This window comes from Paenarthrobacter sp. NPDC090522, from assembly GCF_044769225.1.
Classification (GTDB): Bacteria; Actinomycetota; Actinomycetes; order Actinomycetales; family Micrococcaceae; genus Arthrobacter.
Genome location: NZ_JBIVXL010000030.1, coordinates 1 through 42420 on the forward strand (window position 1 = coordinate 1; position 42420 = coordinate 42420).

44 protein-coding genes and 1 riboswitch are annotated in these 42420 nt (G+C 63.4%); of the genes, 24 read left to right on the forward strand and 20 right to left on the reverse strand.

Annotated features, from left to right (window positions below; genetic code table 11):
- Window positions 1-385: 385 nt before the first annotated feature.
- Together ACIQT2_RS22670 and ACIQT2_RS22675 are read left to right on the forward strand one after the other, a co-directional pair.
- A complete protein-coding gene (locus ACIQT2_RS22670) occupies window positions 386-1498 on the forward strand; it encodes an EAL domain-containing protein (protein ID WP_400332952.1) in 1113 nt (370 codons plus the stop codon).
- A gap of 120 nt (window positions 1499-1618) precedes the next feature.
- On the forward strand, window positions 1619-2518 hold the full coding sequence (locus ACIQT2_RS22675) for a PaaX family transcriptional regulator C-terminal domain-containing protein (protein ID WP_400332955.1): 900 nt from the start codon (window positions 1619-1621) through the stop codon (window positions 2516-2518).
- Between the two features lie 152 nt (window positions 2519-2670).
- Here the strand turns inward: ACIQT2_RS22675 and ACIQT2_RS22680 are convergent, their stop codons facing one another.
- From ACIQT2_RS22680 to ACIQT2_RS22690, 3 genes are all read right to left on the reverse strand, one after another.
- Window positions 2671-3444, reverse strand: a complete 774-nt coding sequence (locus ACIQT2_RS22680) for a VOC family protein (protein ID WP_402951211.1) — start codon at window positions 3442-3444, stop codon at window positions 2671-2673.
- A gap of 121 nt (window positions 3445-3565) precedes the next feature.
- Window positions 3566-5185 (reverse strand): phytoene desaturase family protein, encoded by a 1620-nt coding sequence (locus ACIQT2_RS22685; RefSeq protein ID WP_402951214.1) that lies wholly within the window; start codon window positions 5183-5185, stop codon window positions 3566-3568.
- Between the two features lie 127 nt (window positions 5186-5312).
- Window positions 5313-5954 carry an NADPH-dependent F420 reductase gene (locus ACIQT2_RS22690; protein ID WP_402951217.1) on the reverse strand — a complete coding sequence of 214 codons (642 nt, stop codon included), beginning with the start codon at window positions 5952-5954 and terminating at the stop codon, window positions 5313-5315.
- Between the two features lie 147 nt (window positions 5955-6101).
- Between ACIQT2_RS22690 and ACIQT2_RS22695 the strand changes: the two genes are divergently transcribed.
- The gene (locus ACIQT2_RS22695) at window positions 6102-6368 is read left to right on the forward strand and encodes a hypothetical protein (RefSeq protein WP_400332967.1); all 267 of its coding nucleotides are present in this window, start codon (window positions 6102-6104) and stop codon (window positions 6366-6368) included.
- Entirely contained in the window at window positions 6368-7051 is a 684-nt protein-coding gene (locus ACIQT2_RS22700; RefSeq protein WP_402951220.1) for an HAD family hydrolase, read from the forward strand. The genes ACIQT2_RS22695 and ACIQT2_RS22700 overlap by 1 nt, the downstream gene beginning before the upstream one ends.
- Here the strand turns inward: ACIQT2_RS22700 and ACIQT2_RS22705 are convergent.
- Window positions 7048-7659 carry an NADPH-dependent FMN reductase gene (locus tag ACIQT2_RS22705; protein ID WP_402951222.1) on the reverse strand — a complete coding sequence of 204 codons (612 nt, stop codon included), beginning with the start codon at window positions 7657-7659 and terminating at the stop codon, window positions 7048-7050. The two genes, ACIQT2_RS22700 and ACIQT2_RS22705, sit on opposite strands and share 4 nt — an antisense overlap.
- A 187-nt stretch (window positions 7660-7846) precedes the next feature.
- Between ACIQT2_RS22705 and ACIQT2_RS22710 the strand changes: the two genes are divergently transcribed.
- The 3 genes from ACIQT2_RS22710 to ACIQT2_RS22720 are packed head-to-tail and all read left to right on the forward strand — an operon-like array spanning window position 7847 to window position 10739.
- On the forward strand, window positions 7847-9040 hold the full coding sequence (locus tag ACIQT2_RS22710; RefSeq protein WP_402951225.1) for an NAD(P) transhydrogenase subunit alpha: 1194 nt from the start codon (window positions 7847-7849) through the stop codon (window positions 9038-9040).
- Window positions 9040-9369 (forward strand): NAD(P) transhydrogenase subunit alpha, encoded by a 330-nt coding sequence (locus ACIQT2_RS22715; protein ID WP_402951227.1) that lies wholly within the window; start codon window positions 9040-9042, stop codon window positions 9367-9369. The genes ACIQT2_RS22710 and ACIQT2_RS22715 overlap by 1 nt, the downstream gene beginning before the upstream one ends.
- On the forward strand, window positions 9366-10739 hold the full coding sequence (locus ACIQT2_RS22720) for an NAD(P)(+) transhydrogenase (Re/Si-specific) subunit beta (protein ID WP_402951230.1): 1374 nt from the start codon (window positions 9366-9368) through the stop codon (window positions 10737-10739). The genes ACIQT2_RS22715 and ACIQT2_RS22720 overlap by 4 nt, the downstream gene beginning before the upstream one ends.
- A 1-nt stretch (window position 10740) precedes the next feature.
- Here ACIQT2_RS22720 and ACIQT2_RS22725 read toward each other — a convergent pair whose 3' ends face one another.
- The gene (locus tag ACIQT2_RS22725; RefSeq protein ID WP_402951233.1) at window positions 10741-11178 is read right to left on the reverse strand and encodes a Rid family hydrolase; all 438 of its coding nucleotides are present in this window, start codon (window positions 11176-11178) and stop codon (window positions 10741-10743) included.
- A gap of 262 nt (window positions 11179-11440) precedes the next feature.
- On the opposite strand from ACIQT2_RS22725, the gene ACIQT2_RS22730 reads away from it, so the two are divergent.
- The 7 genes from ACIQT2_RS22730 (at window position 11441) to ACIQT2_RS22760 (ending at window position 16209) form a co-directional block, all read left to right on the forward strand.
- On the forward strand, window positions 11441-11779 hold the full coding sequence (locus ACIQT2_RS22730) for a hypothetical protein (protein ID WP_402951236.1): 339 nt from the start codon (window positions 11441-11443) through the stop codon (window positions 11777-11779).
- 6 nt (window positions 11780-11785) lie between these two features.
- Window positions 11786-12085, forward strand: a complete 300-nt coding sequence (locus ACIQT2_RS22735; protein WP_402951239.1) for a pore-forming ESAT-6 family protein — start codon at window positions 11786-11788, stop codon at window positions 12083-12085.
- 15 nt (window positions 12086-12100) lie between these two features.
- Window positions 12101-12619, forward strand: coding sequence for a DUF6507 family protein (locus ACIQT2_RS22740; RefSeq protein ID WP_402951242.1), 519 nt, complete (start codon window positions 12101-12103; stop codon window positions 12617-12619).
- A gap of 37 nt (window positions 12620-12656) precedes the next feature.
- Window positions 12657-14189: a hypothetical protein gene (locus ACIQT2_RS22745; protein WP_402951245.1), complete on the forward strand. Its 1533-nt coding sequence runs from the start codon at window positions 12657-12659 to the stop codon at window positions 14187-14189.
- Window positions 14190-14557: 368 nt separating this feature from the next.
- Complete coding sequence (locus ACIQT2_RS22750) at window positions 14558-14935, forward strand: hypothetical protein (RefSeq protein ID WP_402951248.1); 378 nt, start codon at window positions 14558-14560, stop codon at window positions 14933-14935.
- A 26-nt stretch (window positions 14936-14961) separates the two neighbouring features.
- Window positions 14962-15702: a hypothetical protein gene (locus ACIQT2_RS22755; protein WP_402951250.1), complete on the forward strand. Its 741-nt coding sequence runs from the start codon at window positions 14962-14964 to the stop codon at window positions 15700-15702.
- Between the two features lie 159 nt (window positions 15703-15861).
- Window positions 15862-16209 carry a hypothetical protein gene (locus ACIQT2_RS22760; RefSeq protein WP_402951252.1) on the forward strand — a complete coding sequence of 116 codons (348 nt, stop codon included), beginning with the start codon at window positions 15862-15864 and terminating at the stop codon, window positions 16207-16209.
- 20 nt (window positions 16210-16229) lie between these two features.
- On the opposite strand, the gene ACIQT2_RS22765 is transcribed toward ACIQT2_RS22760, so the two are convergent.
- The 6 genes from ACIQT2_RS22765 to ACIQT2_RS22790 form a co-directional block, all read right to left on the reverse strand.
- Window positions 16230-16841, reverse strand: a complete 612-nt coding sequence (locus ACIQT2_RS22765) for a hypothetical protein (protein WP_402951255.1) — start codon at window positions 16839-16841, stop codon at window positions 16230-16232.
- 101 nt (window positions 16842-16942) lie between these two features.
- The gene (locus ACIQT2_RS22770) at window positions 16943-17668 is read right to left on the reverse strand and encodes an aspartate/glutamate racemase family protein (protein WP_402951257.1); all 726 of its coding nucleotides are present in this window, start codon (window positions 17666-17668) and stop codon (window positions 16943-16945) included.
- A 9-nt stretch (window positions 17669-17677) separates the two neighbouring features.
- The gene (locus ACIQT2_RS22775; protein ID WP_402951259.1) at window positions 17678-19093 is read right to left on the reverse strand and encodes an amidohydrolase family protein; all 1416 of its coding nucleotides are present in this window, start codon (window positions 19091-19093) and stop codon (window positions 17678-17680) included.
- A 22-nt stretch (window positions 19094-19115) separates the two neighbouring features.
- A complete protein-coding gene (locus tag ACIQT2_RS22780) occupies window positions 19116-19946 on the reverse strand; it encodes an aspartate/glutamate racemase family protein (RefSeq protein WP_402951262.1) in 831 nt (276 codons plus the stop codon).
- Entirely contained in the window at window positions 19943-20632 is a 690-nt protein-coding gene (locus ACIQT2_RS22785; RefSeq protein WP_402951264.1) for a GntR family transcriptional regulator, read from the reverse strand. Before ACIQT2_RS22785 ends, ACIQT2_RS22780 begins: the two co-directional genes overlap by 4 nt.
- Before the next feature lie 97 nt (window positions 20633-20729).
- Window positions 20730-22070, reverse strand: coding sequence for an MFS transporter (locus tag ACIQT2_RS22790; protein WP_402951266.1), 1341 nt, complete (start codon window positions 22068-22070; stop codon window positions 20730-20732).
- A 903-nt stretch (window positions 22071-22973) separates the two neighbouring features.
- Here ACIQT2_RS22790 and ACIQT2_RS22795 point away from each other — a divergent pair.
- Window positions 22974-23699 (forward strand): hypothetical protein, encoded by a 726-nt coding sequence (locus tag ACIQT2_RS22795; RefSeq protein ID WP_402951268.1) that lies wholly within the window; start codon window positions 22974-22976, stop codon window positions 23697-23699.
- Between the two features lie 114 nt (window positions 23700-23813).
- Here the strand turns inward: ACIQT2_RS22795 and ACIQT2_RS22800 are convergent, their stop codons facing one another.
- From ACIQT2_RS22800 to ACIQT2_RS22810, 3 genes are all read right to left on the reverse strand, one after another.
- Window positions 23814-24236: a hypothetical protein gene (locus ACIQT2_RS22800; RefSeq protein WP_400333035.1), complete on the reverse strand. Its 423-nt coding sequence runs from the start codon at window positions 24234-24236 to the stop codon at window positions 23814-23816.
- Window positions 24237-24346: 110 nt separating this feature from the next.
- Window positions 24347-24739 carry a hypothetical protein gene (locus ACIQT2_RS22805; RefSeq protein ID WP_402951270.1) on the reverse strand — a complete coding sequence of 131 codons (393 nt, stop codon included), beginning with the start codon at window positions 24737-24739 and terminating at the stop codon, window positions 24347-24349.
- 1013 nt (window positions 24740-25752) lie between these two features.
- A complete protein-coding gene (locus ACIQT2_RS22810; protein ID WP_402951272.1) occupies window positions 25753-26190 on the reverse strand; it encodes a hypothetical protein in 438 nt (145 codons plus the stop codon).
- A gap of 238 nt (window positions 26191-26428) precedes the next feature.
- Between ACIQT2_RS22810 and ACIQT2_RS22815 the strand changes: the two genes are divergently transcribed.
- Both ACIQT2_RS22815 and ACIQT2_RS22820 read left to right on the forward strand, forming a co-directional pair.
- Window positions 26429-26776: a hypothetical protein gene (locus ACIQT2_RS22815; RefSeq protein WP_402951274.1), complete on the forward strand. Its 348-nt coding sequence runs from the start codon at window positions 26429-26431 to the stop codon at window positions 26774-26776.
- A gap of 62 nt (window positions 26777-26838) precedes the next feature.
- Window positions 26839-27375 (forward strand): RNA 2'-phosphotransferase, encoded by a 537-nt coding sequence (locus ACIQT2_RS22820; protein ID WP_402951277.1) that lies wholly within the window; start codon window positions 26839-26841, stop codon window positions 27373-27375.
- A gap of 146 nt (window positions 27376-27521) precedes the next feature.
- Here the strand turns inward: ACIQT2_RS22820 and ACIQT2_RS22825 are convergent, their stop codons facing one another.
- Entirely contained in the window at window positions 27522-28007 is a 486-nt protein-coding gene (locus ACIQT2_RS22825; RefSeq protein WP_402951279.1) for a DUF6578 domain-containing protein, read from the reverse strand.
- 194 nt (window positions 28008-28201) lie between these two features.
- Here ACIQT2_RS22825 and ACIQT2_RS22830 point away from each other — a divergent pair, with 194 nt between their 5' ends.
- Window positions 28202-28726, forward strand: a complete 525-nt coding sequence (locus ACIQT2_RS22830) for a hypothetical protein (RefSeq protein WP_402951281.1) — start codon at window positions 28202-28204, stop codon at window positions 28724-28726.
- A 111-nt stretch (window positions 28727-28837) separates the two neighbouring features.
- On the opposite strand, the gene ACIQT2_RS22835 is transcribed toward ACIQT2_RS22830, so the two are convergent.
- The 5 genes from ACIQT2_RS22835 to ACIQT2_RS22855 all read right to left on the reverse strand — a co-directional run bounded on the left by ACIQT2_RS22835 (window position 28838) and on the right by ACIQT2_RS22855 (window position 33355).
- The gene (locus ACIQT2_RS22835; protein WP_402951284.1) at window positions 28838-29071 is read right to left on the reverse strand and encodes a hypothetical protein; all 234 of its coding nucleotides are present in this window, start codon (window positions 29069-29071) and stop codon (window positions 28838-28840) included.
- A gap of 87 nt (window positions 29072-29158) precedes the next feature.
- Window positions 29159-29638, reverse strand: coding sequence for a GNAT family N-acetyltransferase (locus ACIQT2_RS22840; protein WP_402951287.1), 480 nt, complete (start codon window positions 29636-29638; stop codon window positions 29159-29161).
- A gap of 452 nt (window positions 29639-30090) precedes the next feature.
- Complete coding sequence (gene mscL / locus ACIQT2_RS22845) at window positions 30091-30540, reverse strand: large conductance mechanosensitive channel protein MscL (RefSeq protein WP_402951290.1); 450 nt, start codon at window positions 30538-30540, stop codon at window positions 30091-30093.
- A gap of 440 nt (window positions 30541-30980) precedes the next feature.
- Window positions 30981-31976: an agmatinase gene (gene speB, locus ACIQT2_RS22850; RefSeq protein WP_402951293.1), complete on the reverse strand. Its 996-nt coding sequence runs from the start codon at window positions 31974-31976 to the stop codon at window positions 30981-30983.
- Entirely contained in the window at window positions 31973-33355 is a 1383-nt protein-coding gene (locus ACIQT2_RS22855) for an MFS transporter (protein WP_402951296.1), read from the reverse strand. The genes speB and ACIQT2_RS22855 overlap by 4 nt, the downstream gene beginning before the upstream one ends.
- Before the next feature lie 164 nt (window positions 33356-33519).
- Between ACIQT2_RS22855 and ACIQT2_RS22860 the strand changes: the two genes are divergently transcribed.
- From ACIQT2_RS22860 to ACIQT2_RS22885, 6 genes are all read left to right on the forward strand, one after another.
- A complete protein-coding gene (locus ACIQT2_RS22860) occupies window positions 33520-35013 on the forward strand; it encodes a PucR family transcriptional regulator (RefSeq protein ID WP_402951299.1) in 1494 nt (497 codons plus the stop codon).
- Between the two features lie 84 nt (window positions 35014-35097).
- Window positions 35098-35197, forward strand: a riboswitch (glycine riboswitch).
- Between the two features lie 157 nt (window positions 35198-35354).
- Window positions 35355-38225: an aminomethyl-transferring glycine dehydrogenase gene (gcvP, locus tag ACIQT2_RS22865; RefSeq protein WP_402951302.1), complete on the forward strand. Its 2871-nt coding sequence runs from the start codon at window positions 35355-35357 to the stop codon at window positions 38223-38225.
- An 11-nt stretch (window positions 38226-38236) separates the two neighbouring features.
- Complete coding sequence (gcvT, locus tag ACIQT2_RS22870) at window positions 38237-39358, forward strand: glycine cleavage system aminomethyltransferase GcvT (protein ID WP_402951304.1); 1122 nt, start codon at window positions 38237-38239, stop codon at window positions 39356-39358.
- Window positions 39359-39530: 172 nt separating this feature from the next.
- The gene (gcvH, locus tag ACIQT2_RS22875; protein ID WP_402951307.1) at window positions 39531-39914 is read left to right on the forward strand and encodes a glycine cleavage system protein GcvH; all 384 of its coding nucleotides are present in this window, start codon (window positions 39531-39533) and stop codon (window positions 39912-39914) included.
- On the forward strand, window positions 39911-41230 hold the full coding sequence (glyA, locus tag ACIQT2_RS22880) for a serine hydroxymethyltransferase (protein ID WP_402951310.1): 1320 nt from the start codon (window positions 39911-39913) through the stop codon (window positions 41228-41230). Before gcvH ends, glyA begins: the two co-directional genes overlap by 4 nt.
- Before the next feature lie 1110 nt (window positions 41231-42340).
- On the forward strand, window positions 42341-42420 hold an 80-nt coding region (locus ACIQT2_RS22885), incomplete at its 3' end, for a serine dehydratase beta chain (RefSeq protein ID WP_400419765.1).

Consider the following 42420-nt stretch of genomic DNA (forward strand, 5'->3'; position numbering starts at 1 on the left):
TCAACGCGTTCGCCATCACGTTCGCCGGACGGTTCGAAAGAACCACCAACTAATGAAAACCGCCGGAACCCACACACCGTATATCGGACAGACCCGCGGAAGTGAGAGAGCGTTGGTGAAAAGGGGGTGTTTCGTGAGAGAGCGTCGGCGAAAAGGGGGGTGTTCCGTGAGAGAGCGTCGGTGGAAGGGGGTGTCTCGGCGGCCGTGGAGTGCCAGCTTGGTCCACGTGTGCGGGATTCTCTTGTAGGATTCGTCACAAGCCTGGTTGCGCGGATGCTCGACTGGGCTGCTCCGTTCCGGGACGTCCTTGGGGGCCAGCGGAGCGAAGCGTAGCTGGTTGTGTACTGGGCGCAGCCGGCACAAGTTCACATTGAAGGAATTGTCGATGTCTAGAAGTGGGCTCTCTTTTCCCTTCGGTGGTGCCATGGAACCGTCAGCAAACGACGCCGTCCAGGCTCCACCGCTCCCGCCCGTCAACGATGCCCGCGTGCGTCAGCAGGCGCTGGAAATCATCAAGGACATCCTCAGCGAGTCCGATCCGCGCAGCGAGTGGGCCCGCAGGAACCTCCAGGAACTGCTGGCCGAGCATCCCGGCGACCCCAAGGGCGTCCTGCTGGAGCACCTGATCCAGACCCGCACCGGCATCGTGGTGCCGGACGAGTCCGCGGGACACCAGGAATCCATGAGCCTGAACCGCGCGTCGGCCGAGGCTCCGCATACGGTGACCGTCCCGGTCAACAGTGAAGTACGCAAGCGCATCCAGTCCGTGTTGCGGGACAAGCTGCTGCTCACGGCCTTCCAGCCCATCCATGAACTCCCAGCCGGTGACGTCATCGGCGTTGAAGCCCTGATCCGCTTCGTGGAGCAGGACGGCGCGGCGGCGGACGTTTGGTTCCGCGAGGCGTCCCAAGCCGGACTTGGTACCGAGCTGGAGATCGCTGCCCTGCATTGTTCCCTGGCCGCTGCCGAGGAAATGCCCCAGGACATGTTCGTGGCCTTCAACCTGACACCGGAGTCCTCCCGGGACCCCCGTGTCAGGGCCTTGCTGGAAGAGGCGCGGCTTGATCCGTCGAGGATCGTCATCGAACTCACTGGAAGCCTGGAGTCAGCCGATGGCCTGGCGGGCGAGAACGGCTTTGGGCCACTGCGTCGACGCGGCATGCGGCTCGCGGTCAGCGCTTCGGGTGCGGGCTTCGTTTCCATGGACAGGATCGAGGAGTTGCGTCCGGACATCATCAAGCTGGACCGGCACCTGATCGCCGGCATCGACAGCTCCGAGGGGCAGCGCATCCGTGCCCGCGCCGTTGTTGAGCTGGCCAGGGAGCTTGGTGCATCCGTCGTAGCGCAGGGCATCGAGACGGAAGCCGAACTGCGCGAAGCCACGGAACTGCACGTCGCCGCAGCCCAGGGGTACTTGCTGGGCCGTCCGTCCGTGCACCCGCTTGACTGGTCTTCGTGGACCCTGCACTCCCAGCCCGAGGTGCAGTCGGTCGGTTAGGGTTCCTGCCCAGCGTCAGCTGCCTGCCGCCGTCGTGGTCTTCAGGGAACGGGACAGTCTCCGCCCTATGATGAACATGACTGGCGCCCGGACCGGGCGCGGAAATGAGGACCCTTTTCGATGTTCGCCGTCCCGGCACCCCCGGTGCGCCACCAGCAGTTGCTCGTCACGATTTTCGGTCTGTATGGCCGGAATGCCGGTGACGCCTTGCCGGTTTCTGCACTGATTTCCATGCTGGGAACCCTGGGCTACGACGCGCCGGGCGTCCGATCATCTGTCTCCAGGCTCAAGGCCAAGGGCGTGTTGAAAAGTGTTCGCGAGGACGGGATCGCCAAGTACAAGATTGCCGAGTCCGTCAGCGACGTGTTCCGGGAGGGTGACCGGCGGATCTTCGCTCCCGAACAGCCCGCGCCGGTGGATACGTGGGTCCTGGCCGTATTTTCCGTGCCCGAATCGATGCGGAACCGCCGGCACCAGTTGCGCTCGGCCTTGTCCGGGCTGGGCTTCGGCTCGGTGGCGTCGGGAGTGTGGATCGCGCCCGCCCACAAGCTGGACCAGGCCAAGGAACGGCTTACGGCAAGCGGGCTGATCGAGTTCGTGGACCTGTTTCGCAGCGACTACGTCTTCGATGGCCCCATGCGGCCCAAGATCTCCGAGTGGTGGGACCTGAAGGAGCTCGACGAAGAGTTCACGGAGTTCCTTGAGCTGTATGGAAATGCCGAGGAGGACTGGTCCGGGCGTCTTGAGGACCAACCCGCCGAGGTTACGGAGGAAGTGCGCCGGGACGCGTTCCGCTACTACATCCCGATGCTCACCATGTGGCGCAGGTTTCCCTACAAGGATCCTAATCTTCCCGCCGACTACCTGCCTGCGGACTGGCATGGCCCCGCCGTCCGAAGGATCTTCCAGTCCGTACACCGTCTGGCCGCCCCGCTTGCCGCTGAGTTCGCCCACGACGTCATCGTCGGGGCCATGGACCCGGCAGCCGGCCAGGATTCCGCGGCGCTGAAGCTGGGTTAAGGCCCGACGGCGGTACGCGCGCCACGGTCTGCGGGGGCTGGAAGGTGTACCCCGACGACCTGCTTTGAGCCTCGCGGAGGCCGGGGAGGTCATTCTTGCGGCGTGTCGCGGAGGGTGCGGTCCAAAGTGGGTCGCTGCGGCACGCAGGCAGCTCAGCTGTTGGCTGGTGCTACGGCGATGACCCCGAAGACGTCTCCTTGCAGGCCCTCGATGATGGCCATCCGGCCGAACGGTGTCGAGGAAACCGGCATCAGCAGGGACGCGCCGAGTTGCTCGGCCTGGCAGGCCGTGGCGGCAACATCGTCGCTGGCAAACCACGTCAGCCAGTAATCCGGCATGGTCTCCGGGAGTTCGGTGTCGTAGTGCATGCCGGCCACTTCACGTCCGTCGGTGGCGCGCAGGCACGTGGAGTAGACCATGTCCTCGCCGTCCACGTCGTGGTACGCAAAGCCGAACACCTCGGCATAGAAAGCCCTGGCCGAGGCGTAGTCGTGGGTGTGGAGTTCATTCCAGCAGAGCGATCCGTGCTCATTGAAGCGTTCGGCGCCAATGTGGTTGCCGGCTTGCCATACCCCAAAGGCGGCTCCCACGCTGTCCGCAGCGACGGCCATGCGTCCGGAGTCCATGACGTCGAATGGCGGGACCAGCAGTTGCCCTCCGGCCGCCTTGATGAGCTCGGCGGTGGCATCGACGTTGTCGGAGGCCAAGTACGTGGTCCATGCCGCGGGATGGGCGGGATCCACCTTGGGGCCGAGGCCAGCCACGGCGTGGCCGGCAATCTGGGCCAGGAGGTAATCACCCTCGCCCGTGAGATAGTCCCACCCAAACAGCTTGGAGTAGAACGACTTGGCCGCCTCCACGTCGTCAACAGACAGGTCAACCCACATGGGCGTGCCAGCAGGCCATTTGGAAATCTTGGTGGACATGGTGACTCCTCGGAGTTGGCGTTCTCATGTGGATGGCTGCCTCCCCGGGAAAGCCCACGCGCATGGTCTGGAGAGGCAGCCACCCATCATGTAGGCGCCGGACCCGATTCGTGTCACCGTTTCAGTGCTGGTTTTCCAACTCCGGGTTTTTCAATTCCTGGTTGTCCAGCTCCTCCAGGACTGCCATGGCCGCGTTGTGTCCGCCCAGGCCACTGACTCCGCCGCCACGCCTTGCGCCTGCCCCGCACAGGAAGACCCTTTCATGGCCTGTAGCGACGCCCCAGCGCTCGGCCGCGGAGTCCCGCGGCTCATCGTCGTCAAGGAACGGCCATTGCAGTTTGGCGTGGAAGATGTTGCCGCCGGTCATGTTCAAGGCACGCTCCAGGTCCAGCGTGGTCTTGGCCTCGATGCAGGGATTGCCGTCGGCGTCGGTCAGCAGCAAATCCTCGATCGGTTCGGCCAGGACGGAGTTGAGCGAGGCCAGAACTGCGGCCTGGAGTTCCGCCCGAACGCGATCGTTGTTCTCCTCGGTGACCAGCCGATCAGGAGCGTGCAGGCCAAACACGGTGAGCGTTTGCGCTCCGGCAGCCACCAGATCGTCGGACAGGATGCTGGGATCGGTGAGGGAGTGGCAGTAGATTTCACAGGGCAAAGGGGAGGGTATGCCGCCACCTTCGGCCGTCCTGTAGGCGGCCTCGAGCTGCCCATACCGTTCGTTGATGTGGAAGGTTCCGCCGAAAGCGGCCTCGGGGGCCACGGAGGTGTCGCGGAGCTTGGGAAGCCGGCTCAGGAGCAGGTTGACCTTGATCTGGGCGCCTTCGGGACGCTCCACTGTGCCGCCAACCGCGCCAACTCCCGTCGGCAGAAGTCCCTGAAGCACCCACGGCGAGACATTGGCCAGGATCCGTACGCCCGTGAAGACTTCCTCGGCGCCCCCGCGCTGGAACGTGACCTTGCCGTCGTCGGACAGGGCGGTGACTTCAGCTCCGGAAACCAGCAGGGCACCGGCCTCGCGGGCGGCCCGTTCCAGTTCGCGCGTCACCGAACCCATGCCACCCAGGGGGATGTCCCAGTCGCCGGTTCCGTTGCCGATCACGTGGTAAAGGAAACAACGGTTGGCGTCCAATGAGGGGTCGTCCAGGGACGTGAAGGTGCCGATGAGTCCATCCGTGGCGACGAGGCCACGCACCAGGTCGTCGGAGAGCCGGCTGGTGATGACGTCGCCCAGGGGTTTCTCGATGAAGTCGTGCCACAGTTGGTCGTCACCCACGAGTTCGCGGGCTTCGGACCTCGTGGGCAGCGGATCGCAGACGGTGGGGAACAGGGCCCTGGCCAGCTTTTCGGTGTCCGCGTAGAAGCCCTCCAAAGCATCGAAGTCGGCTTCGGCGCCAACGCGTGCAAAGGATTCGCGGCTGGCGCGGGGATCGCCACCGTCAATCAGCAAGCCTGTTTCGGTGTTGCCGGGGTTGGGTGTGTAGGAGGAGTAGCGGCGCCGGGCGAGGGCGATGTCCAGGCCAAGTTCGCTGATGATGCGCTGCGGGAACAGGCTGACGAGGTACGAATACCGTGAGAGCCGGGCGTCGACTCCTTTGAAGGCGGTGGCCGAGATGGCAGCGCCGCCAAAATGGTCATCGCGTTCCAGGACGGCGACGCTCTTGCCGGCTCGGGCCAAGTACGCGGCCGCGGTCAATCCGTTGTGGCCGCCGCCAACAATGACGGCGTCGAAGTGTGTGTTTTCCATGTGGCGAGAGTAGCCATGCAATGGTTTTACTTACTGAAATAACTCTCTAAAGTAAGCGATGCTTGGTCTTGCGAAGCAACGGCGGCGGGCAAGCGTAAGCCGCTCGCCCGCCGTCGTGCGCTGTTTCTCAGACTGTTCGGGTGGCCTTGGCCAGGTTGTCCCGGAGCTCGACGGCGTTCTGCCGGATGACATACGCGGGGCGGTCGCGCTCCACGCGCCAGCTTTCATCGAGGGTTCCGACGTTGACGGCGTCGAAACCGAACTCGTCGTACAGCTTGGTGACCAGTTCGGCGGCTTCCGGGAAATCACTGGCTGTGGCCAGTGCCCGGCGGTTCTCCGTGCCGGCGGGCGTTCCGTCGGTAGTGATGTCCTTGGCGAAGATGTGGTTGAAGCCCTTGGCCACCTTGGAGGTGGGGAGGTGCTTCTGGAGCAGCCCGGACGTGGTGGCCTCGCCCTTGTCGAGTTCGGGGATGCGGCCGTCGCGCTCCCAGTAGTAGTTGTTGGTGTCGATCACGACCTTGCCTTCGAGCGGCTCGACCGGGACGTCCTGGTAGGCCTTGAGGGGAACGGTCACGACGGCGAAATCGCCTGCCGCTGCTGCCTCGGCTGCCGTCGCAGCCCGGGCGCGCGGCCCCAGTTCGGCGACGAGATCCGCCAAGGTTTCCGGACCCCGTGAATTGCTGATCACGACGTCGTAGCCCAGCTCCACGGCCTTGCGCGCAACCTGGCTGCCAATATGTCCTGCACCGATGATTCCGATTGTTGTCATGCTGGGTGCAACAAGAAGTTGCAGGCGCGTATTTCCAGCGTTACGCAATATGTCCCCGTGAGGTCGGGGCGTCCGGTGCCCTGCATTCCGGCTATATACTAAGTAATCTTACTAAGCAGGTGGGCTGTCAGGAACGAGGGGGTTGGGATGACTGGACATTTGGAATTGGTTGACGCGCCCGATGGGGGCTACCGCGTGCTGATGGTGGATGGCGATGACTCGCTGATGGGCCTGTCCAGGCGTTACGCATCGGTGGACGAAGCGGTACAGGCCGTAGAGGGCCTCCGTGAAGTAGCCGGGACAGGGCTGCTGCGCCAGGGTTCGGCGGATCGGTACGCGCTGCTGGAATCCGAGGAATTCATGATGGACCGGGCACTCGCTGGGCCGGCTCCTGAGCAGGTGGAGATGCGGTGATGGCAAAGCGCAAAGGCGTACTCTTCGACGTTGACGGAACCCTCATCGATTCGAGCTATTTCCATGCGCTCGCATGGTGGCAGGCGTTCCGGCGCGAGGGCCTGGACATCCAGGTCTCCGATATCCACCGTTGCGTGGGCATGGGTGGGGACAAGCTGGTCAGGCACTTGGTTGCGGATTGCTCCGATGAATTGCTGGAATCCTTGAAATCGAGCCACGGGGCGGTGTTCTCGACGTTTTGGCCGGCACTCCGCGCCTTCGATGCCGCACGGGACCTCCTCGCCGCCTGCTCCGACGCTGGCCTTGCCGTTGGGCTGGCTTCTTCCGCCCAGCAACGTGACCTGGACGTGAGCCTTGGTGTCCTGGACGCCGAGGCCTCGATCGATGCATGGACCAGCTCCAACGATGCCCAGGAGAGCAAGCCCGCGCCGGACATCCTGTTGGCCTGCCTCGAGAAGCTGGAGTTGCGCCCGGAGGACGTGGTGTTCGTGGGTGATGCGGTGTGGGACGTCAAGGCGGCTTCCAGCATCGGTGTTCCCGCCATCGCCATGACGTGCGGAGGAATCAGTGAAGCGGAACTCCGGGAGGCCGGTGCCGCGGAAGTCTACCGAAATCCGCGGCACCTCCTGGAGAATCTCGAGCGCAGTGCGCTGGGCGGGTTGGCTACAGGGAGTGGTGGCTAGCGGTTCAGCTTGTTGGCGTCAGGTTCCTGGTCGCCAATGTGGCCGGGTGCGTTGGCGGCCAGCACGCGCTGGACGAAAGCGCTGTATTCCTCCATGTAGTGCCGCAGCAGCGCCGCCGTGCCTTCGTCCTTGACTGTCCCATCGGCGTCGTAAGCGTCTGCGACGAAGCGGATGTAAGCCTCCGGAGCGTTCAGCTGCGGCGCGTCGAGGAAGCTCAGGACGCTGCGCATGGACGACTGCATCACCGCGGTGCCGATGCCGCCCGGCGAAGCGCCGATGATGCCCGTGGGCTTCCGTGCGAAGGAGTTGGTGCCCCAAGGGCGTGAACCCCAGTCGATGGCGTTCTTCAGTGCCCCGGGGATGGAGCGGTTGTACTCGGGGGAGACGAACAGGATGCCGTCCGACGCGGCGATCGCGTCCTTCAGCGCCCTGCCTGCGGGCGGGAAATCAGCGTCGTAGTCGGAGCTGTACAGTGGCAGGTCCTTGATTTCGATCTCATGGAATTCGAGTTCGGGCGGCGCTACGCTGATCAGCGCCTTGGAGAGGGTCCGGTTGATGGAGGTGCTTGAGAGGCTTCCTACGAAATAGCCGATCTTGAATGTGTCCATGGCGGCGTTCCTTCCCGACGGCACGGCCGGAGCCGGCTCGACGACGGTGCGGAGGCTGGTTGCCCCGGCTCACGTTCGACCCTAATTCAGTTGCGCACATAGCGCAGCCCCCTACTACCGCAGCCCCTCCCACGTGCATAAACTCGTGGCAACTGAGTTCTGGGCCGGTTCCTGGAAGGGGTGGCGGGTGAAAGCAGGCATAGCACGCGAGACGCTCGACGGCGAGCGGCGGGTGGCGGCCACACCGGAAACGGTCAAGCAATTGGTGGCCTTGGGCCTGGCTGTGGAGGTCGAGTCAGGAGCCGGTGTCGCGTCCGGCCACAGCGACGATGATTACCGTGCCGCCGGCGCCACTTTGGTTCCCTCCCTGGATCTCGGCACACTCGATATTTACTGCCACGTTCGCCCCTTGGACCCGACGACGGCGGGAGCCCTCCGCCGGGGGGCCGTCACCGTGGGGTTGGGGTCGCCGTCGTCGGAGTTGCCTACTGTCCGGGCGCTCGCCACAGGTGGCATCACATCCTTCGCCCTGGAACTGGTTCCCCGGATCTCACGGGCACAGTCGATGGATGCACTCACGTCCCAGGCGCTCGTGGCTGGGTACCGTTGTGTGCTTGAGGCCGCAATGCGCCTGCCGCGTTTCTTCCCGCTCTATATGACGGCCGCCGGAACCATCCCGCCGGCCCGCGTGCTGGTTCTTGGGGCCGGTGTGGCCGGGTTGCAGGCCATCGGCACAGCCAAGCGCCTCGGCGCCCGCGTATCCGCGAACGACATCCGCCCTGCCTCGGCCGACGAGGTCGCGTCCATGGGCGGAACCTTCATCAAACTCGACCTCGAAACGGCCGAAGCTTCCGGCGGGTACGCCCGCGAACTCAGTGCGGACCGGGGTGCCCTGCAGCGCGCGTTGCTGACCCCGCACGTGGCCCAGGCGGATGTCCTCATCACCACCGCGGCTGTCCCCGGGCGGAGGGCGCCGATGCTCGTCAGCCGGGACATGGTGCAGGGCATGCGTGCCGGTTCCGTGGTGGTGGACCTTGCCGCGGAGTCCGGAGGCAACGTCGAGGGCGTCATTCCCGGGCAGGACCTGCACATTCCAACCGCCGACGGCCAAGGCACCATTACCTTGGTGGGCCTCAAGGATCCTGCGTCTGCCATGCCCGCCGACGCGTCCCGGCTCTACGCCAAGAACGTCGCCAACCTGATCGCCCTGATGACCAAGGACGGCGTGGTCGCCCCCGACTTTTCCGATGAGGTGGTGGCGGGCACCTGCCTAACGCACGACGGCGTCATCCGGCATGCGCCCACGGCGGAGGCGCTCGCTGCGCTCGCCGGGGAGACGGCCGCTGAAGCTTCAACCCACGGGACAGAAGGAGCGCACTGATGGATGGCATGAGTCTGCTGACGATCACCGTGCTGGCGGTGTTTGTGGGATTCGAGGTCGTCTCCAAGGTATCCAGCACCCTGCACACGCCGTTGATGTCCGGGGCGAACGCGATCCACGGGATCATCTTGGTGGGTGCGATCATCGTGGCCGGCCAGGCGTCCGAGCCGTGGGTATTGGTGGTGGCACTCCTCGCGGTGGTCCTCGCCACCGCCAACCTTGTGGGCGGCTTTGTGGTGACCGACCGCATGCTGGAGATGTTCCGCGGAAAGCAGCGGCCGCCGTCGGACGTCAAAGCCGACAAAGCAGGAGGGGAGAGTCGGCCTTGACTCTCCTGAACCCAACCTGGACGGCCCTTCTGTACCTCGCGGCGGCCGCCTGTTTCATCCTCGCATTGAAAGGGCTGAGCTCGCCCAAGTCTGCCCGAAGGGGCAACCTCATCGGCGCGTTCGGAGCGCTGCTGGCCGTGGTCACCGTGTTTGTCTCCGTGAAGCTGGACAACGTTCCGTGGATCCTTGGCACGATCGTGGTTGGTGCCGGAGTCGCTGCGCCCGTGGCCAGGCGTGTCCAGATGACGCAAATGCCGCAACTTGTGGCGCTGTTCAACGGTGTGGGCGGCGGAGCGGCAGCGTTGGTCGCCCTGCTGGAGCTGCCGCACACCGAGGATGCCTGGGTGCGGCTCGCCATTGTTTTCACCCTGCTGGTGGGTGCGGTGTCGTTCGCCGGTTCGGCTGTCACGTTTGCCAAGCTCCAAGGGCTCATGACCACGCGGCCCGTGCTCTTCCCGGGACTCCCCGTGCTCATGGCGCTGGTATTGCTCGCGGCACTCGCCGCTGGGGTAGTGGTGGTCCTGGCCGGTGCTCCGGGGTGGGCGATTGTCCTCTTGGCACTGGGACTAGTGGTTGGCGTCCTGCTGGTGCTGCCGGTTGGCGGTGCCGACGTGCCGATTGTCATCTCCCTCTTGAACGCGTTCACCGGCCTGGCGGTGGCGGCCTCCGGTCTGGTGTTGGGAAATGTGCTGCTGGTAGTCGCCGGAACGCTGGTGGGCGCCTCGGGTACCATCCTCACCCGGGCCATGGCAGCTGCGATGGGACGCAGCGTGGCAGGTATCCTGTTCGGCGCCTTCAAGGGAGGTTCGACGGCGGGATCCACCGCCGTGAGCGAACGGCCCGTGCGCTCGTCCAGCGCAGAGGACGTGGCGGTGCTCCTGGGCTACGCGCAGCGGGTGATCATCGTCCCTGGATACGGCTTGGCGGTGGCCCAAGGCCAGCACACGGCGGCCGAGCTTGCGTTGGCGTTGGAATCGCGCGGGACCGAAGTCGATTTCGCCATCCACCCCGTGGCCGGACGCATGCCCGGGCACATGAACGTGCTGCTGGCCGAAGCGAACGTGCCGTACGAATCATTGAAGGAAATGGGTGACATCAACTCCGAATTCAAGACGGCCGACGTCGCCCTGGTGGTGGGCGCCAACGACGTGGTGAACCCTGCCGCGAAAACCACGTCCGGTTCGCCCATCTACGGCATGCCGATCCTGGAGGTCGCCGACGCCCGCCAAGTGGTGTTCCTCAAACGCTCCATGCGCCCCGGATTCGCTGGCATCGAGAACGACCTGCTGTATGAGCCGCAGACCACGCTGCTGTTCGGAGATGCGAAGGATTCGTTGACCAAAGTCCTGGGTGCCGTGAAGGCGCTGTAGCTCAGCGCCCTTCCGGTCCTTCGTACCCTTTTTTGTCGTGCACGGCTGCGGTCGCTTCAATTTCCACGAGCTGGTCCGGATATCCCAACACGGTGACTCCCAAGAGGGTGCTGGGGACGTCATGGTCGCCGAATGCTTCGCGGACCACGTTCCAGGCGCAGACCAGGTCTTCGCGTTCGGTGGAAGCTACGAGGACCCTTGTGGCCACGACGTCCTCTATCCCGGCACCGGCTGCTTCCAGGGCAACCACCATGTTTTCGATCGCCTTATCTGCTTGCAAGCGGTAGTCCCCAACGCCGGCGGTGGTTCCGTCTTCGTTCAGCGGGCAGGAGCCAGCCAGGAAAATGAACCGCATGCCGCTGGGAACGGTCGACGCGTAGGCATACTCGGCGATCGAACTGAGATGTGCTGATCGAATGAGGTCGATGGCATTCGCCATGGTTGTCTCCTTGCTGGATGGTCGCGTGGGTTCTGGCGTCATATTAGTCTGCTGGTTTCCGGCGACCACCTAGATGATTTTTCTCAGCACCTAATTTTGGGTTTTGACTACCTAATTTTCCTCGTTTGGGTCTAGGGAGAGCCTTTTTCGCCACCTAGAGGCGTTTTTGTGTGTTCACAATGTCCCCGGTTGCGCGGTCATTTCCGGTCGCGGGCACCCACTGGTTGGTGGGTTTGTTTCGAGGGCTATTGGGGGCCTTTGTATGGCTGTTTTTGATATGGGTGCGCAGACGCTCGCCACCTTGGGTAAGCAAACGGATGCTTCGCACCAGGACTTGGGGGCGTTGGTGCGCCGGTTCGTGGACGCCGTGACCCCGTTGGAGGGGAAGTTCAGCGGCGCGGGCAAGGCAGCGTTCGACTCCTTCAAGAACCGCTCCGACCTGGTCGCCTCGGAGTTGAACACCGCGCTGGGTGCGATCGTGCAGGGCCAGTCCGGGATGGACACCGCCTTCACCCAAGGCGACATCGCCGCCTCCGACACGGCCCGCCGCTCAGAGGGGTCCGCGAACTTCGACGCCGCACGCTTCCAGGGAAGGGCCTAACCCATCATGAGCCGCATTGCCTACGACACGAACGTCTCCGCCCAGGTCCAATCCGACATCCAAGCTTTGGCTGCGCAGTTGGAGAACCTCATCACCGCCCGGCAGCAGGACGTCAACCACGCCATGGCCGACTTCCGCGCCGACGGCGTCGACGCCGAATACCAGGCAGTCGAGAACCGGTGGACCTCCGCCGCCTCCGAAGTCCGGGCCATCGTCGCACTGGTCCGCTCCACCCTCGCCCAAACCGACGACACGGCCACCACCGCGGTGTCGGCTGCACGGAACGCCGTGCAAGGCATCGGCTAACCCACCGGGTTTCTGATGTCTGTCTGGGAAATTGACGTGCCCGGCACCCACGGGGTGCTGGCCGCGGCCTCGAAGGCCGTCACGGGGTTGCAAACCCCGGTCAAGAGCCTCGGTACCGCGCTGGAAGGGGTCGCCGGTGCGGTCCCCTCCACGGTGGTGGTCCAGGCGTTGGGCGGGTTCGCCGATGACGGGCTGAGCCCTGACCTCACCGGGGCCGTGCTCTCCGCCGGCGCGGCGCTGTCCGGGACGACGGAGGCGGTGGGGCATTACATGGCCGGAGACCAGGCCATGGCCACCATCGCGGAAAAGAGCGCCCTGATCGCCGCCGGGACCGGCCCGGCCCTGGGCACCGGCCTGGCCGCCGCGCAAGGCATCGAACCAGGCACCGAACCCGCCAGTGCCGGTGTCGGGTGGCCCTTCCGCGACGCCGGCACCCAGCCTTCCGGTGCCGGCGGGGGCGGGTCGCCGTTCCCCAGTCCGGGCCGTGTCAGCGAACCCGGCACCGGAGGTGGTCCGCGGTGGAAGCTGCCATGAGCTGTGAAGTCTTCGTTGGCTTGACGGGAGTTTGTGAATGAGTGGGGATTTCACGCAGGTGTGTGTCCCGTCCGGTGGTGGTGGGTCCGGGATCAATGTGGACGCGTTGCCGCCGTTGCCGGATCCGGAGGTGTTGGACGCCCAGGTCCAGTCGATGATCGCAGCAGGGGTCGGGTTCCACAACGGGGTTCAGGACGCGGCCCGGAACTGGGCCGGTCTCCGGGCGTTCTACCGGACCCCGGAAGCCGAACAAGTACTCGGCGCGTTCACCCCGGCCCTGGCCAAAGCGGCCCGGGTGAAGGACCTGACCGGCGCGGCGGCGAGGGCCTTGTACGGATACGCGGACCGGGCCAGGGACTTCAAGCGCCGCATCACGGGTCTGCGGGCTGAGGTGCAGGCGCTGGACGCGGTGATCCTGGCCAACGATGACTGGCACACGAAGGCCCAGATCGTGGACACCCATCAACGGCTCATGTCCTCCGCGTCCGGGCTCGCCCAGCAGATCCTGGACTCGGACACCCAATGCGCCAACGAACTCTCCGCCCTGACGCACGGGCACCGGTACACCCCGGTGGAGGTGCCGCGGCGGAGCGTGTTCGCCTCCACGGACCAGGTCACGAACGGGTTCAGTTGGCTGCAGCACCAGTTGGGTACCGACGCCCCGGTCCCTGACCTGCCCTGGGGGCCGGCGGTGTCCATCCGGCATGAGGGCCGCCTGTCCGGTGTGCAGGGTTTCGGGACCGCCGCCGTCGGCGCCGTCCAGGGCCTGTACACGCTGTTCGGAACGAAAGACAAAACCCAGCAAGCACAGGCCTGGCAAGGTATCGGGGCGTTGGGTGCTGCGGTGTTCCGGTCCAAAGCCGTGATCGACCGGGGCTTCACGGACATGGACGAGGGCGACATCGAAGCGCTCCTGACCGCAGCCGCGGCGATCCGGGAAACCGTGCACGCCGACGAATGGGCCACCGATTACTGGAGCGCCGGCGGGCAAACCACCTTCGACCTCGCCACCGCAGCCACAGGAGGAACCGGCGCCGGACTCACCCTCGAAGCCCGCATCACAGCCCTCGCCGCCCGGCTCCGTGGCCTGCCCACCAAAACAACGACGATCACCGAAGCCGGTGTCGGTGCCGGTGCCGGTGCGGCGGGAACGGCCGTGCCGGAGGAAGCCGCTGCCGCGCTCGGGAACACGGCCACTAAATCCACGTCCATGCTCGGATCCGCAACGGCCGCCGAGTGGGCGAAGAACCTCGACGCCGGTATCGCACGCGTCCAGGAATTCCTGACCACCGTAGGTAGAACCATCAAGGACTACACCAACCCCGCCCCAGCAACGGCAGGCGTCCCCACAGGAACAAGAGCACCAGGGGCTGCCTCTGCCGGTACTGGTCGGCCTGGTCCGGCCACCCGCTGGCTCAACGAACACAACACCAACCCCACACCGGACCCAACCCCGGCGACCCGGACACCGTCCCAAGGCCGCTGGAGCGACGACATCGACAACCAGGCCAGGAACACCCCCGCCCCCGAAACCGGACCCAACCCCGACCCACCGACAGAGCCCGCCTGAACCAACGCTTCAACCCCACCACCACTGACCCCGTCGGCGTCCCGCACACCCACCCGGAACCACCCGGCGGCTCAAACCCCCACGCAGACACATCCGATGCCCCGGAAACCCCTGAATCGCCCGCACCAGCAGCAGAACACGCCCCACCGGCGGCCTCTCCAGCAAAGCCGTCCGGCCCACCCGGCACCTACGACCAACGCCTCGGCGACCACACCCTCCCCGGCCGCCACCCCGACCTCCAACCCACCATCGGCGACACCGACGGCGGCCCCGGCACCTGGCAGGAACCACCTGGACGAAGCCCTAACGGTGCGCCGGACCAGACGTTCGCAACCGGGGTCACAGCCACCGGCCCCAAAGGCAACGCTTTGGAATACGTCACGGACTACATCACCGCCGCCGGCGAAAAGAAATCGATCGCCTTCGACGGCCACCTGTGGCGAGGACGCCCACCCATCCAGATCTTCCAAGAAATCAAAGGCAACTACGATCTGATCCACAAAGGGATCTTCAATGGACAGTACCTCCGCAACCTAGCGCCCCAAGCGGCGTTGAAGTACTGGGTCGAGACGGCCCGCAAGCAGCTAGCAATGTTGGAAGCAAAAGCACCGGGCAGCCAACTCGAATGGGTCTTCACCCACAATCCTGAATTCGCTGAGATGCTGGACAAAGCACTGCGCAAATCGATGGCGAAGGAGAAGTCCACCGTCTCAATTGTTGTTAAGTACGTACCACTTGAAGCCTAGACCAAACCCAACTACCAGGAGCCGGTGTGCCTGAACAAGCCGCGAAGTCCTACTTCGACCCCAAACTCGATGACATTGACCTAGATTTCCTGCTGGGCGGACGGCCCGCGCGCCCTGCAGAAATTGCCGGGAGGATGCTGTCGACCTTGAGCGCCTTGGAGCACCTGGATGCCAGGCCAATCGAGTGGGTTGACGTTTTGTACCCCGGACGCAGTGCGGCGACGAAAGAAGCAATACCTCGCTCCGTTCACGAAATGGAATTAAGGGTCGGAGACGGCGCCCGCAAGGATGATGCGGGCAACTTCTACCCTAGTTGGGGTTACTACCTCTCGGTGCTCGGCTTCCTTGCAGGGTCGGACAGAAGCCTCTGCCCATTCAGCTTCTCTGTCTCAGACGGAGAGGACCAACCCGGATCGAGGAACTCGTTCGAATTGGAGTTGAATGAAGCCCTGGTTTCCGGACGAGAAGCAATAACCGAATGCGTCGCATCCCTTGTCGACATTTGGAGTCCCATCCGTGGAGGCGTTTTCGGATACGAAGTTACTAAGCAGAGCGAAAACCACCCCCTCTGGTATCCGCCGGTGGGAGTTTTGACGTACATGGCTAACGGCTCCGGATACACTCTTCCGCCCAGCCCCCTCGTGGACCTACGTCCACTTCAAAACGGAACACTCGCGGTCCTCAAGGATTGGACGCTCGACGCAGTCCTCGCGTACCAACGCGAATTCAGGGCAGTCAATGCAGGAGCCCGGAAGGCTCCAAACTGACTCCCAAGGGAGATCGCCACCAGGCTTCGCTCTGCACTGCATCTCGTGGACTCCATGGTTTCATGTACAAACTGCAGAAGACGCTGCTGATGGGGACGCCAAGACGCCCTGACCAGAAGTCCTGCGGGCGGTGTATGGCGCTGTAGAGAAAGGTGCAGAGTGACAGTGAAACTCAACAAGAAGGCCTTCGACCACGCCAAGAAGCTGATCCGCGATGGCAAGGTTGCCAAGGACGAGCGCGATGACTGGAGTGAACACGCTCCCTCAACCAGGGAAGAGAACGCGTTCCTGGAAAAACACGACTTCGCTGAGTACGGCAAGTGGTATCTCGGCGTCGATGACGAGCATCCGGACGACCAAAAAGGCCACTACAAGTTCCCCATCGGCGACTTCAGGAAAGTCCACCGCTGCGGGGTGATCTCGGCCGAAAGCCGCGCCGGGCAATACGACCACGACGACATCCGGGACGCCCTGGGCAAACTCCTGGACCTGATCGACAAGGAGTAAACCGAAGGCGTCCCGTCGCGCTACGGAGCCTTAGTGTCCGCGAACAACCGGCGCAACGTGAAGAAGCACCCGAGCGCTCCAAACAGCAGTGCGAGCAGGAAGTCCTTCATGTAATTGCTGACGAAGTCCGGGTTATAGGCGAAGTTGTCGGCCATGAGGGCCCACGGCTCGGAATCGAACACCATGGACATGGGTTCGCGGCCGAGGAACTGGACGGCGTCCAGCCAGACTCCGCCAAGGAATGACAGCAGGGCCGTGACCACGGTAATGCCTGCCACGATCCAGACGCCCTTCCGGCTCAAGGCCCCTGCGCCTGTGACGTAGAACTTGGCCGCCATGAACGCTGCCGCGAAGGTGACGAGGGAGGACATCCAGCCGAGGCTCCAGATGACCATCCAGAGGATGACGCCGATAGGCAGCGCGGCCAGGGCGAAGATGGTTCCGCGGCCTACGTCCTCGCGTGGCGTCGCGGGAACGTAGGAGGCGTGGCCTGCCTGGGCCTTGGCAGCTTCAGGATGCCAGTCGGGAACGCCCGGTCCGGCCCCTTCGGGAACCCGAACCCCGTATTGCGGCTCGGGTGCGTTGTTGTTGCCAGCGGTTTGGGGCGCGCTGGAGTGAGTGTTTTCGGACATGGGTCCCCCGTGGGAAGAATGCGAATGGTGGACAAATATTCGCACGACGGCGGGCTCGCGACGCAATGCGACACGAGCCCGTCCAGGGAACTGCCGCGAAGCTAAGCCAGCAGCCGCCCCCACTTGGGGTCCAGCAAGGGTGCGCCCGCCAGCTTCAGGGCATGCCAGAGGGTGACCGCCACGGAATCGAGAACGGGTACTCCGGTGCGGGCCTCCACCTCCGCCGTGATGTTGGCTCCGTACAGGTTGGTGCAGAGGTAAACCAGGGCATCGGGCTGGGCTGCAGCGAGTTCGAGCGAGCCCGGCAGCATCTCCGAGTCGGTCACCCGGGCAAAGGACTCGTTGTCGCTGAGGTCCAGGTGCCGGTGGTCGATGGTCTTGATTCCCTCACGGGCGTATGAAGCGATCACTGCGTCATTAACGTCCGAGGTGTAGGGCGTGAACAGCCCGATCCGTTCCGTCCCGAACTCTTCAAACGCGGACATGTAGGCAAGCGTTGAGGTGGTGGCGGGGATACCGGTGGCTTCGGTGATCTCCCGGACCATCGCATGGTCGTGGGCTGATCCCAGCCAGGATCCAGAGGTCCCGTTCCATGCGATGACGTCCACGTTGGCGGTGGCCAGGAGTTCGGCGGCGGCACGCATAACGGTTGAGTTGAACTGCTTGTCCGAGGAGTCATCCAGGGCGATCCGCGTGACCGGGATGCGCGTGGAGTGGATGGTGACGTCTCGCCGGTCCCCCAGGATCCGGTAGGTCTGCGGCTCAAGGCAAGTGTTGGAGGACGGCACGATCATGCCGATGCGAGTCGGCCGGTCGATAGTAGGCATCAAGAACTCCTATGCAATAGCAGGAACAGGGACTGACTGGTGCTCGGTGAAGCCGTTCCGGCGAACGAAGCGGCCCACGGGCCCCGGATCGTGGAAGCCATCGGCGTCGAGGACCACCCGCCCGGCGGAAACCACGACGGCGGGCCAGCCGTTCAGCGTCTTCCCCTCGAAAGGCGAGAAGTCAGTCCCCATGTGCAACGCACCGCCGTCGACTGTTTGTTGCGTGGCGGGATCGAAAACAACAAGATCCGCGTCGAAGCCCTCCGCGACCGCACCCTTGAAAGGGAGCGCGTTGATCCGGGCAGGGCCGGCGGAGAAGACCTCAACAAAGTGCTCCACCGAACCACCGGACTCTGTCACCAGGGCTGTAAAGGCGACGGGCATCCGGGTCTCGACGCCGGGCAGGCCGTGGGGCATGAAACGAACGTCGTCGGTGCGCTCGCGCTTCTGCGAGAGGTCGTAGCAGGAATGGTCCGAGGACACCGTGTGGATGGCACCGGCCGCGAGGCGTTCCTTCAGGGCCGCTACGGTTTCGGCGCTCCGCATAGGCGGGCAGCAGGCGTACCACTCCGGGAAGGTGGAGCCATAGACGGTGTCATCAAGGGTGAGGTAGTGCGGACACGTCTCTGAGTAGGCTTCCAGGCCGCGCTCGCGGGCTTCGGTGACCAGGTCAACGGCACCGGGGGTGGACTGGTGCACGAAATACACGGGTGCCCCGGTGTATTCGGCCATGGCGAGCGTCTCCTTCACGGAGATCTCCTCGGCGAGCTCGGGCCGGGTACGGTGCAGGTGGTCGATCCCGATCAGGCCGTCCGCCGCATGCTCTTCGGTACAGTCGGTGATGATGGCATCGTGCTCGGCGTGGATGTAGGTGAGCCCGTCCAGCCGGACCATTTCCCGCATGACCTTCAGGATGGTGTCGTTATCAGCCATGGTGGAGCCGCGGTTGGTGGTGTACATCTTCACGGAGCGCACACCCTCGGCAGCCAGTTGCTCCAGTTGCCAGGGCACCGTCTCGTCCCACGAGATCACGGAGCCGTGCAGGGCAACATCGCAGCGGGATTCTTCGGCGAGGCGCTTCTTGTTGAGGACGGCATCGAGTGGGGTTTCCTGCGCATCGCGGGGGATGCCGAAGTCGATGATCGTGGTGGTTCCGCCCCACAGCGCGGCGGTGGAGGTGATGGCGTAATCGTCCAGGGTGCGGAACCGCCCGGTCACCTGGGCAACGTGGCAGTGTCCGTCCACGCCGCCGGGGATGACCAGCTTGCCTGCTGCATCGACGGTCCGGACAGCTGCGGGTACGGGCTCGGTGGCGTCGAGCAGGCCGGTGACCTTGCCGCCGTCGACGATTACATGGGCGGCCTGCCGCCCGAAACTGTTCACCACCGTGCCATTGGCGATCACGAGGTCTGGGAGTTGGGACATCGTCGTCCTCCTTTGTGTTGGGCTAGTTCGCGACGGCGGAAAGCTGGGCCGACTGAGCAGCGGCCAGGGCGGCGTCGAGGTTTGGGGAGAGGCCGCGCCTGGCCTTGACGGGCGGGGCCGCGAACGAACCGCCGCGGTGGGCGCCGGACTGCAGGGAAACCACGGCCTCGGCCATGCGGATACCGGCGGAAATGCCGTCCACCACAGGGACCGGGATCTGGCCGTCGAGCTCGCGGGCCAGTCCGGCGAGCGGCGCACCGGCCAGGATCACGACGTCGGCACCGTCCTCCGCGACGGCCTGCCGGCTCAGTGCCAGGAGGGTTTCCTTGAAATCGGCCTGCACGGAGCCGATTGAGTTGAGGGATTGGTTGATGGAACGGATGGAAGCGAGCCGGCTACTGAAGCCGAAGAGTTCCACGCAGTCGCGGTACCAGGCCTGGATGCGATCCGAGATGGCGATGATGGAGAAACGCTGGCCCTGCAACGCAGCGGCGCAGAGTGCAGCCTCGGTGATGCCGATGACCGGCACGTCAACCAACTCCTTGAGGGCGGGCATGCCCGGGTCGCCGAACGCGGCCACGACGACGCCGTCCACAGCGGAAGCTGCAGCTGCGTCCGCGGCTGGAGTGCCGCCGTCGTGCGCTGTTTCCTGAACCGAAGCGTATTCCGCGATCAGCTCGGCCACCGCGCCCGCCGCAATAAGCGACTCGAAGCGGGTCTCGATGTATTCCATGCCGTGCCCGGCGGTCCGGACGATCAGTTCAGTGCTTGCGCTCGCGGAGCGAAGTGCCTCAGCCTCGATGAGGGCTGTGACGTCATCGCTGATGTTGGGGTTGATGACCAGGAGTTTCATGGCTTCTTCCGTGCGTTTCTGGGTTGGGGCTCGGTGGCGCTGTAGTCCTCCGGGAACTGCCCGCGGTACTTGCCAATGTGCGACGCCGATTGGGCGGCTGCGCGGTCGTCGTCGCCGCTGGCGATGGCCGCGTAGAGTTCGCGGTGTTCGCGGATCAGTTCCGGCAGGTCGCTGACGTGGCGGAACAGCCAGTGCATGCGGCCCTGGAGGGGTTCGAGCGCGGAGCGGAGAAAGTCGTTGTTGGCGATGCGGGTGATGGCATCGTGGAACTCGCTGTTGGCGCGGTGGGCCTCCAGGATGGATCCCTTGGCCAGGAAGTGTTCGGCCTGGTCCAGGAGTCCGGCGAGGTGCTGGAGGTCTTCAGTGGTGGCGCGCTTCGCGGCAAGGCGGCAGGCCAGGACTTCGAGGGATTGCCGGACGTCGAACAGGTCCTCCACGTCCTTGGGGCTGAGGCCGCTGACCTCCGAGCCGCGACCGGAGCGGTCCCGGATGAGTCCTTCCTGCCGGAGCATCCGGAGGGCTTCGCGGATGGGGAGCCGGGAGACGTTGAACTCGGCGGCGAGGTCCCGCTCCACCAGCCGGGTGCCGGGCGCATAGTGGCCTTCGAAAATCCGGGTACGGAGCGTGTCACGCACGGACTCCCGGAGGGGGCGGTCCGTGGTGTTCGTGTCTTCTGCGGTCAGCATGTCAGCTCCATTTCCGTGATGTGTAAGGCGTGCGCCCGGCCCGGCGGTGTCCGGCCTTGGGTGGTTCAGGACCCGCGGCCGGCCCGGCGAGTGCGAGTCAGACCGGGAGTCGCTTGTTGTAATCCAGCGCCAGGACGGAGATGCCCATGACCACTGCCGATCCAACGAAGTACAGCAGTGCCCAGATGTAGGAGCCAGTGGCCCCGACAATCAGGCCTACCACAATCGGGGTAATGAACCCGGCAATGTTGCCGCTGAAATTCATGGCCCCGCCCAGGACGCCGGCGTTGGTGCGGCCACCCAGGATGGACGGGATGGACCAGAAGAGGCCAACCCAGCGGAGGAAGAACAGCACTGCCGAGAGGAGCACGACGGCGGTGATCGGGTCCGGGACGACGGTAACGCCGACGAGTCCGCCCACAACCACCAGGCTGGAGATGCCCAGCAGGGTCCGCATGACCTTGTTCGCCGATGCGCCGGTTGCGCGCCACTTGTCTGCGATGGCGCCTCCGAGGATTTCACCGACGAATCCGGCACCGAAGATCACGAACGTGGACCAGCCGATGGTCTTCAGGTCGAAGCCCTTGGCTTGGGCCAGGTAGAGCGGACCCCAGGTGAGCAGGCCGTAGAACACGCCGTTGAAGCCAAGCCAACCGAAGCACATGGCCCAGAAGGAACGGAATTTCAGGTAGGGGAGGAGCGCGCGCTTGCCACGGGCACCTTCGCGGGCTGCTTCGGCGTCTTCCTCAGCGTGGGAGCTTTCGATGTAGCTGGCCTCGGCGTCATTGACGCCCTTGTGCTGGCGCGGGTTGTCCCGGATGTACCACCAGACGGCCAGGCCCATGAGGACGGTGGCTGCGCCGGCGATGATGAAGGACATCCGCCAGCTGCCCGTGGAAGCGATCAGCCAGGTGATGAGGATGCCGCCCAAGCCGGCCCCGAGGGGAGCTCCGGCGTCGAGGATGGTGGCACCGCGGCCGCGTTCCTTCCGGTGCATCCAGATGGCGTTGAGCTTGCCGCCGGCAGGCATGACGCCCGCCTCGGTGACGCCGATGCCCAAGCGCGCAATGAACATGCTCAGGAATCCACCGGCAAAACCGGAGGCCGCGGTGGCCGCGCCCCAGCCGATGCAGGAAGCCGTGACCACCTTGCGGGGACCGAACTTGTCGATCAGCCAGCCGACGGGGATCTGCATGAGGGCGTAGGTCCAGAAGAAGGCCGAGAGGAGCAGGCCCACCAGTTCGGGGGCCAGGTTGAATTCTTTTTGGATGATGGGAAGGGCTACGGAGATGGAGCCGCGGTCGATGTAATTGACCGCCACCAGGACCAACAAGAGGATGAAGAGCTTCCAGCGGACGTTGGTGCGTCGCTGCACGCCGTCCTTGCCTGGTTTCTGGTCGCTGTCCTGGGTTGCCAGTTGCGTGTTTTCGAGAGACACAGCTTCTCCTTCAGTAGGAGTCAACGGGATGGGAATGTCTTGGGGCTTTTGGGGCTTTTTGGGGGGATGAGCCGGGCGGGATACCGCTGCAGCCTGACCCGTGCCGGCGGCAACTGTTGCGGTTCCTGCCCGTTGATGGAACAGGGCCGCATCCGGTGTTGGATCTTTTGGGATCCCGTTTTGGGATCCCAAAATCAAAGTTAGATGTGACGGGCAGCACTGTCAAGGCTTTTGGTATACAAGTGTTGCTGACGGATTGTGACTGAGGGGACCGAGTATGGTCGCTCCCGCCCCCTTGTTTAGCGGATTTCACTCATGACATGCGAAAACCCGGGGAGGCGCCGGGTTTTCGGGAGTCTAGCTGTGCGGGTGCGGGCCGGAGTTCTGGGATACCGCTAGCCCGGAGAGGTCCCGCAACCGCCGGACCGTATGTCAGGATTCCCGCCAGCTTGGACTTGTTGTACGGCCACCCCGCTCACGAAGGTACTGCCTTTATCCATCAGACCTTTGCCATGTCATTTTCCGAAGTCATCCGCACAGCCACTGCGCGCCGGTATCAGATCCCTGGCCGGACACCGGCGTGACGGCTCGATAGAAGCCCGCTTCAATTCTCAGATTTCCCAACATATGCTCGGATCGAACCTGCCCAAGATGCGTATACCCGGTAAGTGCGTGTCCAGCCCGTAGTTTGGAGAGGGTGGTTGCCTGTTCGAGCCAGGCCAGGTCCGGGAGGCCCACCGCACTACGGGAGCGATCGGGGACTCCGCCCAACTCTGACTGCCGGATAAGGATCCGCTTACGGGCAGGTCAAGGAGCGAAGAACCACAGCCATCACAGCCCCTATCGTGAAGGTGGAAGGTAGAAGGGCATGCAAGATGCGGGGGGGGGGTGTAATGGATGAGTATGGGCAGGCGAGACTCCCAGCAGTTCATACGGGAACTGATCGCTGATCACCCGCATCTCCGACAGATCTATCGGCAGCTTCTGGAGGACAACTATGGGGATCTCCTGCCTCATTTACTGATGGCCGAAGTATGCACATGGGCTGTGGCAGAGCAAGAATCCAATCCAGTTCGTGTTCTGCAACTTCTGTCGTGGCTAGAGGCTCACTTTGCATGCGAAGGGCGTGTAAAGGACGACGTTGACAACGTCATAGCCGTCTCATTCATTGAGCATCTGCCCTTGCCATCAGAGCGACCAGATGCTGATGTTGTTCTTCTTCTTGGCCCAAGCATGAAGACACAGTACGAACAGTTTTTCCCGTCGATTACGGACTCGCGGGCGAACGTCCAGAGAGAAGAAGCTCGTGAACGAAACCCTTCTGGTCCAGCTGTGACAGTCACTGACCTTTCGTTTCTTCATCCAGATCTACAAAAGGGAGCACTGCGTGATCCGAACGGCGAAGTAAGTTGGCCAGCAGCCCAAGCACCGGCCGTGATCGAAGCGCTTACAGGCTCAGGTCGCTTGGTGCTTGGGTTGGATGTCAGGGACTACCAAAGTGACGGCACGTTCATTGAGGAGCCCTTGTGGTCTTACAAGGGCTCAGATGTGCAAGAAGCTCATGTACGTGCCATAACAGCTATTGGACACGGCGACCTTCCCGGCGAGTGGGTCCTGATCACTTGGTAGCCTCGTGTCGCTAGATTCTTGCTTTCCGTCCCATCGCAGCCCGGTAAAGGGTCGGTTACCGGGCGTTTGATTCGCGAGAGACGAAGTGAGACGGACCCATCAAGCCTGAGACAGTTAGACGCTGGGAATGAGGTCAATGCGCAGCTCGTCTGGCGCACTATCACCAAGGCCGTCGGCTGCAACCGTCACAATGAGCTCATTCCAACCGCGGTGAGCGGGGATTTCGACGTCACTGTCGGCGTCGCCAACTGTGATTCTGCCGTTGGCTACACTTAGCCTTCCTCGGAATACTTCGCTTCTGTCCACGTTGGGAAGCTCCGCTTCGGTTAGAAGCCGAATTGTCACTTGGCTTTCGGCCCAGTCGAATTCGCCCTCGAACGAGTCGATGTCCTGGGCATGACGGACCAACGCAATAATGCCGTGTTCGTTGGACGAGACAGCCTTAGCGGGTTCCACTTCCGGAATTTTGCCCCCTGAGTCAGCATCGGCAATGATCACAATTCCCCAGTGAAATGACCGCCGGATGGAAGTAGTCAAGAGTGGCTGCATAGCCAGAATGCTACCGCCACATTGATCGAGTCCGCCGATGATTGCAGTTGGCTCACTCCGGGCGCGCCGGCTGTCTAAAAGGCAGAGGTCGTGCCCACTCAAGGATCCTTTATCGGGCGGGAGTTCGTCGAGCGACTTCCTGTGTCGTTTTTGAAGAAAACGGAGGTGGCCTCTTCTGTTGCCGAGAACCGCACCGAAATGGCCCCTGGCGGAGGAACTTTCCAGATATCGCAGGTGCTCAACAATTCGGAGGCTTCGGCATCAGAAAGCAGCGTCATTTCGCCGTAAGGTTCTTGGCAGTAGTAGAGCTCAACAAGTCCCATGGTGAGGAGTTCAGAGACGACTTTCTTTGCCACCTCGACTAGAGATTCTTCACTGGCAGACGGGTAGAGTGCTCGGAGTTCCCAGGGCGATTCCCATAATCCTCCGTAGTCCTCGACTGCCTGCCACAAAAGGATGCGCTGGCTTGCAGAAAGGTCCGGAACTGTCATAACTGGATCATACGGACGTCCCCCTAGAAGCGTCCGTAAGCCGATCCTTCACCGTACTGATGATCGCCGCGGCGCTCCCAGCTTTTGCTCATAACTTCCACGTGGCGTGAGATTGCGGCGGGCCGCAGGGGCCTTTTACTGGTGGGGGATCCCATGGGATCGGGTCCAGGACCTTTTCAACCACTACCTCTTGGGATGCTTTCTTATATACAAACAACCGCACGGCACGGACTCCGATCCACATGAATACGGCATTGTCCTTTGCCACGCTATAACGGTGTCCAGCGGGGTATTCCGTACAGGCGTCCTGGTCAGTTCGGTCCAAACAAGTTACTTCAAACTCAAGTTCGCTGGCATTCGGGAGGGCTGAAAGGTCTAGTTCCAGAGTGCTGAAGCGCATTGCGGAGTCGCACGATGCAGCCCCACAGCCGCTCATCAGAGAGCCGACAAGTATCAGAGCACTAAGTACATGACTTATCCCCCTGGTCATGCTTCACCATAACCGAACCAGTCCTGCTCCTCCTGGCTCGGCCAGTTCCTGCCTCAGCAGAGTCGGTGTCGGCTAGGGGATCCTCTACCGGGCACCCGCCCTCTATCCAGCCAGCGTTTCGAAAAGGCCTACCGTTAAGCCAAGGGTGTCTAAGCAGCCGAAGGCAAGCATCATTTTGGAAGATCATATGGAGCCCGGCTGGAAGTTCGGCATTGGCGACGAAAGCGCGCGATACTCTGTTCCGCCTGATGATATTCGCCTTCCCCTGGAAGCGGCGGTCACTAAGCTGCGGGAAGCCACTGAGGCATGCAGGGCTGCTGCCCTGGAACTTGGCGCAGAGATCAGGTCTGCAAGTCAGGCCGGCTATGGAGTGGGCTGGGTTCTGGAAGCAAGCAGTCTCAACAGCGCAGACGTAGAGCGTGTTCTCCGCGGGGAAACGCTTTTCTGATTTATCCGCGGATTATCCTCACGGGGCAACGTGCCCGATAAGGATCCCTCAGCGGACACCTGTTTCGTCATTCGGCTAGGTAATACAGTCCTTTGGTCCAAGCGGAACAGTCTTTGATCCCTCGCGCACTAGCTGAAAGCACCTGGCGTCGCCCGCGAGATCGATTCCGAACTCAAGCACTCGCTCGGAGGACGTCTGGCCGAGATAGAGCGGCCTTGTCACTTTCGAGCCGCTCAACCACAGCATTCCTGAACCTAAATCCCATGTCCCTGTTGAGGTGTAGGAACCGGAAGGGCCAGATTTCCAGTCTGCGTCGCCCAAGGGATCCAGATAGCTAGGAGCGTTTTCGAGCGTGAAGGTTTTGTCCTGCATCAGGGTAAGGCGAGTTTCACTATTGACCCATGTTCCACCGATCTCGGCTGCTGTAGGGGCAGGGAGCGGCTGCTCAGGACTGCAGGCCGTGAGCGAAGCCACGACCACCAACCCTGCGGTCACGCGTCTGAATAAACTCATATCCATCCTTTAGCAGGTCATAACTGGATCATAAAGGCACCGAGTCAAATACTTTCCCCGAGCTGCGCAGCTCCGAGTGCTTCAACCTGCTCGGTGGCCATCCAACGGACGCCCAGCGTCCCTTGGGGGATGGGCTTTCGGGCGGTGTTGGTTCGGTGAATGTACGCCCTTTGGCTGAAGCCGTCTGGTGCACGAGGGTTAGTGTTTGTGCAGGCCAATGTCTTTTTCCGGAGGACCAATGAGTGCGCTGCTTTTCACAGCTGAAGAACTACCCGAGGGATTCTCCTATCCCCGCGGGCTCCTTCGGCTGGTGGAATTGGAACTTTTCGAACTGGAGCCATGGTGGATACTCACCGGCGATCATCTGCGCGCCCTTCAAAAAGGGATGCGTGATCGGTACCCGACTCGGCATTTAGTGCTCTTCGCAAAACGTCAAGACAACGATGACTGCGTCTGCTTCGACATGGATACGGGCAAAGTTTCCTTGGTACACGACTGGGCGTCGCCGGGGTGGGAGGCCAAGGGCGAATTCCAAGACTTCAACAAGTGGCTACACGCCGCCGTCGATGACCTGATCGAATTTTAGAAAGCTGTACCTATATGGATCCCAGAGACGATGTCACAACCCGTGCGATTGGTCTCACGAAGTTGAGCAAAGCCGTATCGCGGGCGCTTCGACACGAGCCATGGCTGTTCGAACTTGAACTTGACGAGCACGGCTGGACCTCCGCGGACAACTTACTGGAGGCGCTGCGCAAGGAAGTTCCGGACTGGTCTGACCTAACCGCGGCTGACCTGCAGCTAATGATCGATTCTGCGGCAAAACCGCGTCACGAGATACAGGGTGACCGGATTCGTGCTTTCTATGGGCACAGCACGCCGGGCGCAATTGCCTTGGCTGCGGCCACGCCTCCAGCCGAACTTTTTCATGGCACGCCACCTGAAAGTATCGGGGCGATCTTCAGTGGTGGCCTCCAACCGATGAGCAGACAGTATGTTCACATGTCGGTAGACGCCGAAACCGCAGTGCGAGTCGGAAGCCGTAAAAGTAAGCATCCAGTGATTCTGATCATCGATACGGTCGCCGCTCTAGCCTCGGACATTGCTTTCTACCACGGAAGCGGTTCGGTGTGGCTTGCCAAAGACATTCCTGCTGAGTTCATCCGCATTGATCGGGCTGGCTGAGTGGCTCTCTACCCAAGTCCAGGACTGTCTACCAACCGAGCATGACAGCTGCGCCACGTTTCTTCCGTGCTTTCTTGACTACGCAACCATCGTCCGGTGAAGGATCCCCTAGCGGGACGCTGGGCACCATTGGGAACTGCTGCGTATCACAATCTCGTTGTTACGCCGGCGCTGTTCTCTTCGTCGCAACCTGTAAGTGATAGGACATAGCCGTAGAGATAGTCGGCCTCGACGTCGTCGAAGGAACTCGTGTACGCGAGCGTGTACATTATCTGGCCAGAGCCGGTGTTGGCGACGTTTTCCTCACGTGCGGCATCGCGCACCCATGATCCGGATGTGTCGCCTACCGGCTGCAGGTTTGCCTCGCCAGTCACGGGCACGAGGCCTTCGCGTGCCCGGGTCTGACGACAGCGCACGCTGTAAAGCTCGGCTACTTTCCCTGATACCCGATGCGAAGGTTGGTCCACCGCATCGCCGTACGAATCGAACTGCCAGTCAATCACCAGCCGGTCACCGAACAATCGACAAACCCAATCCCGGTCGGCCGGATACATTGTCCAATCCACCGTGTCACCCACTCTGACTAGCAGGTGATCTTCCGCAACTTGCCAGTCCGCAAGCCATACAAGCATGCGACCATCGTCGCATGCCTTGATGAGGCTCTTCGTCCCCGGTGAGGGATTCGCTTACCGGCGAACTTAGCAGTTCGTTCTCAGAGCTTCCGCCCAGCGAGTCGGCGGAAATGTGGCCACGACTGCTGAGTAGGACATCGTCTTTTGCGCGCGAAGTCATTGGACCAGTGGGCGAACTTAAATACATTTGAGCCATGACATTGCCCTTTGTCGGAGATGACATAGTCCATCTCGATTCCGGTACCTTTATGTGGGTCCAGTTGACGCATTTCCTCATTGGCCCGGCCCAGAACGACCAAGCCATTCTGGAGCGCTTAATCGAAAGCCCCGGCTACCAGCACGACTACGCTTCCCCTTTTCCTTCCAGGGGCGGCAGTGAGCTCCGTGCACGGGGAATTCACGGGCGGTGGAGGATTGATGCCATCCACCCGGACCTATTCGAGCCATCGACCGCCGAAGCGGCCAAAGCCGAGATCAAAGTCTGGGCCAACGACCAAGACTGGACGGATCCGGAATACTCCCAGCCAGCCGATGCCATTCAACGGCTGGAAACCATCTACCCCGTCTTGGACTCAGGCCGTGTGCTGAAGCTGTGCAATCCCCCACGGGAAGCCGAACATGACTACGGCTTCGTCACCGGAAACGGTGGCTTCCACGAGTTCATCGTGATTGATCGGACTCTCCACACGCTTCACGTGATAGTCGCTTCCGATGACTGAATTACGCCGCCCAGATGTCATCGTTCGCTGAGCCGAACTTGGATTCGACGATACAACGCAGCACGCTGAAGGATCCTTTACCGGACGTTCCAGTTCAAGGAAGTAAGCGGTCTATTGGCCGGCACCTGCAACGCGGTTTCGCGCCTGTGCGAGCAGCTCGTTGTAATTTGCTTCGAAGGGCGCTAAGAGAACTGACTCAAGGTCAGCTTGCATGTCCCATAGGACGCGCTGCTCCGCCTGATGAGTAACACCGGCGGCGGGGCTCCTGTCATTCAAACGGCATAGCCAATCGAACAACACCAGTGCCTGGTCTTCGTTGAGTTCAATCCTCACCGGCTCAGACATGTCCTCGTCTCCTTTTCCGTCCCGGGGCGGTCTGTTTATCGCTGCGGGACCTGCCCATCGAGCGGGCCAACGCCCGGTGAGCGATCCTTACGGACTCAAAATGTATCGGCGTTCCGGCCGATCCGCCGAGTTGCGCACCTTTACGTCGGCCGTTGGCATCCAGCCGGCACTTTCGTAGGTGGCGATCGCTCTCTGGTTGTCGGCGATAACCCAAAGCTCCAAGGGCGTCTGTGCCTTCACCGAGTGGTCTCGAAGGTGGTCAAGAAGTTGGCGCGCGAGGCCGTCGCCCCAGGCTTCTGGGTCAACGGCGAGGTAGAGCACTTCCAAGAAGTTCGCATGGGGGACGACCAAAGAGAATGCCATTGCGCGTTCACCGCTACGCAACATCAGCAAATATGCACCGTCCAAAGCAAGCGCTGATTCAATACCTGGCAGCTTGTCCTCCAGCGGTGGAATGACAGGCAGCTGATCCCGCCGAGCGGTGGCCCGAGCCCAGATTCCGGCCGCTTCCCGTGCGGGCGCGCTTCCCTGTTCCACACGAACATTCGAAAGTGGTGATGAGGTCATCCGTCGATCCTGCCACGATATTCCAGCAGGCATTCCGTCAGCGGGCGGCAGTGACGACATAGCGCCCGTAGGCCGGTCCCTTGCCGGGACAACTCGGCTTTGATCTGCAGCGTTACGGTGCAGGAGTTTGGGGTGTCCCGTGTGACCCGCCCGCAAAATGCCCGGTGAAGGTACGCCAAACGCTACACACCGAGTCGGCCAGGTCCCGTCGGGTTTGACAGCATCCAGTGAAGGTAACAGTCCCCTCGGGTTGGAGGTGCGAAGTGCGAGGCACCCCCCCGCCCGGGCATCGTCTGGACAAGTTTCGCCAGGGCGACAGTAACCGCGTGATGTTTCCAAGGCGAGTCTGGCCGTGGGCGTCAGCGAAAACGCAGAAGCCCGGCACCCTCCCATGGAGGATGCCGGGTTTCGCGAGGAAGGACCGCAACGACAGGGAGGCGTTGCGGGACGTCCTAGCGGATGGGGTCCTCGTCCAGGTCGCGGTCTGCGCGGCCGTTGCGGGCTGCGGCTTCCTTGAGCAGGTCACGGATCTCGGCCAGGAGGGCGGTATCGGCGGGGATGGGCTCTTCTTCGGGTTCCTCGGTGGAGAGGCGGTCCTTGACCATGGCGTTGATCTTGTTCATGGGCGCCACGAAGATGAAGTAGACCACGGCGGCGGTGATGATGAAGGTGACCAAGGCGGTGACCACGGCGCCGAAGTTCACGAACGTGGCCTCGTTGTCGGCCCAGATCCGGAAGCCCAGGCCATCGGCGTTTACGCCGCCCGCTGCAGCGATCACGGGGTTGATGATGTTGTTGGTGAAGGCGGTAACCAGTGCGGTGAAGGCACTGCCGATGACGACGGCGATGGCCAGTTCGATCACGTTGCCGCGGAGTATGAAGTCCTTGAATCCCTTAAACATGGAATGTCCTCTGATCGGTACGGTGCGTATGGCTCAAGCAGAGATCAAACTACCACTCGCAGGTATCAATGGGGCGATGCTGGTTGATCGAAAACCACGTAGTCCCGCCGCCGCGCGTCCAAAAACATGAGTACCGACTACTCGTGCGCCGAGGGATAGTAAGCAACTTTACTAATCATGGCGGGACCGCACGCATGACGATCCGGCCATACCCCTCGTGGGAATGGCGGGTGGCATGCATTGGGCACCTGCCGGGAGTCCGGGCGTCGTTATCCCAGAGGCGGCGCCCGGTACTTCCTACTATCGCTGCCGCCACACCCGGCGGTCTCCGCCCCGGTCCAGCGGCCGGGGGGAGCGGACAGCGGGCGACGTCGGCACCCTGGTGGGTGCCGACGTCGTGGTTGCGCCGCGGTTGGCGCAGCACGCCTGTGCTAAATACGTCAGGCTGTGGCCGCCTCCAGGGCAGGTTCCTTCGCTGCGGTTGCCTTTCCACGATTAACCATGAGTGCCAGCAAGTCGAAGACGACTGTTGCGGCGGCCACGCTCGTGATATCGGCGTGGTCGTAGGCGGGAGCCACTTCCACCACGTCCGCACCCACGATGTTGATGCCGTTCAGGCCGCGGAGCAGGGCAAGCAGTTCGCGGGAATGCAGTCCGCCCATTTCCGGCGTTCCGGTTCCAGGGGCGTAAGAGGGGTCCAGGACATCGATGTCGATGGAGACGTAGACGGGCGTGTCTCCCAGCCGCTGCTTGACCCGTTCGATCGCCGCCGGGACGCCGATGACGTCAAGGTCGGAACAGCGGATGATCTGGAATCCGAAGTCATGGTCCCGGAGGAAGTCGTTGCGGTCGTACACAGGCCCGCGGATGCCCACGTGCATTGACTTGTCCTCAACAAGCAGGCCCTCCTCGAAGGCCCGGCGGAAGATCGTCCCGTGTGTAATGGGCTGGTCGAAGTAGGTATCCCAGGTGTCCAGGTGCGCATCGAAATGGAGCAGCGCCACCGGGCCGTGGACCTCGTTGACCGCCTGCAGCATGGGAAGGGCGATGGTGTGGTCGCCGCCGATGGTGATCAGCTTTTTGTCGCGGGCGAGCAGGGGCCTGGCTTGCTCCTTGATCTCCTTGACGGCCCTGCCAATGTCGTAGGGCGTGCAGGCGATGTCGCCGGCGTCCACAACCTGGACTTCGTTGACGGGCTCAACGTCGAGTTCGGGGTGGTAGCCCGGGCGCAGGAGTCGTGAGGCTTCACGGACAGCGGCCGGACCAAAGCGGGCGCCGGGGCGGAAGGAGGTTCCGCCGTCGAACGGAACGCCCACTATGGCGATGTCGTAGTCCGGGACGCGGTCCAGTTGAGGAAGTCGGGCGAACGTGCCCAGTCCGGCGAAGCGGGGAACTTGAGTGGCGTCGACGGGGCCTATTGGCTGGTGGTTGCTCATGACAGGGATCCTTCGTTGATCTTGGGGTCTGATGGTGCAGGAGGCTGCTTTTCGGAGGTGAGCTCGTGCAGTGACTTGTTGGCCGTTTCGGGAGCCAGGAGGAAGGTGGCAACGAGCCCCACAAGGGAGATGATCGCGCCGATGAGCAGCGAGCCGGCTGCTCCGAACGACACGATGGCCAGGGGCATCAGGTAGGTGCTGGCCGCCGAACCAACCCGGCTTATCGCCGTGCCGAAGCCGACGGCCGTAGCACGGATCTCTGTGGGGAACAGCTCGTTGGGATACACCACTTCAAGGAAGCTGGAGGCGCCGGAGGCCAGCGCGAAGATGGCCAAGGCGATGAAGAGTGGGGCTGCCTCCACGTTGGGGATGAAGGCCGGAATCGCCAAGGCAACCACAATGATGCCGAACGTCCACAAGAGCAGCTTTCGGCGTCCGATCTTTTCCACGAGCCAGAGGCCGGGAATGCCGCCGACCACAAACAACATGGTAATCAGGAACGAGCCGCCGTACAGGTTGGCGTCGCCGTGCATGCCAAACGACGTCAGGAGATCCGGGGCAAAGGTGTAAACGGCGAAGAGCGGGATGACCTGCGCAGTCCAGAAGATGGAAACAAAGAGCGTGCGCTTCCAAAACTGGCCCCTGAAGATGTCCAGGAAACTGCCTTGCCTCTGAAGTCCTTCGCTGTCGGAAGTGATGTCGCTGAGGCCGTACTGCGAGCCGTACACCTTCTTGATGACGGCATCGGCCTCGTCCCGGCGGCCGCGGGAGAGAAGCCATCGCGGGGATTCGGGCGTGCCCAAGCGGCACAGAAGCGTGATGATGGCGAAGACCGCCGGGCTGGCAACCATGAAGCGCCAGGCATCCGGACCGGCGTCGCGCAACAAGTAGCCCACTGCGTAGGCTGCGGCGGCACCGATGGCCCAGACCACGAAGGTGGCGCCGAGGAGGCGTCCGCGATGCTTCTTGGGCAGGAATTCGGCGAGCAGGGACGTTGCGATCGGGTAGTCCGCTCCGATGGCCATGCCCAGGAAGAACCTGCACAGGACCACCTGCCAAATATCGGTGGCGAAACCGTTGAGGACAGAGAACAGGGCCAGCGCGATGAGGTCCGCGATGTACATTTTGTGCCGGCCGATCTTGTCGGTCAGCCATCCGAAGACAGCGCCACCGAAGAAGATGCCTACCAGGCTGGCGGCGCCCACCAGGCCAACCTCCGCCGGGGACAGGTCCAGGCCGGGGGCCATGGTAATCAGGGCGATGCCGATGATGGACAGTGCATAGCCGTCGATGAAAGGTCCGCCGGACGCGAAGAACGTCAACTTTTTGTGGAACCGGGTTAGTGGGGCGTCATCAATGAGGTTGCTGGTTGCGCTCATTGCCAACCCTCTCTCGTGAATGCTCGTCATTGAGCGGTGAAGTTAGTGGTTCCAGTTTTCGTGATGCGCGTCACCGCGTATATTCGTGCATTGTTTACATCTGACGAATCGGTTTAGACGAATGTCTAAGTACCCCGAAAGTACGCAGAACTGGAGCGCATCCCGTGGCCATCACCGTCGCCGAACTCGTCGCCGAACCGCAGCTTGGACTCACCCTCCTGGCGGGTGCCGGAGGGGCGGACAACCGCGTCACCTGGGCCCATACCTCAGACCTGCCGCGGCTCTGGGAATGGGTCACGGGTGGCGAACTCATGATGACCAACGGACTCTCCGTGCCGGCAGACCCGGAGGGCCAAGTGGCGCTCGCCCAGGCCCTGGTGGACGCCGGCGCCAGCGCGTTGGCCATCGGTGAGAAGATGCACGCCCCGCCCCTCACCGCGGAATTCCTTGAGGCATGCGACAGCCTGCCACTCCCGCTGATCAACATCCCGTACCCGCTGCCGTTCATTGCCATAGCAAGGTCCGTAGCGGAATCGTCGCTGCTCGAAGAGTCCCGCAGGCTCCGCCAAACGGCCCGGGTCTACGACCTCCTGCGCACCGCCGGTGCTTCCGAGGACCACTGGCAAAGCCTGGTGCTGCGCTTGGCCACGGAGCTGGACGCCGAGCTCTTCGTGGTGGATCGAAGCTGCCTCCACCCGTGGCATCCGGACGGCCAGGCCCTGCCGAACTTCCTGGTCGACGAATGGTCACCGCATCCGGGCCAGGTTTCCGTCGCGGGCAAGAACTTCCAATGGCACCGGATCCGCGGCAGGCATGTGCTGACCATGGACATTCCCACGCACGCGAATGCGCTCCTGGTGGTGCTGCCCACCAGCGAACCGCACCCCGACGCCGTCGTACTTTTGCATGCCGCAACTGTGCTGGGACTGCAGTTGGCGCGCATCGTGCTCTCGCTGGAGGGGCGACACCGGCTGGCCGGCGAGTTCCTCCTCCAAGCGCTGGACGGCCGCCTGGGGACGGCGGAAATGGAACGGCGGCTGGAGGCTTTCCAGGTGCCTGCCCAAAGTTTCGTGGTCGCCTCGATGTCAGCGGACGACGGCGACAGGCTGGCCAACGTGCACGTCGACCTGTGGCGGCACGAGACTGCGGCGGCCTCCTTGCGCAGGAACGACCGGCTGCACGTGGTGATTGCGTCGGAGGTTGCCGATGAACTCCTGAGGCACTGCGCCCCAGCTGGAACAACCATTGGGGTGAGCTCCGCGGCAGCGGTTGGGGGACTGCAGCAGGCACTCCAGGAGTCGCTCTGGGCGCTGGGTTCGGCGAAAGCAAACAAGCTCGGGTTGGCCCGATACGCGGAAGGGCCAAGCTGGCTGGGGTTGACCGGATTCGAAGAGGGAACAGCATTGGTCCAGCGACTTTTGGGCCCGGTTTTCGACTACGAACAGCGCCAGGACGGCGACCTGATGGTCACCCTGAAGACGTACTTGGACTCGCAGCGTTCCTGGCAGAAAACGGCGTCCGCGCTCTTCACGCACCGGCAAACCATCATCTACCGGATCCGGAAAATCGGTGAGCTGACAGGGCTGGACATGGGTGAAACGTCAACGTTGGCGCAGCTGTGGCTGGCGTTGCAGGTCCACGAGGCGATGCGCGGCTAGCCTCCTGGAAAACACCTGCCTTGCGCTTTTTCGCCGTGACCCGCTATGGTGTGAAGCGTGTCACTGAGGTGGCGCAAACGCTTTTGATCTGCGGCGGGAGAGTCCTGCCGGGTACATCCAGTCAGGCGCCGTAGGAGCAAATCCTCCCCAGGAATCTCTCAGGCCCATGTACCGCCGCGGCGAGGCAACTCTGGAAAGCAGTCCGGGCAACCGGGCTCACCGACGGTGCAAGTGAACTATGTGGAACCACAGTTCACGGAATCTCTCAGGTCCAATACAGAGCGGGGAGGAACCCATATTCACCATGGCGCTCAGCGGGCGCCTGAATCCTGGAGTTCCTCTTGACTGTTCAATCCTCCCCAACCGCATTCGCGGACCGGCACATTGGCGCCCGCCGCCAGGCCGATATTGACACCATGCTCAAGGCCATCGGCTACGACTCCGTCGACGGCCTGGTGGACGTCGCTGTTCCCGATTCCATTCGCCAGTCCTCACCGCTCACGCTGCAGAAGGCACTGAGCGAGGTTGAGGTCCTGGCCGAACTCCGCAAGCTGGCGTCCAAGAACAAGACCGCAGTGCAGATGATCGGCCAGGGCTACTACGACACCGTGACGCCGCCGGTGATCCGCCGCAACATCCTCGAATCCCCCGCTTGGTACACGGCCTACACGCCGTACCAGCCGGAAATTTCGCAGGGTCGCCTTGAGGCGCTTCTGAACTTCCAGACCATGGTGCAGGACCTGACCGGCCTGCCGATCGCCAACGCTTCGCTGTTGGACGAAGCCACCGCTGTGGCCGAGGCTGTGCTGCTGATGCGCCGGGCGAACAAGGACAAGTCCGCGAAGGATGGTGCGACCGTCCTGGATGCCGACCTCCTGCCGCAGACCATCGCGATCGTGAAGGGCCGCGCAGAGGCGTTGGGCTTCGAGGTTCTTGTTGCGGACCTCTCCGACGGCCTGCCCGACGGCGACATCAACGGTATCGTCCTGCAGCAGCCCGGCGTCTCGGGCCGGGTCTTCAACCACGCTCCGGTGATTGCTGCTGCCAAGGAACGCGGTGCCCTGGTCACCGTCGCGTCCGATCTGCTGGCGCTCACCCTGATCACGCCCCCGGGCGAACAAGGTGCCGATATCGCCGTCGGAACCGCCCAGCGCTTTGGCGTGCCGCTGTTCTTCGGTGGCCCGCACGCCGCGTACATGGCTGTCCGCAATGGCATGGAGCGTACGCTTCCGGGCCGCATCGTGGGTGTGTCCAAGGACAACGCCGGCGTGCCTGCCTACCGCCTCGCTTTGCAGACCCGCGAGCAGCACATCCGCCGCGAGAAGGCCACGTCCAACATCTGCACGGCCCAGGCGTTGCTCGCCATTGTCGCCTCGATGTATGCGGTCTACCACGGTCCCGAAGGGCTCAAGGCGATCGCCGAAACCGTCCACGGCCACGCCCGTGTCCTGGCTACCGCGCTGGAGAAGGCCGGGCGCGAACTCGTGGCCGGCGCCTTCTTCGACACCCTCACGGTCCGCGTCCCCGGCAAGGCCGCCAAGGTGATCGGCGCCGCCGAAGCACGCGGCATCAACCTCCGCTTCATCGATGAGGACACCGTGGGTGTCTCCGTTGATGAAACCACGACGCCGGAGGTCCTGTCCGCGGTGGCCGTCGCCTTTGGTGCCGGTCCGGTAGGGGACGCAGCAGGGTTCGAGCTGCCTTCAGATGTTGTCCGGACCTCGGATTTCCTTCAGCACCCGGTGTTCAACACGCACCGTTCCGAGACGCAGCTGTTGCGCTATATCCGCAAGCTGTCCGATCGGGACCTCGCCCTGGACCGCACCATGATCCCGTTGGGTTCGTGCACCATGAAGCTGAACGCGACGGCCGAGATGGAGGCCATTTCCTGGCCGGAGTTCGCCTCCATCCACCCGTTCGCTCCGGATTCCCAGACCGCCGGCTGGCGCGAGCTGATTGCCGGGTTGGAAGCTGATCTGACGGAGATCACGGGCTACGACCAGGTCTCCATCCAGCCCAACGCCGGTTCCCAGGGTGAGCTGGCCGGCCTGCTCGCGATCCGCGGCTACCACCACTCCCGCGGTGACCAGCAGCGCAATGTCTGCCTGATCCCGGCTTCGGCTCACGGCACGAACGCTGCTTCGGCTGTGCTGGCTGGCATGAAGGTGGTGGTTGTGGCCACGGCTTCTGATGGCACCATCGACCACGATGACCTCAAGGCCAAGATCGAGGCCAACCGCGAGGTGCTTTCGTGCATCATGATCACGTACCCGTCCACGCACGGTGTGTACGACGCCGACGTCGTTGAGGTGTGCGATGCCGTGCATGAGGCCGGTGGCCAGGTGTACGTGGATGGGGCGAACCTCAACGCGCTCGTTGGCCTGGCCCAGCCGGGTAAGTTCGGCGGGGACGTGTCCCACCTGAACCTGCACAAGACCTTCTGCATCCCGCACGGCGGCGGCGGACCCGGCGTCGGCCCGGTCGCAGCGAAGGCACACCTGGCGCCGTTCATGCCTGGCGACGCCAACAACGCATCTTCTTCGGAGGGTGGCGTGGCGATTTCGGCTTCCCGTTTCGGTTCGGCCGGTGTCCTGCCGATCTCCTGGGCTTACGTGAAGCTCATGGGCGGCGAAGGACTGACCGAGGCCACCAAGTCGGCGCTGCTGGCGGCGAACTACGTCGCTTCCCGCCTGGACGAGCACTTCCCGATTCTCTACACAGGCGAAGGCGGACTCGTGGCGCACGAGTGCATCCTTGACCTCCGCGAGCTCACGGCCCGTACGGGTGTTACGGCTGAGGATGTGGCCAAGCGCCTCATCGACTTCGGCTTCCACGCTCCGACGCTGGCGTTCCCGGTGGCCGGGACCTTGATGGTGGAGCCGACGGAGTCCGAGGACCTCGCCGAGATCGACCGCTTCATCGAGGCCATGATCACCATCCGGGCCGAGATCGAACAGGTTGCCGCCGGTGACTTCTCCGTGGAGAACTCCCCGCTTCGCAACGCACCCCACACGGCAGCCGCCGTCGTAAGTTCCTCCTGGGAGCGTGACTACACGCGAGAGCAGGCCGCCTTCCCCGTGCCGAACCTCAAGCAGGACAAGTACTTCCCGCCCGTCGGCCGGATCGACGGCGCTGCGGGTGACCGTAATCTGGTGTGCTCCTGCCCTCCCCTCGAAGCGTTCGAGGAAAACACAGCAGAGTTTGAGAACTAAAGGATCCCGACATGTCTGAGAACTACACCGCTCTCTACGAGCAGCACAAAAAGGCCGGCGCTTCCTTCACCGACTTCGGCGGCTGGCAGATGCCCCTCAAGTACGAGTCCGAGCTTGCTGAGCACCACGCCGTGCGCAACGCCGCAGGCCTGTTCGATCTCTCCCACATGGGCGAAGTCTGGGTCACCGGTCCTGACGCCGGCGCCTTCCTGGACTACGCACTGGTGGGCAAGCTGTCCGCGATCGCCGACGGCAAGGCCAAATACTCGCTGATCTGCAACAACGACGGCGGGATCATTGACGACCTCATCACGTACCGACGCGGTCCCGAGAAGTACCTCGTGGTTCCGAACGCGGGTAACGCTGCGGTTGTGGCCGCGGAGTTGCTGAAGCGTGCCGCCGGGTTCGACGTTGTGGTGGAGGACGCCTCCGCTGAGACCTCGCTGATCGCTGTGCAAGGTCCCAACGCCGAAGCCATCCTGCTGACGTTGGTCCCCGTCGAGCAGCACGCAATGGTCACGGAGCTGAAGTACTACGCCGCCGTCGAGGTCACGATCGCCGGTGACGAGCTCCTGCTGGCCCGCACCGGGTACACCGGCGAAGACGGCTTCGAGATCTACGTGCCCAACGAAGACGCACCTGCGTTGTGGGAAGCGCTGCTGGAAGCTGGCGAAGGCCACGGCCTGATCCCCGCCGGCCTCGCAGCCCGCGACTCCCTGCGCCTCGAAGCCGGCATGCCGCTCTACGGCAACGAGCTCTCCCGCCACGTCAACGCCTACGCCGCAGGACTTGGACCCGTGGTTGCCCTGGCCAAGGAAGGCGACTTCGTGGGTAAGGACGCGCTGGCCGCGATCAAGGCAGCTGGTGTCGGCGCCACGATCGGGCAGAAGCTCGTGGGCCTCAAGGGGGCCGGCCGTCGTGCGGCCCGCGGCCACTACTCGGTCCTCAAGGACGGTTCCCTGATCGGCGAAGTGACCTCAGGGCAGCCGAGCCCCACGCTCGGTTACCCGGTAGCGCTGGCGTATGTCGACGTCGAGCATTCCGCCGTGGGCACGATCGTCGACGTCGACCTCCGCGGAAAAGCCGAGCCGTTCGAAGTTGTGCCGCTGCCGTTCTACAAGCGTTCCAAGTAGCCCGGCGACGCCGTGGGTCACCTGGCCCGTCGGGTCCGGCGTCCTCTGCGGGCTCGGTCGCAGTTGCACCCGCTGAGCGGATGCGATGCTCGCTTAGACGCCCGCTGCCGGACCCCGGACCCGAAGAACCGTACCGGGCATGAAGAGATCAAATACGACGATAGGAATTGATATGAGCAAAGTAGTTGCCGGGCTGAAGTACTCGGCTGAGCATGAGTGGGTTGCTGCCGATGAGGGTGGGCCTGTGGGGATTGGGATCTCCGCGGTGGCCGCCGATGCACTGGGCGACATTGTGTATGTGGACCTGCCCGAGGTCGGCTCCACGGTGACCGCGGGGGAGACTTGCGGCGAGGTCGAGTCCACCAAGTCCGTGTCCGACCTGTACTCGCCCGTGACCGGTGAAGTGACCGAGATCAACGACGCCGTGGTCGACGATCCCGCACTCATCAACAACGACCCCTACGGTGCCGGCTGGCTCTTCAAGGTTGCCGCCACTGAAGAAGGCCCGCTCATGACGGCCGAGGAATACGCCGCAGCCAACGGAGGTGAACTGTGAACCCGGTATCCGTGACTGAATTCGAGCAGGTCGTCTCGCCGTCGTTGGACGCCCAGCTCTCCGAGCTGGACCCCGAGATCGCGGCAAAGATCGACGACGAACTCGGCCGCCAGCGCGGTGGCCTGGAAATGATCGCCTCCGAGAACCACACCGCGGTTGCCGTGATGCAGGCGCAGGGCTCGGTGCTGACCAACAAGTACGCCGAGGGCTACCCGGGCAAGCGATACTACGGCGGCTGCGAGCACGTTGACGTGATCGAGCAGCTCGCGATCGACCGCATCAAGTCCTTGTTCGGTGCCGAGTACGCGAATGTGCAGCCGCACTCCGGTGCCCAGGCCAACGCCTCCGTGATGCACGCGCTGATCAAGCCGGGCGACACCATCATGGGCCTGAACCTGGCCCACGGCGGCCACCTCACGCACGGCATGCGGATCAACTTCTCCGGCAAGCTCTACAACGTGGTCCCCTACGGCGTTCGCGAGGACACCCACACCGTGGACATGGCGGAGGTGGAGCGCCTGGCGCAGGAGCACAAGCCCGCACTCATCGTTGCCGGCTGGTCCGCTTACGCGCGGCAGTTGGACTTCGCCGAGTTCCGCCGGATCGCCGATTCTGTTGGGGCTTACTTGATGGTGGACATGGCGCACTTCGCCGGGCTCGTTGCCGCGGGGCTGCACCCCTCGCCCGTCCCGCACGCCCACGTCACCACCTCCACTACCCACAAAACCCTGGCCGGTCCGCGTGGCGGCATCATCCTCTCCAACGACGCCGACATCGCCAAGAAGATCAACTCCGCGGTCTTCCCCGGCCAACAGGGTGGCCCGCTGGAGCACGTGATCGCGGGCAAGGCCGTGGCATTCAAGATCGCCGCCTCCGAAGAGTTCCGTGAGCGCCAGTCCCGCGTCCTGGCAGGTGCCCGCATCCTCGCCGAGCGCCTGGTTCAGCCCGACGTAGCAGCGGCAGGTATCTCCGTGGTCAGCGGCGGCACCGATGTGCACCTGGTCCTCGTGGACCTGCGCAACTGCGAACTCGACGGCCAGCAAGCCGAAGACCGCCTCGCCGCGATCGACATCACCGTCAACCGCAACGCCGTCCCCTTCGACCCGCGCCCGCCCATGGTCACCTCCGGCCTGCGCATCGGCACGCCTGCGTTGGCTACGCGCGGATTCGGTGAAGCAGCCTTCCGCGAGGTTGCGGACATCATCGCCGAAGCCTTGATCGCCGACGCCGATGCGGACCTCTCGGGGCTCCGTCACCGCGTCGAGATACTAGCCTCTACCCATCCCCTTTACCCTGGCGTAGCTGGCCTTAACTAGGTTGTAGGTTGCGTTCGCCCGGCGAGCCTGAGGTCCTCTGCGGGCTCGGTCGCAAAGGCACCCGCTGAGCGGATGCGATGCTCCCTTGGACGCCCGCTGCCGGACCCCAGGCCCGCAGGGGCCGACGTCCTCCGCAGTGGGGGCCCGTTGAGGCAGTTATCCTCCGCGTGCTCGGTCGCAAAGGCACCCGCTGGGCGGATGCGATTCTCCCTTGGACGCACGCTTCCGGATACCCGCCACAAAGGGGCCAGCCTCGGGACGCCGGCCTCCAAGGAGCCAGCGTCCGGGTGCCAACCCCGTAGGAGCTGGCATCGGGGTGGCCGGTGTTCGGGGCGGACTCGCGGATTCGATTCTTGGGGTAATGGGTCTACCTGCCGAGGTGGTCCTTGGGCGCAGGGTTGGGTTGGATGTGGGTTCGCTCTCCGGTTCGTGGGTCTGTTTGTTGGGGGGTCCACCTACCGGGGGTGTGCCAGGGGCGCGGGGTTGGTTCGAGTCTGGACCCGTTCTCCGATTCGGGGGCTTGCTGCGGGGTGTGCCGTGCGCACGGCATGTTCTGCAGCGGAGCCCCGAAACGGAGGTGACCCACGAGTGGCCCCTTTGGGAGCGGGGTCCGGCAGCGGCCGTCTAAGGGAGCTTCGCGTCCGCCCAGCGGGCGCTTAAGCGACCGAGGCCGCAGAGGACCCCGCTCCCGACGGGCCGTTGGTGAGGCTGGTGGTCGCCCGACGGGCCGTTGGTGAGGCTGGTGGTCGCCCGACGGGCCGTTGGTGAGGCTGGTGGTCGCCCGAGTGGCTGCTGGTGAGGCTGGTGGTCGCCCGAGTGGCTGCTGGTGAGGCTGGTGGTCGCCCGAGTGGCTGCTGGTGAGGCCGTCGCCCGAGCGGCCGCTTGAGTGGCGGGCCGTTGCCTGGGGCCGCAGTGCACTCGCTGCATATTGATCTACCCGGGTGGGGCATTCGCTGGGAACGGATGCCCCACGTCATTACCGGGTTTGGAGGTTCGCACTGGGACCTCCACGGGGGCTGGGCCGCCTTGGCTCGGGATTTGGCCCGGCCCCCACATTCTTGTTTTGCCTCGCATCTTGTTTGTCCTTCAACCCCGAAAGGGATCCCGGCCATGGCTGTTGGTGTTTTCGATTTGTTCTCTGTGGGTATTGGTCCGTCGAGTTCGCATACGGTGGGTCCGATGCGTGCTGG

Coding starts and splice junctions, on each gene's coding strand:
- ACIQT2_RS22670 (WP_400332952.1), top strand. CDS start 386: ATGTCTAGAAGTGGGCTCTCTTTTCCCTTCGGTGGTGCCATGGAACCG.
- ACIQT2_RS22675 (WP_400332955.1), top strand. CDS start 1,619: ATGTTCGCCGTCCCGGCACCCCCGGTGCGCCACCAGCAGTTGCTCGTC.
- ACIQT2_RS22680 (WP_402951211.1), bottom strand. CDS start 3,444: ATGTCCACCAAGATTTCCAAATGGCCTGCTGGCACGCCCATGTGGGTT.
- ACIQT2_RS22685 (WP_402951214.1), bottom strand. CDS start 5,185: ATGGAAAACACACACTTCGACGCCGTCATTGTTGGCGGCGGCCACAAC.
- ACIQT2_RS22690 (WP_402951217.1), bottom strand. CDS start 5,954: ATGACAACAATCGGAATCATCGGTGCAGGACATATTGGCAGCCAGGTT.
- ACIQT2_RS22695 (WP_400332967.1), top strand. CDS start 6,102: ATGACTGGACATTTGGAATTGGTTGACGCGCCCGATGGGGGCTACCGC.
- ACIQT2_RS22700 (WP_402951220.1), top strand. CDS start 6,368: ATGGCAAAGCGCAAAGGCGTACTCTTCGACGTTGACGGAACCCTCATC.
- ACIQT2_RS22705 (WP_402951222.1), bottom strand. CDS start 7,659: ATGGACACATTCAAGATCGGCTATTTCGTAGGAAGCCTCTCAAGCACC.
- ACIQT2_RS22715 (WP_402951227.1), top strand. CDS start 9,040: ATGGATGGCATGAGTCTGCTGACGATCACCGTGCTGGCGGTGTTTGTG.
- ACIQT2_RS22725 (WP_402951233.1), bottom strand. CDS start 11,178: ATGGCGAATGCCATCGACCTCATTCGATCAGCACATCTCAGTTCGATC.
- ACIQT2_RS22730 (WP_402951236.1), top strand. CDS start 11,441: ATGGCTGTTTTTGATATGGGTGCGCAGACGCTCGCCACCTTGGGTAAG.
- ACIQT2_RS22735 (WP_402951239.1), top strand. CDS start 11,786: ATGAGCCGCATTGCCTACGACACGAACGTCTCCGCCCAGGTCCAATCC.
- ACIQT2_RS22740 (WP_402951242.1), top strand. CDS start 12,101: ATGTCTGTCTGGGAAATTGACGTGCCCGGCACCCACGGGGTGCTGGCC.
- ACIQT2_RS22745 (WP_402951245.1), top strand. CDS start 12,657: ATGAGTGGGGATTTCACGCAGGTGTGTGTCCCGTCCGGTGGTGGTGGG.
- ACIQT2_RS22765 (WP_402951255.1), bottom strand. CDS start 16,841: ATGTCCGAAAACACTCACTCCAGCGCGCCCCAAACCGCTGGCAACAAC.
- ACIQT2_RS22770 (WP_402951257.1), bottom strand. CDS start 17,668: ATGCCTACTATCGACCGGCCGACTCGCATCGGCATGATCGTGCCGTCC.
- ACIQT2_RS22775 (WP_402951259.1), bottom strand. CDS start 19,093: ATGTCCCAACTCCCAGACCTCGTGATCGCCAATGGCACGGTGGTGAAC.
- ACIQT2_RS22780 (WP_402951262.1), bottom strand. CDS start 19,946: ATGAAACTCCTGGTCATCAACCCCAACATCAGCGATGACGTCACAGCC.
- ACIQT2_RS22785 (WP_402951264.1), bottom strand. CDS start 20,632: ATGCTGACCGCAGAAGACACGAACACCACGGACCGCCCCCTCCGGGAG.
- ACIQT2_RS22795 (WP_402951268.1), top strand. CDS start 22,974: ATGGGCAGGCGAGACTCCCAGCAGTTCATACGGGAACTGATCGCTGAT.
- ACIQT2_RS22805 (WP_402951270.1), bottom strand. CDS start 24,739: ATGACAGTTCCGGACCTTTCTGCAAGCCAGCGCATCCTTTTGTGGCAG.
- ACIQT2_RS22810 (WP_402951272.1), bottom strand. CDS start 26,190: ATGAGTTTATTCAGACGCGTGACCGCAGGGTTGGTGGTCGTGGCTTCG.
- ACIQT2_RS22815 (WP_402951274.1), top strand. CDS start 26,429: ATGAGTGCGCTGCTTTTCACAGCTGAAGAACTACCCGAGGGATTCTCC.
- ACIQT2_RS22825 (WP_402951279.1), bottom strand. CDS start 28,007: ATGCTTGTATGGCTTGCGGACTGGCAAGTTGCGGAAGATCACCTGCTA.
- ACIQT2_RS22830 (WP_402951281.1), top strand. CDS start 28,202: ATGACATTGCCCTTTGTCGGAGATGACATAGTCCATCTCGATTCCGGT.
- ACIQT2_RS22835 (WP_402951284.1), bottom strand. CDS start 29,071: ATGTCTGAGCCGGTGAGGATTGAACTCAACGAAGACCAGGCACTGGTG.
- ACIQT2_RS22840 (WP_402951287.1), bottom strand. CDS start 29,638: ATGACCTCATCACCACTTTCGAATGTTCGTGTGGAACAGGGAAGCGCG.
- mscL (WP_402951290.1), bottom strand. CDS start 30,540: ATGTTTAAGGGATTCAAGGACTTCATACTCCGCGGCAACGTGATCGAA.
- speB (WP_402951293.1), bottom strand. CDS start 31,976: ATGAGCAACCACCAGCCAATAGGCCCCGTCGACGCCACTCAAGTTCCC.
- ACIQT2_RS22855 (WP_402951296.1), bottom strand. CDS start 33,355: ATGAGCGCAACCAGCAACCTCATTGATGACGCCCCACTAACCCGGTTC.
- gcvT (WP_402951304.1), top strand. CDS start 38,237: ATGTCTGAGAACTACACCGCTCTCTACGAGCAGCACAAAAAGGCCGGC.
- gcvH (WP_402951307.1), top strand. CDS start 39,531: ATGAGCAAAGTAGTTGCCGGGCTGAAGTACTCGGCTGAGCATGAGTGG.